The sequence below is a fragment of the Nocardioides sp. InS609-2 genome, assembly GCF_023208195.1.
Taxonomy (GTDB): domain Bacteria; phylum Actinomycetota; class Actinomycetes; order Propionibacteriales; family Nocardioidaceae; genus Nocardioides.
This window is the reverse complement of the sequence record NZ_CP060034.1, coordinates 1,286,428-1,340,610: the sequence shown is the minus strand read 5'-3', so window position 1 is coordinate 1,340,610 and position 54,183 is coordinate 1,286,428. Positions and strand designations below refer to the sequence as shown.

Below are 54,183 nucleotides of genomic sequence, written 5' to 3'. Positions count from 1 at the left end.
CGTTGAAGACCACCAGCAAACTGCCCGCCAAGTCCGATCTGCGCCCGATGCTGCGAGCCGACTCCGCGTTCTACGGCGCCGAGGTGGTCAACGCGGCGTTGCGCGGTGGCGCCGACATCTCGGTCACCGTGCGAATGGATCCCAAGGTCAAGGCGGCGATCGCCACCATCGGTGACGATGCCTGGACCACCATCGAGTACACCGACGCCGTCTTCGATGAACCCACCAACACGTGGGTCTCCCGCGCCGAGGTCGCCGAGATTCCGTTCACCGCGTTCACTTCCAAGAAGAAAGCCGACCAAGTCACCGGACGGCTCGTGGTCCGCCGGATCCCCGACCTCAACACGTCCGCCAAGAATGGTCAGGAGACGTTGTTCGACACCTGGCGCTTCCACGCCTTCTTCACCACCACAGACCCGGCCGTGGCCGGCACGGTGGCCGCGGACAAGACCCACCGCGGCCACGCGATCATCGAACAGGTCCACTCCGACCTCAAGGGCTCCGCCCTCGCGCATCTGCCATCGGGAAAGTTCGCAGCGAACGCCGCCTGGCTCGTGCTGGCCGTCATAGCGTTCAACCTGACCAGAGCAGCCGCGACCATCACCGGCCCGGGACTCGCCAAAGCCACCACCGCGACCATCCGCCGCAAGCTGATCGCCGTGCCCGCCCGGGTCGCCTCCTCGGCACGAAGAGTGACTCTGCACCTCCCGACCGGATGGCCCTGGGAGACCGCCTGGAGCGACCTGTTCACCCGGGCCTGCGGACCACCACCGGCACCGACGACCTGACCACCCCCAGCCGACACCGGCACAACGACCAACCCGGAACAACCTGGCAGCGAGGCCAGACGGTCGGCCACGCCCACACACTCGAAGACCCCGCCTCAGCGACCGCGGACGCTCAGCCCCTGCCCATCGGTGGATCGAGGCTTAGCTGCCGGCCTTGCACGATCCGGCACAACCAAATGGCATCCGGGTGCATCTCATGGCTGACATGTCATCGCAGAGATGACGCATTCGTGGGGACAGCCCACGACCAAGACGAGGGAGACACCCATGCGACGCGTAGCCGCCGTGACCGCCGTACTCATTGCCGCAGGCCTGCTGGCGCCCGCCACCAGCGCCGAGGCGAAGGCCGCCAAGGTCACCTGGAAGGTGACCGCCTCGGTCAACACCAGCAAGATCGTCGCGGGGGAGGGCAAGGTCGTCGTCCGCGGCCGGGTCAAGCCGAGCGCCGCCGGGCAGAAGGTCGTGCTCGAGCAGCGCCTGGAGAAGCAGAAGCGCTGGGCCAAGAGCGGCACGACGCGCGTCAAGAAGAACGGCAGCTACAAGGTGACCGACAACCCCGAGGAGGGTGGCGTGCGGGAGTACCGCGTCGCCAAGCCCGGCACCGACGGTCGCGCGAAGGGGTACAGCAAGACGATGGAGGTCACCGTCTATGCCTGGCAGGACCTCACGACCTCCTTCACCGGGCCGCGCACCGAGGCGATCGTCACCTTGGCCACCATCGGGACCATGGACTACAGCTCCAGCATCGTCCAGAGCACGCCGGGCACGCCCGGCTACGCCGAGTTCACCATCGGCCGCCTGTGCACCTCGCTGGAGGCGACGTACGCCCTGACCGACACCTCCGAGACCGGCAGCACTGGTGGCGTGCAGGTGGTTGCCGACGGTGCGACCCGCTACTCGGCACTGCTGGGCGTCGGGACGATCACCGATCCTGCGATCGACCTGACCAACGTCTACCGCCTGCGGTTCAACCTCGACTCGAGCCTCACCCCCAAGGGCTTCGCCGCCGTCGGTACGCCGCGGGTGCTCTGCGCGAAGTAGCTGGTCTGGGTCCGTCCGGGCAGGGTCGGGGGACCTGCCCGGGCGGACCGCGCTGTGCATCGGTCGGTCCCGTAGTGTTGCCGCTTGTGGCAGGCACCGACTTCGACGCAGAGATCAAGACGCTTCAGGCGACCATGAAGACCATCGGTCAGGTCCTCGACCTGGACGCGATGCGCACCGAGATCGCCGACCTCGGCGAGCAGGTCGCCGCACCTGACCTCTGGGACAACCAGGACAACGCAACCAGGGTCACCGGCCGCCTCTCCACGCTCCAGGGCGAGCTCGACAAGTTCACCGGACTCGACGGCCGCATCGAGGACCTCGCGATCATGGTCGAGATGGCTACCGAGGAGGGCGACTCCGCCACCCTCGAGGACTCCGAGAGGGAGCTCCTGCGGATCAAGAAGTCCGTCGAGTCCCTCGAGATCCGCACCCTCCTCAACGGTGAGTACGACGTCCGCGAGGCGCTGGTCAGCATCCGCTCGGGCGCCGGGGGAGTGGATGCCGCCGACTTCGCCGAGATGCTGATGCGCATGTACACACGCTGGGCCGAGCAGCACAACTACCCCGTCGAGGTCTACGAGACCTCCTACGCCGAGGAAGCCGGCCTCAAGTCGGCGACGTTCGCGATTCACGCGCCGTACGCCTACGGCACGCTGTCGGTCGAGGCCGGCACACACCGCTTGGTGCGCATCAGCCCCTTCGACAACCAGGGCCGCCGACAGACCAGCTTCGCCGCGGTCGAGGTGGTGCCGGTGCTCGAGCAGACCGACGAGATCGACATCCCCGACGAGGAGATCCGCACCGACGTCTACCGGTCGGGCGGCCCCGGCGGCCAGTCGGTCAACACCACCGACTCCGCGGTGCGGCTGACCCACATCCCCACCGGCACCGTCGTCTCCTGCCAGAACGAGAAGAGCCAGCTGCAGAACAAGGCCAGCGCCATGGTGGTGCTGAAGGCCAAGCTGCTGGCGCTGAAGAAGGCCGAGGAGAAGGCCCACCTCGACGGCATGCGCGGCGACGTACAGGCGTCGTGGGGTGACCAGATGCGCAACTACGTGCTCAACCCGTATCAGATCGTCAAGGACCTGCGCACCGGCTACGAGAGCGGCAACCCCAGCTCGGTCTTCGACGGCGACATCGATCCGTTCATCGAGGCCGGCATCCGCTGGCGCCGGGGTGCCGAGCGCGCCGAGGCCTGAGCGCGTCGCGAGGATCCCTGAATCCTCAGGATGCTCGCGTAACCTCGATTCACGTGATTCGCTTCGAAAAGGTCACCAAGACCTACCCCGGCCACGCCCACTCCGCGCTCGACCAGGTGACGGTCGACGTCGAGAAGGGCGAGTTCGTCTTCCTGGTCGGTTCCTCGGGGTCTGGCAAGTCGACGTTCCTGCGTCTGGTGCTGCGCGAGTACCGCGCCACCAGCGGGCGCGTCTACGTCGCCGGCAAGGAGATCAACCGCCTCGCCAGCTGGAAGGTGCCGCGGCTCCGTCGCGACATCGGCACCGTGTTCCAGGACTTCCGCCTGCTCGGCAACAAGACGGTCACCGAGAACGTCGCGTTCGCGCTCCAGGTGATCGGCAAGTCGCGCAGCGACATCAACGAGCTGGTGCCCGAGACCCTCGAGATGGTCGGCCTGGACGGCAAGGGGGAGCGGATGCCCGACGAGCTCTCCGGTGGTGAGCAGCAGCGCGTCGCCATCGCCCGCGCCTTCGTCAACCGGCCCAAGATCCTCATCGCCGACGAGCCCACCGGCAACCTCGACCCCACCACCTCGGTCGGGATCATGAAGCTCCTCGACCGCATCAACCGCACCGGCACCACCGTGCTGATGGCCACCCACGACGCCGGCATCGTCGACCAGATGCGCAAGCGGGTCATCGAGCTCGAGGACGGTCACGTCATCCGTGACCAGGCCCAGGGCGCCTACGGCTTCCAGAACTGAATCGAGAGTCTTCCTTTATGCAGCTTCGCTATGTCTTCACCGAGCTCGGCCAGGGCCTGCGCCGCAACCTGTCGATGCACATCGCGGTGGTCCTGACCCTCTTCGTCTCGCTGACCCTCGTCGGTCTCGGCGTACTCCTCAACCAGCAGGCCGCCAAGGCCGCCGACCACTGGGGCAGCCAGCTCCAGATCACCGTCTGGCTGTGCAAGGCCCAGGACGACAACCCCGCGTGCACCTCTGAGGTGAACGACGCCCAGCGGGCCGCCATCGCCACGGTGGTGGAGGACAACCCGGAGGTCGCGGGCTTCCACACAGAGTCGAAGGAAGAGGCGTTCGAGAAGGTCAAGGAGCTCCTCGGCCCCGAGAAGTTCGAGGGCAACAACCCGGCCGCGACGGCCGAGGACATGCCCGAGTCGGTGTGGATCGAGCTCAAGGATCCCCAGCAGTACGAGGGCATCATCAGCGCCGTACGCGGACTCGACGGTGTAGCGGGCATCCGCGACATGCGCGAGACACTCAAACCGATCTACGGCGCCATCAACCTGCTGCAGGTGAGCGCGTTCGTCACCTCGATCGTGCTGGTGATCGCGGCGCTGCTGCTGGTCGCCAACACCATCCGGCTGGCGGCCTTCGCGCGCCGCAAGGAGATCGGCATCATGCGGCTGGTGGGCGCCTCCACGCTCTACATCACGCTGCCGTTCCTGCTCGAGGCGCTGGTCACCGCGCTCATCGGTGTCACGCTCGCGGCGGGGGCGTTGGGTGCCTTCATGTACTTCGGCATCCACGAGCGCGCGACCGACCAGCTGAAGTTCATCCCATGGATCGGCGCCGACCAGTACGTCGTGGCGCTGGCAGCCGTTGCCGTACTCGGTCCGGTGCTCACGTTGCTCCCGACACTCGTACTGACGCGCAAATACCTCAAAGTCTGATCCGCAGCGGTTACGGTCGCGGTGTTCACTTCCCCGAACACAAAGGCAGACCGGTGCGTCTCTTCCCCCGTACCGCTCGTCGACGCATGGCCGCTGCGCTTGTCGTGGCGACCCTGGCAGTCGGCGCGCTGGCTACCCCCTTCGCGAGTGCTGACGACCTCAAGGACAAGCAGAAGTCCGTCGAGCGCGACATCGAGCACGCCAAGAAGGACCTCGACGAGTCCAGCAGCCGGATGGCCAGGGCGCAGACCCGGCTCGAGGACGCCCGCACCCAGCTCTCCGGCGCCGAGGTCGCCCTGGCGACCGCGCAGGGCAGGGTGGCCGTGGCCCAGCAGCGCGACGCCGAGATGCAGATCGAGCTGACCGACGCCGAGGCCGCGCTGACCCAGGCAAGTGCGGACCTCGACACCGGGCGCGCCGACATGCACACCCAGCAGGACCACGTGGCCTCGACCATCTCCTCGATCTACGAGCAGGGTGACCCCGAGCTGCTGGCCTTCGCGGCCCTGCTCGACTCGCAGACCCCCGCCGACCTGACCCGCTCCAACGAGGCCCGCAACGCGATCGTCGGCCGCGAGACCCGCGCCTACCAGGAGCTCCACGCCGCCAAGGTGCTGTTCGCCGTCCGCGAGAACCAGGTCGAGGCCGCCAAGGAGGCCGTGGCGGCCAAGCGTGACGAAGCCGCCGCGCACCTCACCGAGATGGAACAGCTCGAAGCCGACGCGGCAGCCGCCGAGCAGTCCGTCGCCGCGCTCGTCGGCGAGCGTCGTACGGCGGAGAACGAGGCCAGCGCGGCCCGAGCCGCAGACGCCAAGGCGCTCACGGAGGCGAAGAAGGAGGGCGAGCAGATCGCTGAGCTCCTGCGCAAGCGGGCCGCCGCCGCTCTCCGCCGCGCCCGCGCCACCGCACGGGCCCAAGCCCAGTCGGGCCCGCCGGCCAGCAGCGGCGGCTTCCTCAGCCCGCCGGCCGAGGGACCCATCACCTCGCCCTTCGGCTACCGCATCCACCCGATCTACGGCTACTACGGCCTGCACGACGGCGCCGACTTCGGCGCCGCGTGCGGCTCGCCGCTCTACGCCGCGGCCGACGGCAAGGTCATCTCGGCCTACTCGAGCAGCGTCTACGGCAACCGGATGATCATCGACAACGGCGCCGCCGCGGGCGTCGGGCTGGCCACGATCTACAACCACGCCACTCGCTACACCGTCGTCGAGGGCCAGCAGGTCAAGCGCGGCGAGGTCATCGGGTACGTCGGCTCGACCGGCTGGTCGACCGGCTGCCACCTGCACTTCACGGTGATGGCCAACGGCAAGGCCGTGGATCCGGCCAACTGGCTCTGACCTCCTCGAAACCGGATTGCCCCTCCTGAGAGGATGGGCCCATGGCACGTGAGCAGGGGACCAAGTCGGTCGCGCAGAACAGGAAAGCGCGCCACGACTACCACATCGAGGACACCTGGGAGGCCGGGCTCGTCCTGGTCGGCACCGAGGTGAAGTCGCTGCGGGCCGGCCGCGCGTCGCTCGTCGACGGCTTCGCCGAGGTCGACGGCGGCGAGGTGTGGCTGCACGGCGTGCACATCCCGGAGTACTCCCAGGGCACGTGGACCAACCACACCGCCCGCCGCAAGCGGAAGCTGCTCCTCAACAAGGCCGAGATCCACAAGATCGAGCGCAAGCTCAGCGACCAGGGCTACACGCTGGTCCCGCTCAACCTCTACTTCAAGGACGGGCGCGCCAAGGTCGAGATCGCGCTGGCCAAGGGCAAGAAGTCCTACGACAAGCGGCACTCGCTGGCCGAGCGGCAGGCCAACCGCGAGAAGGAACAGGCGGTCCAGCGCCGGCTCAAGGGCATCCCGGACTGATGACTCTCGAGATCGTCGACCGGCTCGGGCTGCCGGGGATCTTCGACATCCACACGCACTTCCTGCCTCCGGGCGTGATGGCCAAGGTACGCGCGCAGTTCGACGAGGCCGGGCCGCTCATCGGCCGGCCGTGGCCAATCGAATACCGCGACGACGACGAGGCCCTCGTCGAGACGCTGCGCTCGTTCGGTGTGAAGCACTTCACCGCGCTGCCCTACGCGCACAAGCCCGCGATGGCGGAGTTCCTCAACGATTGGGCCTTCGGCTTCGCGGCCCGCACGCCGGGCGCCCTGCGCTGCTCGACGTTCTTCCCCGAGCCGGGGGTCACCGACTATGTCGAGGCGCGACTGGATGCCGGCGTCGAAGTCTGGAAGGTGCACGTGCAGGTCGGCGCCATCGACGTCACCGACCCGCTGCTCGACGCTGCCTGGGGGCTGATCGCCGATGCCGGCACCCCGGTGGTGCTGCACGCCGGTAGCGGACCTGTCGCCACGCCGTACACAGGTCCGGGGCCGGTGGCCACGCTCCTCGAGCGGCATCCCGCTCTGTGCCTGGTGATCGCCCACGCCGGCGCGCCGGAGTACGCCGAGTTCCTGGCCCTCGCCGAGCGCTATCCCCGCGTGCACCTCGACACGACGATGGTGTTCACCGACTTCTTCGCCGACGTGGGTGCGCCGTTCCCTGAGGCCCTGCTGCCGCGGCTCCGTGACCTGGGGGAGAAGGTGCTGCTCGGCTCCGACTTCCCGAACATCCCCTACCCGTACGTCACCCAGACCGACGGGCTGGAGGCGCTGGGCTTCGGTGAGGAGTGGCTGCGCGGAGTGCTCTGGCACAACGCGTCGCGGCTCCTGCCACGGGCCTAGGGAGAGCTGACACCGAGCGCCCGGGACAGCAGCTCCCGACGGCTTCGGCTCCCGGTGCGGTCGAAGACGGACTTCAGGTGGTCCTGCACCGTGTGCGGCGAGACGCCCATCCGGTCGGCGACCGCGCGCGTGTCGAGTCCGGCGGCCAGCAGTCCGACGAGCGTCGTCTCCCGAGGGGAAAGCCCACACGCGCGGGTGAAGACCTCCAGCCGGTCCAGCGGTGCGGTCTCCTCCATGGTCACGGCGATCGGAGCCGACCCGTCGGTGGCGTGCAGGCGCGCGGCCCACGCGGTGATCCACCGGCCGTGTGCGAGGTGGACACGGGCCCGGGCCGGATGGTCGTCGACGCCCCGCTCGGTCGCGAGCAGCTGGGCCGCGACGTTCAGGATCACCGCCGGCACAGGTGCCCGGTCCGCTGACGGCGGCAGCAGGGTGCTCAGCCAGCGCTCGGCCGTCTGCGTGTCGCCGATGACGTGCAGGTCTTCGTCGACGAGGAGCACACCCGGTCCGTCGCGAGGACCGGGTGGAGCCGACAACTCCGAGAAGGTCCTGGCCTGGCACCGCCGCAGCGCCTTCGCCAAGGGGGCCCGGGTCCGTTCCAGCAGGTCCAGGTGGCCGTCGTCGAAGCTCCCTTCCTCTCGCCAGAGGTCGAGGAAGGCCCAGGTGCCGTGCCGGTCACTGTGTACGACGGACGCGACGTCCGCGGCGTACGGCGCGAGGGCGGTGCGCCATCCCGCGGCCGCGTCTTGCGGGAGGGCGCTGAGTCGGACCGGCGCATCCAGGCTCGTCCAGCGGTGCTCCGGCGTGAGGTACTTCGCGCGGACGAGGCCCGGCAGGCCGTCGAGCTTCGGCACATCGGCGTACGGCGCGGAGCCAACGGTCGTGACGGGGTCGGTCAGCACCCACGCGTACCAGCGGAAGCCGAGCACCGGGCGCAGCGCCTCGACGACGCGCACCCGCAACGCGGTGGCGTCGTCCGCCGAGTCACAGAGGCGTCGGACGACATCCTCCGCCCGGCGCGGATCAGGCCGCGTCATGGCCCGACGCTAGACCCCACATCCGTGGGATGGGAACGGTCGGGACGCCGTCCTAGCGTCGCGTCATGACCACCCTCCACATCGAGCACCCGATCACCGACTACGACACCTGGAAGGGTGCCTTCGACCGGTTCGCCGATCTGCGCCGCGAGGCCGGCGTACACGCTCATCGGATCCATCGACCGGTCGACGACGAGCACTACGTCGTCATCGACCTGGACTTCGACGCCATCGAACCCGCGACGCGCTTTCTCGGCTTCCTCAGGGAGCGTGTCTGGGCAGTCCCCGAGAGCTCACCCGCGCTCGCCGGCGAGCCGCAGACGAGGCTGCTGGAGACCCTCGAGGAGGAATGCGTGTCGGCTTCTCGGCGTTGAGCACGTAGACTGACCAACACAACTCAAAAGGGGCTGATCGGTTTCGACTTGGGACGTTAGTTCCAGGAGAAGCGGGTCGAGAAGCCAGCGTCATCTCGTAAACGATCGCTGGAAAACACAGTTGCCAACTCTAATCGCAACGACTTCGCTCTCGCTGCCTGAGCAGTGATCGAAGGGTCTGACCGGGCATCTGTCCTCGTCCCGGACCCAGGCCTCATCTAGAGGACTTGCTGGTCACTTCCTGCCAGGAGGAGTGACCGGGACTTTATCCTGGCTGAGCCCGTCGGCGACGTGTCTGTGCGAGCGCCGGGGCCGAGAAAAGCGACAACACTGACTGCACCCGGAGAAGACCTGGTTCGACGCTCGAGGACGCGGGTTCGATTCCCGCCAGCTCCACGCCGATCCGGTGCGACCACCGAGATCCAGCCCTTTTGAACGAGAGCCGTTCCGACTCCGGTCGGAGCGGCTCTCGTGTTCTTGCAGCTGGTCAAGCCGGTGCGTGCGCCACGTGTGTGCGCGCCGTCGGCCGCGCTTCGAGGCGCTCCGGCTCGATCGGGAGCCCGCAGACCTCGCAGATCCCGTAGCTGCCGTCGACGACGCGTGCCAAGGCGGCGTCGATCTCGGCCACTCGTTCACCTGCCTGTCGAGCCAGCGCGCCCACCTGCGACCTCTCGAAGGCGATCGTCGCGCCCTCGGGGTCGTGCTCGTCATCGGCGTTGGTGTCGCGTGAGGACGCCACGACCTCGTCGTACTGCTCCGTCAGGGTCGCCAGTCGTTGCAGCGCCTCCGAGCGGAGGCTTTCGAGAGTACGGCGGGGGTCGGGCACCATGAGAGTCACCGACTCAGGGGCCGTGATTCAAGGAGTCCAGCCCGGGTCGCGGCCGGCGAGGCCTAGCACCCGGTCGAACGCCGGCGCGTCATCCGGTACGTCGACCACGCGGCCGAACAAACCGTCACGACCGGCTCCGTCGGCGTCCTCCGGCGTTACGATCGGGAGCACCGCCTCGCACTCGCTGTCCGAAGGTTCGTAGGACTGGCCAGTCGCCACGGCGATGTCCCAGCCGTGCAGCAGCACCTCGTCGAGGGCGACGAGTCCGCCGATCTCGCCGGGCAGGTCCACGCCGCCGGCCTTCGTCATGCCCTCCCACGCCCCGGCGTCCTGCCAGGCCGTCGAGAGCTCGCCGAGCAGCTGCTCGACCTGCGCGCGCCAGTCGTCGGGCAACGGGTCGGTGACCGGGCCCGGCGGCGTCGAGGTCGTCGGCCCGTCGATCTTGGCCGCGGCGTCGCGGAAGGCGACGGAAAGGCCCATCAGGTGCTGGAGCAGCGCGGCGACGGTGCTGCCCGTGGGGGTCGGGGCGCCGAGCTGCTCGTCGGTGACGGCGGCGGCCACGGCGCGGGTGCGGTCAGTGGTCGGAGTCAGGTCGATCATGACCCTCACCATGGCACAGCGTCGTACCCTCGCGTCGTGACGCCGTTCTGGATCAGCGCCTTCCTCGACGTACCCGCCACCGATCACGCCCGTGCGGCCGACTTCTGGAGCGCGGTGACCGGGATGTCCCCCTCGGAGCCGCGCGGTGACCGCGGCGAGTTCACGACGCTGGTGCCCGAGGAGGGCGACGGTTTCCTGCGCATGCAGCGCGTGGGCGACGGTCTCGCACGCCTCCACCTCGATCTGCACGTCGAGGAGCCGCGCGCCGCGGCCGACGCGGCGATCGCTCGCGGAGCGCAGGAGCTCGCGGAGCTCCCCGGGTACGTCGTCCTGACCTCGCCCGGAGGCCTGCCGTTCTGCTTCGTCGGCCACCCGGCCGGGCGACGCCCGCCCGCGCGCACCTGGACCAGTGGGCAGTCGAGCCTGGTCGACCAGGTCTGCCTCGACATCGCCCCCGCGGCGTACGACGAGGAGCTGGCGTTCTGGGCAGCCACCACCGGCTTCCCGCTCGATGCCCACCAGCGCCACCCCGAGTTCAGGCTCCTCGAGGGACCCGACGACCAGCCGCTCCAGCTGCTGGTCCAGCGGCTCGACGACGGCGACGGGCCGACGACCGCCCACTTCGACCTCGGCACCTCTGACGGCGGTCGGTCTGCTGAGGTGGCGAGGCACGAGGCGCTCGGCGCGACCGTGCTGCGCGAGCACGAGCACTGGACCGTCCTGAACGACCCGGCCGGCATGACCTACTGCATCACCGACCACCCGGTGCGCTGATGGACTGCCTCTTCTGCTCCATCGTCGCCGGCAAGGCGGAGGCCGAGCGGGTCATCGAGGACGACGACTTCGTCGGGTTCCTCGACGCCCGGCCGGTGTTCCGCGGCCACGTGCTGCTCGTGCCGCGCGAGCACGTCGTGACCCTGCCTGACCTGCCGGCGCCGCTGCGGGACCCCTTCGTCGCGCTCGGCCAGCGGCTCTGCACCGCGATGGTCGAAGCCCTCGGCGCCCAGGGGTCGTTCGTGGCGATCAACAACACCGTGTCGCAGTCGGTGCCACACCTGCACCTGCACGTCGTACCCCGGACGAAGGGCGACGGCCTGCGCGGCTTCTTCTGGCCACGCACGAAGTACGCCGCGGGCGAGGCCGCGACCTACGCCGAGAGCCTGCGGTCGGCGCTCTGATCGCGTTGGGCGGCGGGGCGCAGCCGCGGGATCCCCGCCGAGACGTTGCCGGTCCCGATGGCCGCGATCCACACGGCGGCCGCGCCCAGCACGGCCCCCGCGAGCGCGTCGACGAAGAAGTGCCAGCCGAGGTAGACCGTGGCCACCACGGTCAGCGCGAGGAAGACGTGGCTGGCGACGAGGATCACGCGCGGCAGCCCGATCAAGTGCGCGATCAGCACCATCGTCACCATGATCGCGACATGGAGGGAGGCGAACGCGGCAATGGTCTGCACGGCGCCGGTCGCGAACGGGTCGGCCAGCACCTCCGCGCGGTCACTCATCATCGACTCCTGGAGACCGGTCACCATGGTGTCGTTGAGGGAGGAGAAGTCCTGCGGGGCCGAGTAGATCGGCCCGAGCGTGGGCATCGCGAAGTACGTCGCCACGCCCAGCACCCAGTCGACCGCGACCGCGGTGACGTACCACGAGCCGGCCGCCCGGGACCGGGTCCAGAGCAGCGCCACCGCGAGGCTCAGCGGCACCAGGACGATCCACACGACGTACACCAGCGACATGGCCTCGGCGGCCCAGCCGGTGCCCAGGACGCTGTGCAGCACGTCGGCGGGGTCGTGGCCCAGGAAGATGGAGCGGTCGAACGATGCGAGCTCGTTGTCCCAGAGCCGGTCGTTGACGAACGGCACGTAGCTCTTCAGGTTGCGGAACGCCGCGTAGCAGGCGTACCAGGTGATGACCCCCGCGAGCGCGAAGACGAGCTGGTCGCGGCTCCAACGCTCCCGCGCGACGGCCACGACTGATCGCCTACGCAGCACCGCGCGCGGCACGATGTCGAGAGCCAGCGCCGCGAGCACGATCAGCGGCAGTCGGACGTAGGTCGGCACCACCACTCCGTCAGGGTCGCGGATCGGCAGGTCCCAGGCGCGCGAAACCACCACCATGGCTACCACCATGGCTGCTCCCAACGCCCCCGCGAGACGGAAATTCGGCCCACCCATGCCCTAACGGTACGACGCCCGCCGTCTAGGGTGAACCCGGCGCCCCATCGCGCCTCCCCCCAAACGTGAAGGAGTCACCATGGGTCGCTTTGACGGACGCATCGCCGTCGTCACCGGAGCCGCACGCGGCATCGGGTTCGCCACCGCCCAGCGCTTCGCCGAGGAGGGCGCCAGGGTCGCGATCCTCGACCTCGACGAGTCTTCTGCCGCCGAGGCCGCGGCCAAGCTGGGCGAGGGCCACATCGGCATCGGGTGCAACGTCAGCGACGGTCCCAGTGTCGACGCCGCCGTCGAGCGGGTCGTCAGCGAGCTCGGCGGCATCCACATCCTGATCAACAACGCCGGTGTCACCCGCGACAACCTGCTGTTCAAGATGACCGAGGAGGACTGGGACCTCGTCATGGGTGTGCACCTCAAGGGCGCTTTCCTGATGACCAAGGCCGCCCAGAAGCACTTCGTCACGCAGAAGTACGGCAAGATCGTCAACCTCTCCAGCGTCTCCGCGCTGGGCAACCGCGGCCAGGCCAACTACTCCGCCGCAAAGATGGGCATCCAGGGCTTCACCCGGACCCTCGGCATCGAACTCGGCCCCTACGGCGTCAACGCCAACGCCATCGCCCCCGGCTTCATCGCCACCGAGATGACCGACGCCACGGCCGCCCGCGTGGGCATCCCGGTCGACGAGTTCCGGGCGATGACCGCCGAGCGCAACCCGGTCAAGCGGGTCGGCTTTCCCGAGGACATCGCGGCCGCAGCCGCGTTCCTGTGCAGCGACGAGGCCTCGTACATCACGGGCCAGACGCTGTACGTCGACGGCGGCGCGAAGCTGGTCAGCTGACCGTGACAACGCATCCCACCTATGACCAGCTCCTCGACCTGCCGGCGTACGTCGAACAACCCGTGCCGATGCCCTTCGAGGACATGAACGGCCACCTCAACGTCCGTCACTACCTCGGCATCGCGAGTGAGGGTCTCGACGAGTCCCTGGTGTCGCTGGGCATCCCGCAGAACTGGCCGATCAGCGCCGGGCATGCCTGCTTCTCTGCGGAGCACCACTGCACCTACCTGACCGAGCTGCGCACGGGAGACATGATGTCGGCGCGGGTCCGGCTGCTCGGGCGCTCCGACCGTGCGGCGCACGCGTTGGTCTACCTCCTCGACGAGACCCACGGCCAGGTCAGCTACGTCATGGAAGAGATCTTCCTGCACATCGACATGAGCACCCGGCGGACGGCGCCGTGGCCCGAGGATGTCGCCGCCAACATCGACCGGCGGGTCGCCGAGGATGCCGACCTGCCCTTCCCTGCCTCGACCTCGGGATGCCTGGCGCTGCGCTGACCGAGCCTTCCGCGAGAGCGAGATCCTCATCACGATCGCGCCTGCAACGCCTCGAGGCTTGGACTTTGAGCCCCCGTCTGCCTAACGTTCTCGGCTGCACCACCGTCCGCGGGTACGCCGAGTCCTGCCCCTCCGCGCGACGTCCCCCGAGACAATGACACAGGGGCAGGAGTGGGGGACCCACAGGTTCCACGCCGGTTCGCAGCCCGATCGCGGACGGCTCGGGGTGAAGTCACACATGTGACGGAGCACTTTCCAGCTCCAACCCGACAGCTCACCTCACAGGCGTGGGAAAGGAACAACAACCATGCCTGCGTTTTCTCGCATGCTGCGCTTCGGCGCGCTCCTGATGCTCGCCCTCGGCCTCATCCTCGGCACCAACACCCAGGTCAGCGAGGCCTCCACCCAGCAGGTGGACGACTCCTCGATCTCCAAGGGGGTCAAGGTCAAGCGGGTGGTGAAGAAGCAGGTCCACCGAGCGGAGAACATCGCGCTCGCCCAGCGAGGCGACGCCTACTCCTACGGCTCGGCCGGACCCGGCGCCTTCGACTGCTCCGGTCTCATCTACTACTCCTACCGGAAGGCCGGCATCAACGTGCCGCGTACGTCGTCGGCGCAGGCCGGTCACGTCCGCCGGATCTCCAAGTCGCACCTGCACCGCGGTGACCTGATGTTCTTCACCGGCGGTGGCGGCGTCTACCACGTCGGCATCTTCGTCGGCCGGGCCAAGACCGGCGCCGTGCAGATGCTGCATTCGTCGACGCCCGGACGGCCTGTGCAGATCGACGTACCGTGGACCAGCAGCTGGTTCGCGGGCACCCTGCGCCGAGCCTGACAACAGAGCCGCCGGGTGACAACCCGGGCGCGCCTTCCCGCACACAGGGTGGGCGCGCCCGCACACTTGCCGGTAGAAACCGCATCACAGCTAGGAGTCCCCGTGCACCTTCCCCTGCGCACCTTGCCCTCGTCCCGTCTGGGCATCGCGGTTGCCGCGCTCGCCGCGACGTCGCTGCTTCTCGCCGGTTGCGGCGACAAGGAAGCATCGACCGACCCCGAGGCCGCTGGCGCCCCCGGTGCGCCGGCCGGCGGGACCGCCGAGGAGCCGGCCCCGCCGGCGACCTGGCCGCTCACCGGCCTGCCCGTCGCCGAGGGTGGCAGCGTCGACCTCAAGCACCCGGTGATGGTCACCAAGATGGACAACACCGAGAGCAGCGCTCCACAGCTCGGGCTCAGCAAGGCCGACATGGTCGTGGAGGAGCTCGTCGAGGGCGGCGCCACCCGGCTCGCGGCGTTCTACTACTCCCAGCTGCCCGAGGTCGTCGGCCCGGTGCGGTCGATGCGCGCCAGCGACATCGGCATCGTCTCCGCGGTCGACGCCGACATCATCACCTCTGGTGCTGCCGGGGTGACGATCAGCCGCATCCAGGACGCCGGCATCACGTTCTTCCAGGAAGGCGCCAAGGGCTTCTTCCGCGAAGGCAGCCGCTCCGCGCCGTACAACCTGATGGCACGGCCCAAGGACGTCGCCTCGGTGATCAAGCAGAAGGCCGCCCGCCCCGACGACTACTTCACGTTCGGCGACGCCGCGTCGCTGCCGAAGGGCCAGAAGGCCACCCAGTTCTCGGCGTTCTTCGGCGGCATGCACACCACCAACTGGGCCTACACCAACAACGGCTACGTCAACCAGAACACCTACGCCGCACAGGGCGACGAGTTCCCGGCCGACACCGTGCTCGTGCTCCGCGCGGAAGTCGGTGACGCCGGCTATCGCGACCCGGCGGGCAACTTCGTGCCGGAGACCAAGTTCGAGGGCAGCGGCCAGGCCCTGCTCTTCCACGGTGGCCGCGTCGTGAAGGGCACCTGGAAGAAGGACGGTCTCAAGGGCGCGCTGCGCCTGACGACCCAGAAGGGCGACAGCCTCGCGGTGCCGGCCGGCAAGACCTGGGTCGAGCTCGTGCCCGACGACGCCAGCAACGGTCGCGTCAACTACAGCAAGTAGCGCTCACTCGCGGTCGGCGGGCAGGCGCACGCCAGCCTCGAGCTGCGCCTGCATGCCCGCGAGGATGAACCCGATCGCGCTCTCGACGCGCGCGCTGGCGATCGCGGGATCCTCGCTGGAGGCCACCGACTCGCCGGCCGACGACAGCGCGCCGAAGAAGATCCGGCTGAATGTCTGCAGCATCTCGTCGTCGAGCTCCCAGTCGCCGGCGCCCAGCACCGCGCGCACGATCTCGACGACGTGGGCGTACGTCGTCCGCTCCTCGTGCTCGCGGAACCGCTCGTGGCCCAGCACGGCCGGCCCGTCCTGGATCACGATCCGGCGGTACGCCGGCTCCTGCACGACATCGAGGAACTCCCGCAGCCCCGCCTGCGCCTTGGCCCACGGGTCGCGCTCGCCCTTGAGCCGCAGCGAGATGCGCTGCGCCGCCCGCGACTCAACCCGCGCGAAGACGTCCTCGAAGACCGCCTGCTTGCCGGTGAAGTGGTGGTAGAGCGCGCCCTTGGTGACCTTCGCGCCGGCGACGATGGCGTCGAGAGAGGTGTTGGCGTAGCCGTGCTCGCTGAACATCTGCTCCGCCACGTCGACCAGTGACCGTTTGGTCGAGGAGTGCGAGCGGCCCGCGACGGGGACCTTCGGAATACGCGCCTTGGGCATCCGCCCACTCTATGGATCGCATGTGCTCCGGATCACCCGCGCCACGTTTGGCTACCGAGAGCATGTCGACGTACCTTGAGTACGTACCAACGGTATGTGTCATCCAGACAAGGAGCTGACCATGACCTGGAAGTCCTTTCATCACCGCGGGGAGATCCTCCGCACCGTGATGACCACTGCCGACGTCCGTCGTGACGGCATCCTCCCGATGGACGTCGAAGGCGTGGCCGAGACCTTCGGCGACGAGCTCTCCTTGCTCGGCGCCCTCCAGCTGCGCTGGCACACCCGCCTGGCGGGTCGCATCGAGCGCGAGCTCGCCGGCCAGCCCATGGACCTCGAGTCCGCCGTGATCGCAGCCTGGCACGACACCGAGGCGCAGCTGCCGGGCGTCCGGGCGATCATCGACCACTACGTCGACCAGCCCACCGACCCAGCGATGCGCACCGCGCTCACCAAGGCGGCCACCAAGGAGCACCTGCTGCTGGCCGCGATGGCCGGCAGGATGAGCCTGGGCAGCAGCGTCGACCCCGCCGCCGTACGCGTCGGTGCAGAGATCGCCGCCCGCGCGCGGGCCACGTCGCCACTCGTCTCGAGTCCCGCCGGTGCCCACGCGGCCCCGCGGATCCTCGAGCGGATCAAGGCTGCGCTGGCGGCCTGACACCACAGCGTGCGCGACCTCGGGCATGATGACGCCATGACCGAGGTCGCCGTCGGCTCCCTACTCGTGGCCACCCCTGCGCTCGTGGATCCGAACTTCGCCGACACCGTCGTGCTTCTGCTCGACGTCAACGACGAGGGCTGCCTGGGCGTTGTGCTCAACCGGCCCTCACCGGTTCTCGTCGCCGAGGTGCTCGCCGACTGGCGCGACATCGTCGGCGAGCCCGAGGTGCTGTTCCGCGGCGGACCGGTCAACCCCGAGGGCGCCCTGGCGGTGGGCCGGCTGGCCGACATCAGCGACGTGCCGGTCGGCTTCCGCACCGTCTTCGGCGACCTGGGTGTGGTCGATCTCGACACCCCACTCGAGCTTGTAGACGGCTCGCTCGCCGGCCTGCGGATCTTCGCGGGCTACGCCGGCTGGGGCATCGGCCAGGTGCAGCGCGAGATCGCCACCGGTCACTGGTACGTCGTCCCGTCGGTGGTCTCCGACGTGTTCCGTCTCGACTTGACCGACCTCTGGCGCGACGTACTCCGTCGGCAGCCGGGTGAGATCGCCTGGCTCTCGACGCGCCCTCTCGACCCCGATCTCAACTGACCTAGACTCTCCCCAATGAGCACCATCGGCTTCTCGCCCGGCACCGACACCATCGAGGACACCCGCACCGTCCCGACCGACGACGGCGACCACGAGCGGTTCTCGCACTACGTGCCCAAGGACAAGCTCACCGAGGCGATGGTCATGGGCACCCCCGTGATCGCCCTGTGCGGCAAGGTCTGGGTGCCGAGCCGTGCACCCGAGAAGTACCCCGTCTGTCCCGACTGCAAGGACATCTGGGAGTCGATGAAGCCCGGTGGCAAGGGCGACAAGGGCCCCGAGGCGTGACGGGACGGCACGAAGCCGTTCCCCATGAAGGTTCCGCGGCCCTGACTCCTGCCCTGCCGATCTCGCCGGCCTGGCCCGACCGCGCTGCCTGGGGCACGGCACCCTCCCTGCGCGCGTGGCAGAACGCCGCCATGACCCAGTACGTCGAGGAGTCGCCGCGCGACTTCCTGGCGGTCGCGACGCCGGGTGCCGGCAAGACGACGTTCGCCCTCACGGTCGCCGCTGAGCTGCTGGGGCGCCGCATCGTCGACCGGATCATCGTCGTCGCCCCGACCGAGCACCTCAAGACGCAGTGGGCGGAGGCGGCGGCGCGGGTCGGCCTGCCGATCGACCCGGCGTACTCCGCGGGCAAGGGCAAGACATCGGGTGACTACGTCGGCATCGCCGTCACCTACGCCGGTGTCGCGGTCAACCCGCTCGCGATGCGCATCCGCACCGAGAACTTCAAGACGCTGGTGATCCTCGACGAGGTCCACCACGCCGGCGACGCGCTGTCGTGGGGCGAGGGCGTGCGCGAGGCCTTCCAGCCGGCCACCCGCCGGCTGGCGCTGACCGGCACGCCGTTCCGCTCCGACATCAACCCGATCCCGTTCGTCACCTACGCGCCCGGCCCCGACGGCATCCCGCGGTCAGCCGCCGACTTCACCTACGGCTACGCCCACGCGCTGGCCGACAAGGTCGTACGCCCGGTGCTGTTCATGGCCTACTCCGGCGAGATGAGCTGGCGCACGCGCGCAGGCGACGAGGTTGCCGCGCGACTGGGGGAGCCGCTCACCAAGGACATGACCGCGCACGCGTTGCGCACCGCGCTCGACCCTGCTGGTTCGTGGATGCCGGCGGTGCTCGCGGCCGCCGACAAGCGGCTCTCCGAGGTACGCCGCCACATGCCCGACGCCGGTGGCCTCGTCATCGCCAGCGACCAGGACACCGCTCGTGCGTACGCCGCGCTGTTGAAGAAGATCTCCGGCGAGGCGCCCGTCGTGGTGGTCTCCGACGAGAAGGCCTCGTCGAAGAAGATCGCGGCGTTCACCGACTCCGATGCCCGCTGGATGGTCGCCGTACGCATGGTGTCCGAGGGCGTCGACGTGCCCCGGCTCGCCGTCGGCGTGTGGGCCACCACCACCGGCACCCAGCTCTTCTTCGCCCAGGCCGTCGGCCGCTTCGTGCGGGCGCGTGCTCGCGGCGAGACGGCGTCGGTGTTCCTGCCGTCGGTGCCTAAGCTGCTCGGCTACGCCTCCGAGATGGAGGTCGAGCGCGACCACGTGCTCGGCCGCCGCGTCACCGACGAGAACGACATCTTCGCCGCCGAGAATGCCCTGCTGGCACAGGCCCAGTCAGGCGAGGGCGCGTCCGACGAGCTCGACGGGCTGGCGTTCGAGGCGCTCGGCTCGACCGCGTCGTTCGACCATGTGCTCTACGACGGGGCCGCGTTCGGCCACGCCGGCGAGGTGCACGCGGGGTCGGAGGAGGAGATGGACTTCCTCGGCATCCCCGGCCTGCTCGAGCCGGACCAGGTGCGCGACCTGCTGCACTCCCGGCAGAGCGAGCGCGCCGCGCGCCAGAAGGCGGCCCCGCCGCCGGACACGGTCGCCGAGGTGTCCACGCACGAGCAGCTCGCCGTACTCCGCCGAGAGCTCAACGGCCTCGTCGGCGCATGGTTCCACCGCACCGGTCAGCCGCACGGCGTCACGCATGCCGCCCTGCGCAAGCAGTGTGGTGGGCCGGCGGCCGCCGTGGCGACCGCCGAGCAGCTGCACGCGCGCATCGACGCCGTACGCGAATGGGCGATCCGCAAGAGCTCCTGAGTCCGGTGCGCGTGCATCTCTCACCTTCACCGACGAGACCGGCACCGAGCCGGGCTGGGCCGCCGAGTGCCACCGGCCGGCTCGACGAGGTCCCGAGACGGAGCGATCCGACGGCAGGTACCAGCCGGCGGTCGATCTCGCGGGCGAGATCGTCAGGACCCAGACCGACGAGATCGAGAGCAGGCGAGGCCTGCTGTCCTGATCGGACTACCGGGGTCTCGGCGGCGCTAACCTGAACCATGGCCGCCGAGACCTCGCAGACCCTTGATCGTGGGTTGCGCGTGCTCAAGGTGCTTGCCGAGACGCAAGCCGGCCTCACCGTCACCGAGCTCGCGTCCGAGCTGGCGGTCAACCGCACGGTCGTCTACCGGCTCGTCGCGACGCTCGAGCAGCACGGTCTCGTACGCCGTGACTCCAGGTCGCGCCTCCACGTCGGTCTCGGCGTGCTGCACCTCGCCTCGGCCGTGCAGCCGGTGCTGCGCGACCAGGCGGCGCCGGTGCTGCGGCAGCTCGCCGAGACGCTGGGCTGCACCGCCCACCTGACCGTGGCCGACGGTGACGAGGCGCTGGCGCTGGCCGTCGTCGAGCCGTCGTGGACCGACTTCCACGTCTCCTACCGGGTCGGCGCCCGACACCCGCTCACCCAGGGGGCCGCCGGCAAGGCGATCCTGCTGGGCCGCGACGGCGACGGGTCGGCGTACGTCGTGACGACCGGTGAGCTGCAGTCGGGAGCGCATGGGCTGGCCGCGCCGGTGCGCGGCGTCGAGGGGCTCGAGGCCTCGGTCGGCATCGTGACGCTGGGTGGCGCCATCGACGATGCCCTGGTCTCTCCGCGTGTGCTCGCCGCGGCTCACGCCATCGCCGAACGACTCCGCTGAGTCTCAGCCGGAGGCCGAACGGGCCAGCGGAAGCACCCGGTGCCCGATCTGGCTGGCCAGCGCGATGACGGTCGTCGACCGGTCGATCGTGGGATCGGTCAGCACCAGGTCGATGACCCGTTGCAGGTCGTTGTTGGACCGCGCGACCACGCGCACCCACATGTCGCCGTCGCCGGTGATCGTGAACGCCTCCAGCACCTCCGGGATCTTGGCGAGGTGCGCCGCGACCGCGTTGTGGCCGCCGCTCTGGGCCGAGCCCTGCCTGATCTCGAGGGTCAGGAACGCCATCACCGGGAAGCCGAGGGCGGCGGGGGAGAGGTCGGGACCCCAGCCGGTGATGACGCCGGTGGCGGTGAGCTTGTCGAGCCGGGCCTGCACCGTGCCGCGCGCGACACCGAGTCGGCGCGACGCCTCGAGAACGCCGATGCGTGGCTCGATGGCGAAGAGATCGATCAACCTGGCATCAAGATCGTCCATGAGGGCCCCAGATAGTAGACAGACTGCGCAGCTTTTAGGCGTACTGTTGCACATTCTGCGCTCCCGCGACATCGTACGGGCATGACGACCGAGATCGCCTCGACTGGCGGAGCCCTGACTGTTGACGAGATGAAGGCCGACCTGACGCTGGAGCAGCTGCGCCAGCTCGTCGGCCTCGTGGAGTACGACGCCGAGCAGGACAAGTTCCCGGTGACGGGCTGGGACGCCATCTGCTTCGTGGTCGGCAACGCCACCCAGGCCGCGCACTACTACGCCAGTGCCTGGGGCATGGAGCTGATCGCCTACTCCGGCCCCGAGAACGGCAACCGCGACCACAAGTCGTTCGTGATGAAGTCGGGCTCGATCAAGTTCGTGCTCAACGGCGCCGTCAGCCCCGACAGCCCGCTGATCGCCCACCACGCCAGGCACGGTGACGGTGTCGTCGACATCGCACTCGAAGTCCCCGACGTCGACCAGTGCATCAAGCAGGCCATCGCGGCCGGCGCGACCGTCGTACGCGAGCCCGAGACGGTCTCCGACGAGCACGGCTCGGTGCGCATCGCCGCCATCGCGACGTACGGCGAGACCCGGCACACGCTCGTGCAGCGCACGGTGGACGGCCAGACCTACGCCGGCCCCTACCTGCCCGGCTACGTCGCCGCCGCCCCGCGCTGGACCAAACGCGACGGCGAGCCCAAGCGTCTCTTCCAGGCCCTCGACCACATCGTCGGCAACGTCGAGCTGGGGAAGATGGAGGAGTGGGTGACCTTCTACAACAGGGTCATGGGCTTCGTGAACATGGCCGAGTTCATCGGCGACGACATCGCCACCGACTACTCCGCGCTGATGAGCAAGGTCGTCGCCAACGGCAACCACCGGGTGAAGTTCCCCCTCAACGAGCCGGCGATCGCGAAGAAGAAGTCGCAGATCGACGAATACCTCGACTTCTACAACGGCCCCGGCGCCCAGCACCTCGCGCTCGCGACCGGCGACATCCTCGCGACCGTCGACGCCCTGCGCGCCAACGGCGTCCGGTTCCTCGACACCCCCGACTCCTACTACGAGGACTCAGCGCTGCGCGACCGCATCGGTGAGGTGCGGGTGCCGATCGAGGAGCTCCAGAAGCGCAAGATCCTGGTCGACCGTGACGAGGACGGCTACCTGCTGCAGATCTTCACCAAGCCGCTGGGCGACCGGCCGACGGTGTTCTTCGAGCTCATCGAGCGGCACGGCTCGCTCGGCTTCGGCAAGGGCAACTTCAAGGCGCTGTTCCAGGCCATCGAGCGCGAGCAGGACGTCCGCGGAAACCTCTGAGCGACGCGTATCGAAACCTGACTCAGCCCGCGTCCCCCGGCCGCGGCCAGCTCGCCCTCGGCGGTGCTGTGCGCGGTAGGGGTCACGCTGCGCAGGTGTCGGCGACCGCCGGCAAGGATGGCCACGGCGACCAGCACGGCGGCGGCACCCATCCAGAACGGCGCGGTCGTCGGCGAAGACCGCCATCATGGCGAGGTCGAGGGCGAAGAGGGTCAGTGAGGCCAGGACCGTCGGCGCCGCGCCGAAGCGGCGCTGCAGGATCGGCGCCGCCCAGACCGAGCTGACGGCGAGCAGCAGGCCCCAGCGACGCCTGGCTCGGCGACGCGCCGAGCTGGTCGGCGATCGGCTTGAGGATCGGGTCGACCAGGCCTGGTGGCAGGCTGCCTCGACCAACAGTCGGCGGACGTGCCCGTGTCGGATGGGCCGAGCCGGCAGCCCCTGCTCGGTAACCCACGAATCTTGTGAGTGATGCCCCGGCCCGCAACCACTCGAGCCGAGCGGTTCCCCACACCTTCTAGGTGGCCAGCTCGTTCATCCAGGCCTCGACCTCGGCGACCTCCCTGGGCAGCGCGGCAGACATGTTGATCGAGGCAGTCTCGGTGACGACGAGGTCGTCCTCGATCCGGATGCCGATGCCACGGAGCTCGGACGGGATCGTCAGGTCGTTCTCCTGGAAGTAGAGCCCCGGTTCGACGGTCAGCGTGTGGCCCGCGGCGAGGGGGCCGTGCAGGTAGGAAGCCGTGGGCGCGTGGTTGCAGTCGTGCACGTCCATCCCCAGCATGTGCCCGGAACGCGAGATGCTCCACCGGCGGTGATACTGCGCGTCCGGTTTCATCGCCTCCTCGAGGGTGCAGCCGATCAGTCCGAGATCGATCAGATCCGCCGTTAGCGACGACGCGCACGCGTCCTGGTAGTCCTGGAACGGCACCCCGGCCCGCAGCGCACCGATCCCGGCATCCTGTGCACGAAGCACGATCGAGTAGATGTCCCGCTGCAGCGGCGTGAGGACGCCGTCCACCGGAAGGGTGCGGGTGATGTCGGCGGAGTAGAGCGAGCGCATCTCCACACCGACGTCGATCAGGACGAGGTCGCCATCATTCAGCCGGCCCGAGTTGTCCGACCAGTGCAGTGTCGTGGCGTGGGCTCCGCCGCCCACGACGCTCCCGTACGCCGGACCTTCCCCTTCGAGCCTCGCCCGACGCGCGAAGGTGCCCTCGAGGTATCTCTCTCCCCTCGAACTCCGCCTGGCCTCCTGCCACGCGGCGGCGCAGTCACGGAAGCCGGCGACCGTGCCGTCGACCGCCTGTTGGAGCTGGTTGATCTCCCAGTCGCTCTTGATCAGGCGCAGCTCGTCCAGCGCGGCCTTGAGTCGCAGGTGGGGTTCCAGCTGTGAACCGCAGTGGGTCTGCACCAACGCGTCGACCGCGGGGTCCAGCGTGGGCAGGACCCGCACGGTCTGGGCGTTCCGCATCATCCGGGCCAGGTCGTCGGGGAGTGATCCCAGCGGCCGGCACTCGATACCCAGCAGCTCCTCGGTCTCGCGCAGGCTCGGGCGCGGGCCCACCCAGAGATCGCCGTCGGCATCGTTCTGCCAGAACTCGTCGGTCGTGCGACCCGACGGCGGCTGCAGGTAGAGGATGCCGTCGGCGACGCCTCCGGTCGTGTCGATGACCAGGACGCTGGATGCCCCTCGGTTGCCGCTCAGCCAGACATGGTCGGTTCCGGGCCGGAAGGCGTGATTGCTGTCGTTCGACCGGACCTGCTGCGCCCCCGACGGGATGACGAGGAGCTCGGCAGGGAGCGCCTGGGCCAGCCGAGCACGCCGTTCGGCCGTGTAGCTGGCGACGGGCTCCTCATCGAGCACGGGTCTCGGGTCGCCCCAGCCGTTCATCATGAACTCGCTGCTGCCCGGAAGCTCCGATCGGTTCGCGGCTCGCGGCATGACCCATGGGGTCACAGAAGGATGCGGGCCGCGATCACGGATCTTCACTGCGGTGTCCTGTCGTGTGCGTCGGAGATGTCGATGCCCCACGCGTCCCGGTCACCGTCGGCCGGCGCGACCGGCAGTCGGCCGGCACCGTCGGGAACCGGGATCGCCCCAATCAGCGCCCGCGTGTACGGGTGGCGTGGATGGCGCCAGATGGTCTCGGTGTGTCCGGACTCGACGACTCGGCCCCGGTACATCACCAGGGTGCGATCGGCGATCCGTCGCACGACCGAGAGGTCGTGCGAGATGAACAGCATTCCGGCGTTGACGCCCTCGCAGAGACTCCGCATCAGGGCAGCGACGCTCATCTGGGTGGAGGCGTCGAGGGCTGAGATGGGCTCGTCCGCGATCAGCATGCGCGGACGAGCAGCGATCGCCCGTGCGATCGCGAGCCGCTGTCGCTGACCACCCGAGAACTCGTGGGGATATCGGCGAGCAGCTGACTGGTCCAGTCCGACACGCTCCAGCCAGTACGACGGGGTCGATGACTCGTCGCCCCGAGCGACGGCCGCACGAATCCCGTCACCGATCTGCTCGCCGACCCTGCGGCGCGGATTGAGCGAGGAGTTGGGGTCCTGGAAGACCATCTGGATCGCGGTCATGTCGTTGCTGCGCGTACGCAGTCCCATCGTCGGCACGTCCAGGTCGCCGAGCTTGACGCTGCCGGCGGCACGCCGCTCGATGCCGACCACCGCGCGGGCCAGGCTCGACTTGCCGCAGCCACTCTCTCCGACCAGAGCCACCACCTCGCCCGGCTCGACGACCAGGGAGACTCCGTCGACCGCCCGGAGCGGGTTGCGGCCGCCGTACTCGACGACGACATCCGACACGGACAGTCCTGTCTGCCGGGTCACGAGACCTCCTCGTTCGGCTGCTCGGCTTCGTGCAGGAGGTGATCCACCAGGGCCTCGGGAGCCTCTTCGAAGCTCGAGCCGGGCAGCGCTTCCAGCAGCGACCTGGTGTACTCGTGCTGTGGCGCCGAGAACACCTGGTGCCGGGTGCCGGACTCGACGACCACCCCGGCGCGCATGATCGAGACGTGGTCGGCGATGGCACTCATGACGCCGAGGTCGTGCGTCACGAACAGCATGCTGAGGCCGCTCTCGTCGACCATGTCACGCAGCAGGCGCAGAACCCCGGCCTGGACCGTGACGTCGAGAGCCGTGGTGGGCTCGTCGGCGAGAAGGACTTCCGGATCGCACGCGAGGGCCACGGCGATCGCGATGCGCTGCCGCTGGCCACCGGAGAACTGGTGCGGGAACTTCTTCATCGCGACCAGCGGGTCAGGGACCGCGACGCGCTCCAGCAGGGCGACGGCCTTGGCCCGGGCCTCGTCCTTCGAGAGCGCGAGGTGATGGCGTACGTGGTCCGTCAGCTGCCGGCCGACGCTGAGCTGGGGGTGCAGGCTCGTGGACGGGTCCTGGAAGATCATCGCCACCCGGCGTCCACGGATGCTGCCCAAGGTCCGGGCCGGGGCGGAAACCAGCTCGGTTTCTCCTGCGTTCGACGACAGCGTGATGCTGCCAGTCGCCGTCATGCCGGTGGGCAGGAGGCCGAGGATCGCAAGCGCTGTCATGGTCTTACCGGACCCTGACTCCCCGGCGATCCCGTGGACAGCTCCCCGGTGCAGGCTGAGGTCCAGTCCTGCGACGATCGGGCGACCCTCCTTCGCGGCTGGGGTCGAGACGGTCAGGTCGCGGATGGTCAGAACCGCCGAATCGGATCCGGTCACAGGGCCCGACCGCCTTTGCGCGCCACGTCTGATCGGGGGTCGAGCCCGTCGCGGAGCGCGTCACCGATGAAGTTGAAGGCCGCGACGACGGTCAGAATGGCGAGTCCCGGGAAGACTCCGAGCCACCACGAGTCGAAGTTCTGGATCGCGTCGGAGACCATCGACCCCCATTCCGCGGTCGGCGGCTTGGCGCCTAGGCCGAGGAACGACAGACCAGAGAGCAGCAGGATCGCCGTCCCGATGTCGAGGGTTGCCAGCACCAGGATCGGGCCGACGATGTTGGGCGTGACGTCGCGCACCATCGACCGCAGGGGCGAGAATCCCAGCAGCCGTCCCGAGACCACGTAGTTCGACGACCTCAGACCGAGCACGAGGCTCCTGGTCAGCCGGGCGTACGCCGGCCACGAAACGACCAGCGCCGCCAGGGCGGCGTTCACGAGAGATGCGCCGAGCGATGCCGCGACGACCATCGCGAGGATCACGGTGGGGAAGGCCATGACCAGGTCGGTCAGACGCATGATGACCTCGTCGAACCAGTGGCCGAAGTAGCCGGCAACGGCGCCGATGACGGCGCCAACCAGCGCGCTGGTGGTCACGAGCAGGAGCGCCAGCGGGATCGTGACCCGCGCACCGTAGACAAGGCGGGAGAACACGTCGCGTCCGAGCGCGTCCGTGCCCATCAGCGTTCCATGGCCCGGCGCCTGGAGCACGGGAAGATCCTGGGCGAGTGGGTCGTACGGGGCGACGACGGGTGCCAGGATCGCGACGACGATCCACACGATCGCGATGCCGGCGCCGAAGATGCCGACCGGGCCGGACCAACGGCCGAGCAGCGGCAGCAGCTGGCGTCGGAGCGGTCGACGCGGCGGACTCATCTCGGGCTCGGGTGGGTGAGTCATGCGAGCCTCACACGGGGATCGAGGAAGCCGTACAGGAGGTCGACGGCCAGGTTCACCAGCAGGTAGACCAGCCCGATCGTCAGGCCGACGCCCATCACGCCGGGCAGGTCGAGGTGCGACGCCGCTTGGTACGCGTAGCTGCCGATCCCGGGCCACGAGAACACCGACTCCACCAGGACCGTTCCGCTCAGGAGACTGCCGAAGGCGAGTCCCACGACGGTCAGCACGGGGATGCTCGCCCCGCGGAGCACGTACGACGTGACGATCGTGCGGGCCGGCAGACCCTTGGCCCGCGCCGCGCGTACGTAGTCCTGGTCGAGGACCTCCAGCACAGCCGTCCGGACGAACCGGGTCAGTAGCCCCACGGTGTAGAGCGTCAGCACCAGTACCGGGAGCATCAGGTGCCAGGCCGCATCGAGGAACGTGTCGAGCTGACCGGCAATCAGGGAGTCGACGGTGTAGAGCCCCGTCACCTGCGGGGGTGCGTTGAAGTCCGAGCTCAACCGGCCGGAGGCCGGTGCGATGTGCAGCTTGAAGTAGAGGACGTAGTACGCGACCAGCGCCAGCCAGAACGTCGGCACGCTCAGGCCTGCGAGCGAGACGAGGCGGAGCACGTGGTCCGCCGTCCGCCCGCGTCGGTACGCCGCGATCGTCCCGAGCGACACCCCGATGATCACGCTGAGGACGATGGCTCCTATGGCGATCTCGATCGTGGCGGGAAGTGCCTCACCCAGGTCCGAGGTCACCGAGTTGTGCGTCGTCGTCGACACACCCAGGTCCCCCTGGATGAGGTTGCCGACGTACGAGACGTACTGCGCCGGAAGCGGCTTGTCGAGGCCGTACTCCGCAGTGAACCGGGCGACCGTGGCCGGATCCTCGGCGGCCCGCTGACCCAGAGCCGCCGCCACGGGGTCGCCCGGGACAAGGTTGGCGAGCGTGACGCCCACCATGAGCAGCAGCGACGTCACGATCCGTCGCGCAGCATAACGAGCGAACGGGTGACCGGTCCGGGCCCCGCCCGGCGGCGCCGGAGACGGGGCCCGAACCGAGGTCTCGGGTGAGGACGACAAGGTCACTTGCTTCCGAGCGTGGCGATGTCCACGGTCCAGACCGGGTTGTAGCCCACGTTGGTGATGTCCGAGCTCGCGGCGATGTTGTTGCCGGGCTGGACCAGCGGGATGAACGGCCCGGACTCGTTGAGGGCCTTCTGAAGCTCCTCGAAGTTAGCCTTCCGCTCCTCGTCCGACCCGCCGGCGGCCGCCTTGGTCGCGAGAGCCGACACGGTCTCGTCCGCGCCCTTTGCCCATCCGGAGCGCAGCCCGACCACATCGCCGGGGGTGAACACCAGGTAGTCGCTCGGGTCCGGGTAGTCCGGTCCCCAGTACCAAAGACCCATGATCTCCTTGCCCTCGCGGTAGGCGTCGAGCTCCGTCGCGACAGCGGCCGGAGCGAGATCGACCTTGATCCCGACGGCCTTGAGCTGGGACTGGATCCGCTGGGCGATCGTCGGGAACTCCAGCCCGTTGAGCGTCAGGTCACTCGGGAAGTTCAGCGTCACGGACTCCCCGTCATAGTCACTCTTCGCCAGCGCGGCCTTGGCTGCGGTCAGGTCCAGCTTGGGCGCATCTGCCACGTCGAGAGCTCCAAGGAGCGCGCTCGGGATCACGCCGGCGGCCCTCGAGGTCCCGGCACCGGCGAGCTCGACGAGGTCGTCATAGTCGATCGCGCTCTTGACCGCCTTGACGAAGTCCGGGTTGCTGGTGATCGTCGAGATCTTCTTGTTCTGGTTCAGCAACAGGAAGATGACATTGGCCGACGGGCCGGACGTGACGTCCACGGACGACCCCAGGCCCTTCGCCTGGGTGCCCGAGAGGTCGAGTGCCACATCGGCGCTGCCGCCCTCGACGTTGATCTTCTGGGTCGCACCCTCGACGTTCTGGATCACGACGCGCCCGAACGCCGGCTCGTCCCCGGTGTAGTTCTCGTTGGCCTTCAGGACGACCTTCGACGAGAGATTCAGCGAGTCCAGGACGTACGGCCCGGAGCCGGCCGAGTGCGTGTTCAGGTACTTCTCCGCGGCATCGGCCTCGGTGGTCGTGCCGCCGTGGGCCTTGACGACCTTGGAGTTGACGATGCCGAGCGCGGGGTTCGCGAGGATCGCCGGCAGGGCGGGCGTCGGCTTGTCGGTCGTCAGGACGACGGTCTTGTCGTCAGTCTTCTTGACCGTGACGCCGGCCAGCAGGAACGAGGGGTTGCCCTTCATGCCGATGACTCGCTGGAGGCTGAAGACCACGTCGTCGGCCGTCATCGCGCTGTCGTCGGAGAACTTCGGCGAGCCGGTCAGCGTCAGTGTGAACGTCGTCGCGTCATCCGACTGCTCGAGGGTTGCCAGTCCAGGTACGACCTCGGTGACGTCGGTTCCCTCGAACGTGAGAAGGGTCTGGTAGAGCGCTTTGCCGACGAGCTGTCCCGTCGGCTCGTACTGCCGGCCGGGATCGGCGGTCTTCAGGTCGAAGGTCTTGTCGATCGTGAGCGTCCTCAATCCGTCGCCGCTGTCGATTTTGCCGGATGAGCATCCGGTTAGGGCGATCGGCAACGCCATGACTGCGACGACCACAGCGCGTCTTGTCTTGCGGGAACGGAACTCCATGGCGATCTCCAAGGGGCGGGCGGCGGCACTAAGGTGTCGATTGGACGGGATGAGGCGAGGTTGGCATGTCGCACGTGGATTAGTCTCCCTTCAATCCTCAAATGTGGATAGTTTTCCAGCAATCGGCGCGTAGGAGCGTGACATGTCCAATCCCGAGCAGCCCCAAGACTCTTTCGCTGGACACTCTCTGGCCGGCCGAAAGCAACCAGTGGTCGACGACGTTGCCCTGCGGATCCTCTCGATCCTGCGCAACAACGGCCGGATCTCGATGGCGGCACTCGCCGAACGCGTGAACGTGTCGCGGGCCAGTGTCTACAACCGGGTGGAGCAGATGACGAAGTCGGGCGTCATCACCGGGTTCTCCGCCGACATCGATCCCGAAGCCGTCGGCCTCGGCATCTGCGCGCTCGTCTTCGTGACGGTGCACCCGCAGAGCTGGAACCGGTTCAGGGCGGGCGTGATGCAGATCCCCGACATCGAGTACTGCGCCATCACGACCGGGGAACACGATGCGATGCTCCTCATTCGCTCGGTGGACATCGGGGACGTGCACGACTTCGTCACCGGCGTCATCGCGGCTCGGCCCGAAGTGAAGTCCGTTGTGAGCGTCGTGGTGCTCGATGAGGTCATCCGCAGGAAGACAGTCCTTCCCTCGGACATCCCCGACCAGTCGAGTGAGTCCCGCCGGCTCGGCATGACGCGGTTCACCACTGCCGGCACCGGCCGCGACGGCATCACGACCCGCTGAGGTCAGGGGCGGTCGGACGCGACCTCGACGCAGACGCTGACGTGCTCGACACCGTCCACCTGGAAGCTCTCGACAAGACGCAGGCCCTCGGTGCCGACCTCGACCCGGCTCCCGCTCGTACCCGTGACGACCGCGTTCTCCGACGACAGGACGTGCGCGAACGAGATGCTCAGCTCGTCGCCGATCCTGGTCCCCACGAACCGGCCGAACGTGACGGTGTCCCCCTCGTAGTTCCCCCAGATGACGCCATCGCGCTCGGAGTAGGTGAACCGGGAAGGTGACGCGGGATCCACGGCACTGTTGCTCGACGACGTCATCGCGAACGAGCGACCTTCGAGACTTGGCGCCGGTGCGGTCGGGGACGGGTCGCTGGGCATGCCGCCGAGTATGACGATCGAGTCGTTGTGCCGCCACAACGCTCCCGGATGTCTGGTGGCCGTGGAAACCGGCATTCTGAGATGGAACATCTGCTCGCGTTCCGCCGCTCAGCCGACACAATCGTCCACGAGGGGTCGGTCGAGTGGTACAACGCCAGGCGCCTGGCACCCAGGAAACGTTCCACCCATCGAGTTCGATCAAGGCCACTACGCTGCTTGCAAGCTGCACCCCGTATAGGAACGGCCGAGAACCTCCACCGGAGTGTCCGAGACCTGCGACACAATGCGCGCATGCCGACCTACGTCGCGTTCCTGCGAGCCATCAACCTGGGTGCCAAGCGCAAGTTCCTCAAGGACGACATCAGGCGAGTCACCGAGTCGATCGGGGCGACCGACGTCGCCACCCACATCAACACCGGCAACGTGCTGCTGACGACGACGATGCGATCGCGGGCCAAGGTCGAGTCAGCGTTGGAGAAGGCCTTTGCCGCCGACCGCGGGTTCGAGGTGCCGACGATGGTGTTCAAGCCCGCCGAGCTGGTCGCCATCGCAGTCGACGCCGACGAGCTCTGGGCCGATCTCGGCGAGCCGCGCGCGCACTACATCTCGCTGTTCAAGTCGGCACCGAGCGCTGCTGCCACGTCGGCGGTGCACAATCTGGACCTCGACGGCGAGGTCGTGCGCGTCGTCGACCGGGCCGCTCACGTGCTGCTGCACCGCGAGTTCCACGAGAACCGCGCGCTCAGCAGCCGCGAGTTCAAGGCGCTCGGCGAGGGTACGGCGCGCAACGTGACCGTGATCCGTGCGCTCGCCACCAAATGGGGCTGAGCCTCAGCCGCCGCTGGCCGGCAGCGGCTCGAGCATGACCTTCGGATGGTCGCGGGCGACCGTGTGCGCACGCCAGGTGTCGGGGAACAGCGCCAGGTGGGTGCCGTCGGCCCGGCTGAGGACCTCGACCCCGCGCACCCCCTTGAGCGCCTCGACGCCCGCGTTGTCGGTGCGGCGGGCCACCGAGTAGTCCAGGTGGTCGAGCTTGATGGCCGCGCCGAACTCGCTCTGCATCCGGGCCGTGACCACCTCGAACTGCATCGGCCCGACCGCGGCAAGCACCGGGCTCTGGTCACCGCGCAGGTCCGAGCGCAGCACCTGGACGACGCCCTCCTGGTCCATCTGCTCGATGCCGCGGCGGAACTGCTTGTAGCGGCCGGTGTCGGCCGCGCGCGCCGAGACGAAGTGCTCGGGCGCGAAGCTGGCGATCGGCGGATAGCGCACGGCTGGGCCGGCGTAGATCGTGTCACCGACGCGCAGGGCGTTGGCGTTGACCAGGCCGACGATGTCGCCGGGGAAGGCCTGCTCCACAGAGGAGCGGTCACGCCCGAACACGGCTTGGGCGTACTTCGTGGCGAACGGCTTCCCGGTCTCGCCGTGCTGCACCACCATCCCCCGCTCGAAGACGCCCGAGCAGACCCGGGCATAGGCGAGGCGGTCGCGGTGCGCCGCGTCCATCCCGGACTGCACCTTGAACACGAACGCGCTGAATTCGTCGTCCACCTCTCGTGCGTCGCCGTCGACGGCCGGTGTCGGACCGGGAGGCGGCGCGAGCTCGATCAGCATCCGGAGCAGCTGGGACACTCCGAAGTTGAGGAGGGCTGAGGCGAAGAGCACCGGCGTGGTCGTGCCGGCCAGGAACGTGCCCTGGTCGTGGTCGGCCCCGTCCATCGTGAGCAGGTCGTGCTCCTCGACGGCGGTGGCCCAGGCCTGCCCGTCGACCTCCGATGCCCGGGACGCGGCGATCCGCTCCTCGGGAGCGCGCGTGGCCCCGCCCGCCGTACGCGTGTAGTGGATCAGGTCGCCTGTACGACGATCGAGCACACCGCGGAACTCGCCGGCGCTGCCGACCGGCCAGGTGAGCGGCGTGGGCCGCAGGCCGATCTCCTTCTGGATCTCGTCCATGAGCTGGAGCGGGTCGAGGCCGGGTCGGTCCCACTTGTTGATCACGGTGATGACCGGGATGCCGCGCTGGGCACACACCCGGAAGAGCTTGAGCGTCTGCGGCTCCAGCCCCTTGGCAGCGTCGACGAGCATCACCGCCGAGTCGACAGCGGACAGCACCCGGTAGGTGTCCTCGGAGAAGTCCGCGTGGCCGGGGGTGTCGACCAGGTTGATCACGTGTCCGTCGTACTCGAACTGGAGGGCGGCCGACGTGATCGAGATGCCGCGCTCGCGTTCCATCTCCATCCAGTCCGAGACCGTGCCCCGGCGTCCCGCCTTGCCGTGCACGGCGCCGGCCTCGGAGATGGTCCGGGCGTGCAGAGCCAGCGCCTCGGTCAGCGTCGACTTGCCGGCATCGGGGTGGCTGATGACCGCGAAGGTACGCCGCGGCCGGGCGTCGGTCGAGATGGTCACCCCGAGAGCCTACGGTTCGTCCGTCGTACACCTGGTGGGGGCTTGACGCGGGACCGCTGGGGGAGTGTGATCGACGACGGTCCTGTTGCCGTCCACTCTCGGGAGACCCGATGTCCCAGCACCCCGTCCTGCCCTCCACCCGCCGCGCCGTGCTCGCTGGTTCGGCCGCCCTCGCAGCCGCCGGCTACGCCGCTCCCGCCGAGGCACACCGGGGAGGACACGGCGATGGTCGCGGGCACGACCGGACCCGGCTGACGGTGCTCGGCACCACCGACCTGCACGGCAACGTCTTCAACTGGGACTACTTCAAGAACGCCGAGTTCGACAACGCCACCCACGACGACATCGGCGTGGCCAAGGTCGCCACCCTCGTCTCCGCGATGCGCAACGAGCGCCGCGGTGAGCCGACGCTGCTCCTCGACGCCGGCGACACGATCCAGGGCACCCCGCTGGCCTACTACTACGCGCGGGTCGAGCCGATCACCGAGGGCTCCAAACACCCGATGGCGCTGGCCATGAACCTGATGGACTACGACGCCGCGGCGCTGGGGAACCACGAGTTCAACTACGGCATCGACACGCTGCGCGCCTACGAAGAACAGCTCAACTTCCCGCTGCTGGGTGCCAACGCCGTCGACGCGCAGACCAAGCGGCCTGTCTTCCCGCCGTACGTCATCAAGTCGTTCAAGCCGCGGCACGGCCCGCGCATCAAGGTCGGCATCCTCGGCCTCACCAACCCCGGCATCGCCATCTGGGACAAGGCCAACGTCGAGGGCCGGATGGAGTTCCCCGGGCTGGTCGAGCAGGCGAGCAAGTTCGTGCCCGAGATGAAGCGCCGCGGCTGCGACGTGATCATCGTGTCGGCCCACAGCGGCGCCGACACGAGCTCGTCGTACGGCGACGCGCTGCCGACCGAGAACGCGTCCTCGCTCATCGCCGCTGACGTGCCCGGCATCGACGCGATCCTCGTCGGCCACGCGCACAAGGAGATCCCGCAGCGCTACGTCCGCAACACCAAGACCGGCCGCGACGTGCTGCTGTGCGAGCCGCTCTACTGGGGCATGCGGCTGGCGGTCATGGACCTCGACCTGGTGCGCGACCGGGGCGGCTGGCGGGTGATCACGGCCACCTCGCAGACGCTCAACTCCAATCTCGTCGCCGAGCGCAGCGACGTCGCGCGGGCGGTGCGCAGCCAGCACGACAAGGTCGTCACCTACGTAAACTCGGTCATCGGCACCTCCGCCGTGGCTCTCTCGGCTGCGCGGGCCGTGGTCGAGGACGTCCCGATCATCGACTTCATCCAGTATGTCCAGGCCGACGCGGTCAAGACCGCCACGGGTGGCACGCTGCCGGTGCTGTCGATCGCCGCGCCGTTCAACCGGGCGGCGTCGTTCCCCGCAGGGGAGGTGACGTACCGCGACGTGGCGGGTCTCTACATCTACGACAACACCCTGCTCGGCATCCAGGTGACCGGGGCTCAGGTGAAGGACTACCTGGAGCACTCCGCCCGTTACTTCAAGCAGGTCTCCGGACCGGGCCCGTTCACGATGAACCAGGTGACCAATGCGGTCACGACGAAGGCGCCGGGCGGCACGCCCGACTACAACTTCGACTCCGTGGCCGGTCTCGACGCCGACCTGACCTACGACATCGACATCGCCCAGGCGGTCGGGTCACGGATCACCAACCTCGCGTACGGCGCAGTGCCCGTCGCCGCCGACCAACAGTTCGCGATGGCCATCAACAACTACCGGCAGAGCGGCGGTGGCGGCTTCCCGCACGTCGCCACCGCACCCGTCCTCTACAACGCGCAGGTCGAGATCCGGCAGTTGCTCATCGACTGGGTGACGGCCAACGGCACCATCGACCCGGCACAGTTCGCCTCGACCGACTGGAAGCTGACGTCGGGCGGTGCGGCGATCGTGGTCAGCTGATCGGCGCTGGTTTCGAGACGGGCCCGACGGCCCTCCTCAACCAACGGACATCCGCTGGTTGAGGAGGTTGCGCAGCCACCGTCTCGAACCTGCTGAGGCTCAGAGCACCTTCGAGAGGAACGACTGAGTGCGCTTGTGCTGGGGGTTGGCCAGCACCTCGGTCGGGTCGCCCTCCTCGACGATGACGCCGCCGTCCATGAAGACCAGCTTGTCGCCGACCTCGCGCGCGAAGCCCATCTCGTGGGTGACGACCATCATCGTCATGCCCTCGGAGGCCAGGCTCTTCATGACGTCGAGCACGTCGCCGACCAGCTCGGGGTCGAGGGCGGAGGTGGGCTCGTCGAACAGCATCATGTCGGGGTTCATCGACAGGGCCCGAGCGATCGCGACTCGTTGCTGCTGGCCACCGGAGAGGTGCGCTGGGTAGGCGCCCTCACGGTCGGCCAGGCCGACCTTCTCGAGGTTGGCCCGAGCGACCTCGACCGCTTCGTCCTTGCCGCGCTTCTTGACGCGCTGCTGGGCGATGCACAGGTTCTGCAGCACCGACATGTGCGGGAAGAGGTTGAACTGCTGGAAGACCATGCCGATGCGCGAGCGCACGTCGTCGAGATCGGTCTCGGGGTCGGTGATGTCGATGCCCTCGACGAAGATCTTGCCCGACGTGGGCTCCTCGAGCCGGTTGACGCAGCGCAGCAGCGTCGACTTGCCCGACCCCGACGGGCCGATGACGCAGACGACCTCGCTGCTGTCGACGTGGAAGTCGATGCCCTTGAGCACCTGGTTGTCGCCGAAGTACTTGTGCAGGTCCTTGATCTGGATCGCCGGCGTGCTCATCGGGCCCTCCGTTGACGTCTCTCGAGCCACGACACCAGCTGGGTCAACGGGATCGTGATGACCAGATAGAGGAGGGCAGCCTGGACCAGGCTGGTGGCCGTGCCTGCTGTCACTCCGCTGCTGAAGAAGTCGCGGGCAACCGTGGTGATCTCGCGCTGTCCTACCTGAATGCCGATCACGGACAGCAGCGCGGTGTCCTTGATCAGCAGCACGAACTCGTTGGTGAGCGGCGGGATGACGATCCTGAACGCCTGCGGGAGCGTCACCGACACCATGGTGGCGCCGGAGCTCATGCCCAGGGACCTGGCGGCCTCTTCCTGGCCCTTGGGGACGGCCTGGATCCCGGCCCGAAGGGTCTCGGCCATGTAGGCCGCCGCGACCATGATCAGTGCCAGCAGGCCGGCCCCGATGGTGCCGCCCGGAGGGGTCCACTGGAAGGCGATCGGGACGCCGAAGCCCATGAAGATAATCACGAGCAGTGCCGGCAGGCCGCGGAAGAACTCGATGTAGGCCGTCGCGATCCATCGGTAGGGACCAAGAGGCGAGAGCTTCATCAAGGCCAGCACCAGAGCAAGCACCAACCCGCAGGCGAACGCGATCGCCGTGTAGATGAGCGTGTTCTTGGCACCGACCGTGATCAGCGGCCGCCAAGCGTCCCACGAGCCGAATCCTGCCTTCGCAAAGAACTGCGCCTTGATGTTCTGCCAGTCGGCGGCGAACACCAGGGCAAGCAGCAGCCCCAGCAGGACGGCGTACAGGACGCCCTGAGTGAGGCGCCGCCGCGTCGAACGCTTCATCACTCCGACGTGGCGAAGTAGGTGTTGTAGATCTCGTCGTACGAGCCGTCGTCGCGCATAGTGGTGAGCTGCTCGTTGACGGAGTCGACGAGCTTGCTGCCCTTCTTCATCGCGAGGCCGTACTGCTCGTCGGTCTTGTAGGTCTCGACGACGGTGAAGCCGCCGCCCTTCTCGTGGTCGAGGTTGACCGGGAGGTCCTGCAGCAGGGCGTCGACCTGACCGGCCTTGATGGCCTGGAACATCTCCGCGTCGGAGGGGAACGTGACGATCTCGGCGTCAGGAGCGTTCTCCTCGGTGTAGGACTTGCCGGTGGTGCCCTGCTGGACGCCCACCTTCTTGCCGGCGAGGCCCGCGATGTCGGCGATGTCGGACCCCTCGGGCACCAGCAGCGACTGCTCGGAGTCGTAGTAGCCCTCGGAGAAGTCGAGCGCCTTCTTGCGGTCGTCGGTGATGGTCATCGCGCTCGCGGCCATGTCGCACTGGCCGGCGTTGAGGGCCTGGCCGCTCTGGAGGGCGTCGAAGGAGGAGTCCTGGACCGACAGCTCGAGGTCGAGGCCGTCAGCGATGGCCTGGACCACGTCGATGTCGAAGCCCTTGAAGCCCGAGTCGGAGGTGTCGTCGAAGTCCTCGAACGGGGGGTAGGGGACGTCGGAGCAGACAGTCAGCTTGCCGGAGGCGATGACGGGTACGCCGGAGGCGGATTTACCGGAGTCGTCGGAGCCGCAACCGGCGAGCGAGAGGGCAAGGAGGGAGGCGGTTACCGCCGTCAGAGTGCGCTTCATGGGGGCACCCTATATGTGCCAGATCACAGTCCGTGGAAGTCGGGTCGGCGTCTTTCGGAGAAAGCCGCCATGCCCTCCGCGGCGTCGTCGGTGCGCAGCAGGATCGCCTGGCCCGTGCGCTCACGTTCGAGGGCGTCCTCGAGGTGGGCCAGCGTGGCCGCGTTGATGGCCTTCTTGGTCGCTGCGAAGGCCAGGGGAGGGCCCGCGGCGAGGCGTTTGGCGATGTCGATGACGGCCTCCTCGAAGTCGGCATCGGGTACGACGTGGCTCACCAGCCCCGCGGCGTACGCGTCGTGTGCGGGCAGTGCTTCCCCCAGCAGGGCCATCCGCATGGCGCGGCTCCGGCCGGCGGCGGCAGCGACCGTCGCGGACGAGCCACCGTCGGGCATCAGGCCGATTCGGCTGAACGCCAGCACGAAGCTGGCCGACTCGGTGGTGACCGCGAGGTCGGCGGCGAAGGCGATGCTCGCACCCACTCCGGCGGCGACGCCGTTGACGGCCGCGACCACCGGCTTGTCGAGGTGGATGATGGCGCGGATGATGCGGTTGGCCCGGTCCAGTGCGGTGACGTCGAAGCGCTCGTGGGCGTCGACGCCACTGATGTCGGCGCCGGTGCAGAACGCCGCACCCGTGCCGGTCACCACGATGACCCGGATCTCTTCGTGGGCCTGGGCGTCCTCGAGCTCGACCGTGAGGTGGTCGGAGAGGCTGTCGTCGAGTGCGTTGCCCACGTCGGGTCGGTTCAGCACGAGCCACAGGACGCCGTCGTCGAGCAGGCGATCGAGGTCAGCCAAGGGTGACTCCCGCGTTCGCCATCTCGGCCAGCGCGGTCTCGGTGGTTTCGGGGGCCACGCCTGCGCACAGGTCGGACAGCAACCGGGCCGAGAACCCCGCGGCGACGGCGTCGAGCGCCGTGGCCCGGACACAGTGATCGGTGGCGATGCCGCACACGTCCACATCGGTGACGCCGCGCTCCCGTAGCCAGTCGGTCAGCGTCGTGCCGTCGGCCGTGCGCCCCTCGAACCCGCTGTACGCCGCGGCGTGCTCGCCCTTGAGGAAGACCGCGTCGAACGGTTGCGGGTCGAGGTTGGGGTGGAAGGCCACGCCCTCGGTGCCGACCCGGCAGTGCACCGGCCAGGAGTCCTTGAAGTCGGGGTTCGACGACCAGTGGTCGCCCGGGTCGATGTGGTGGTCCTTGGTGGCCACGACGTGGGCGTAGGGGGCGGCCTCTGGAGCCTGCTGCGTCCGCTCGTGGAGCATGGCCGCGATGTCGGCCGCGACGCGCGCGCCGCCCTGGACCGGCAGTGATCCGCCCTCGCAGAAGTCGTTCTGCACGTCGACGACGATCAGGGCACGCATGGGTCGAGGTTACCCAGAGTGGCGGGGCGGTCCGTCGGCGTAGGGTCGCCGCCATGCATCGCAGCCGCATCGGGGTCGTCCTGATCGACCACCCCGCTTCGTCGTACGACGCGGCGAGCGCCTTCTGGGCGTCGGCCTCGGGCTCGACCCTCGCACCGGAGGACGAGACCTATTCGTCGGTCACCGTGCTGCCCGGCGGAGTCAAGCTCGAGGCCCAGCGCCTGGGCGACGACACGACGGCCCGCATCCACCTCGATATCGAGACCGACGACGTACGCGCCGAGGTGGCCCGTGTCGTGGCGCTCGGCGCGACCGTTGTCGAGGACCGTGCGGGCTACGTCATCCTCACCGACCCCGGCGGGCTGGTCTTCTGCGTGGTCCCGGTGCAGACCGGCGCCGACTTCGAGGAGCACGCCGTCACCTGGACCTAGGAAATCGAGCTGACGCGTCACTCCTGGTGGATCGTCGGGATGACCGCCTCGCCCTTGCTCATCTGCTGGGCGGCCAGCGGCAGCTCCGCGCGCGCGGCGGCGTGCCGGTCGCGGGCGTCGTCGAGCGGCTCGCGGCCAACGACCTCACCATCGGCGATCAGCGGCACCAGCAGCGAGCGGTCGTCGCCGTCGTCGACGGGGGGAGTGCCGATGCCCACGACCTCGGCCTCCGCGACGCCGTGGCTGTTGCGCCGCCGGAGGGCGTACTTGCGGCCGCCGATCGAGAACTTGTCCTTGCTCTTCTTGGCCACCGACACCATCTCGCCGCGGTCGCCCTCGCGCGACACGAGCTTGTAGACGAACCCGCAGGTCGGGTGGCCGGAGCCGACGACCAGCTGGGTGCCGACGCCATACCCGTCGACGGGAGCCGCGGCCAGCGCCGCGATGGCGAACTCGTCGAGGTCGCTGGTCACGGTGATCCGGGTGCTCGTCGCGCCGAGGCTGTCGAGCTGCGCCCGCACCTGATGTGCAAGCACGCCGAGGTCGCCCGAGTCGATGCGTACGGCGCCCAGCTCGGGCCCGGCGATCTCCACACCGAGTCGCACGGCTTCGGCGATGTCGTAGGTGTCGACGAGCAGCGTCGTACCCCGGCCGAGGGACTCCACCTGGGCGGTGAAGGCGTCCTTCTCGGAGTCGTGCAGGAGTGTGAACGAGTGCGCCGACGTGCCCCGCGTCGGGACGCCGTACCGCTGGCGTGCGGCGAGGTTGGAGGTCGCCTCGAAGCCACAGATGTACGCCGCCCGCGCGGCCGCCACCGCCGCCTGCTCGTGGGTACGACGCGAGCCCATCTCGATGCACGGCCGTCCGCCGGCGGCCTGCGTCATGCGCGAGGCGGCGGAGGCGATCGCGGAGTCGTGGTTGTAGATGGAGAGGAACAGCGTCTCGAGGAGCACCGCCTCGGCGAACGTCGACTCGACCACGAGCAGCGGTGAGTAGGGAAGGTAGACCTCCCCCTCGGCGTACCCCCAGATGTCGCCAGTGAACTCGTAGTCGGCGAGCCAGGCCAGCGTCTGCTCGTCGACGACCCGGCCCTCGTCGAGGACACCGAGCACCTCGTCGTCGAAGCGGAAGCCCTCGAACGCGTCGAGGGCGCGGCCGACGCCGGCGACGACGCCGTACCGGCGACCCTCGGGGAGGCGGCGCGGGAACAGCTCGAACACGGAGCGGCGTTCGGCGGTGCCGGCGTGCAGTGCGGCCTGGAGCATGGTGAGCTCGTAGTGGTCGGTGAGCAGAGCCGTCGAGTGCGTCACGCGATCAGACTAGGGGTGTGCCACGATGACGGCGTGTCAGCCGCCAGCCCAGTCGAAGTCGATCCGACCCTGACGCCCGACGAGATCACCTTCCTCGCGAAGCCGTGGGTCACCATCGTGTGGAACGACCCGGTCAACCTGATGTCGTACGTCGCGTTCGTCTTCCAGAAGTACTTCGGATACAGCAAGACCAAGGCCGAGAAGCTGATGATGGAAGTCCACGAGGATGGGCGCTCGGTGGTCAGCACCGGCAGCCGCGAGGAGATGGAGCGCGACGTGCAGGCGATGCACGAGTACGGGCTGTGGGCGACGATGGAAAAGAGCTCATGAACGGGTTCGAGAGGCATCGCAAGAGCGGCGCGATCATCGCCAACCTGTCGGGCTTCGAGGCCGACCTGCTGCGGTCCCTGGCCGCCCAGATCGTCGAGCTGCTGCGCAACGAGGCGGCGGTGCCGGCCGAGACGCAGGACCCGTTCGAGGCGATGATGGACTTCTCCGGGCCGACCTCCGAGCCCGAGGACCCGGTGCTCAAGCGGCTCTTCCCGTCGGCGTACATCGATGACGAGGAGGCCTCCTCGGAGTTCCGGCGCTTCACCGAAGGCACCCTGCGCGACGGCAAGGCCAACGCCGCCATCGCGATCATCGACGCCCTCGAGGGGGCCGGCCTCCCGCCGCTGCTCGAGGAGGAGGGCCTGATGATCGACGTCGAGCTCGACGAGGACACCGCGCAGATGTGGATGCGCTCCTTCACCGACATCCGGCTGGCGATCGCGACGCGGCTCGACATCGAGGAGGGCGACGAGGAGTTCTGGTACGCCCTGCCCGAGGACGACCCGCGTGCCCAGGCCCACGACATCTACGAGTGGGTGGGCTGGCTGCAGGAGACGCTGGTGGAGGCACTGACCTCGTGAGCCCGATCCCGGAGTTCGTCGTGGAGCTGCGCGGTCTGGTGGGCGACATCGAGCTGTGGATGCCCGCCATCACTGCCGTCGTACGACGTGATGACGAGGTGCTGCTCGTGCAGCGCTCCGACAACGGCAGATGGACCCCGATCACCGGGATCCTCGACCCGGGCGAGGAGCCGGCCGCGGCAGCAGTCCGCGAAGCCCTCGAGGAGACCTGCGTGGAGATCCGCGTCGACCGGTTGGCGTCGATCTCGAGCAACCACCGGGTCACGCACGTCAACGGCGATCGCGCGGTCTACCTGGACCTCACCTTCGCGTGCACCTGGCTCTCGGGCGAGGCCCGCGTCGGCGACGACGAGTCGGTGGCCGTGCGGTGGTGCCCGGTGAGCGAGCTGCCCGAAATGCCGGCCTACCTGCGCCAGCGTTTCGACGACGTGCTGGCCGGTGAGGAACGCACCCGGTTCCGCCTCTAGCCGGAGTGCGTGGTGACGCCGTACTGCTCGCGCGTGGCCAGCGCCCACTTCGCTGCCGGCACCGACACCAGCGCCGTGACCACCATGATCGCGGCGAGCATCAGCCAGCCACGCTCGCCCTGCTCGACGCAGAAGAACGTGACGACCGGCGGCCCGACGACGGCCATCACCGAGAAGCCGAGGCCGGAGAAGCCCTGGTACTGGCCCTGGCGCTCGTGCGGCGCCAGCCCCATCTGGAGGCTCCACTGCCCGCCGGAGCCGATCATCTCGCCGACCACGTGCACGAGCGAGCCCACGACCAGGGCGGTGATCACGAACCACAGCGACCCGTGGTCGGCGAGTCCGACCACGACGAACCCGGCCGCGATGAACCAGCCCCCGGTCACCATCGACTTCGCCCCGGCCTGGACGGAGTCGGCGCCGCGCGAGAGGCGCACCTGGAAGAGCGCGACCATCACGGTGTTGAGGAGAAGGAGTACGGCGACCATCACCGTCGGCGCCTGCGTGCGCTCGGAGATGTAGAGCGCCAGGCCCAGCTCCATCACGAAGAAGTGCAGGTTGAAGACCCCGGTGATCGCGGTGATCACCACGAACGGGAAGTCCCGCAGCACGCCGAGCCGTGGCTCACCCGCTGCGCGCTGGTACGGCGGAAGGTGGGGGAGCCGTGTGCAGTTCCACGCGGCGAAGCCGGTGAACACGGCGTTGAGCACGAACACTGCGACGTACGTCCAGGTCTCGTCGATGACCAGCGCAGCACCGCCGAAGACCGAACCGAGCGCGATCGCCGTGTTGGTGACCGCGCGCAGGTAGGCCTTGAAGAGCACGCCGCGCCCGCCGGTCGCGAGCTGGGCGATCACGCCCTGGTTGACGGCTCCGGCCGAACGTTCGAAGAGCGCGAGGAGGGTGAGCAGAGCCGCCAGCATCCAGGGGCTCGTGGCCAGCACGGGCGGCGCACTGAACAGGGCGGCGCCGGCCATGAAGACGATGAGCACCTCGCGCGGGCCACGGGTGTCGCCGAGGTGGCCGGCCGGCACCTGCACGAAGATCCCGGCGAACGCCGCGACCGACAGCGCCAGGGCGACCTCGGTGGCGGTGAAGCCGACGTGCCGCGTGAAGTACAGCGCGCTGGTGGTCATCACCGCGCCCGCCCCGAAGCGGTTGGCGAACGAGCCGATCGCGAGCACCCGGAGGTCGCGGTCGTAGGGGATGCCCCACCGGGTCAGCGGTGTCGCGTCGTACGTCGTCATGTCGGCCTTCCACCCGTGTCTCTCGACATCAAGATGTATCCCAGGTCTCCGGGTGCCGGCAAATCGTTTTCGCTGTGTCGCCGCCTGCCCGCATGGGCAGGCTCCCGCGTGGAACACGAGATCGAGGCATTGCTGAGCCTCCAGACCGGGGTGGTCTCTCGGCGTCAGCTCAGCCACGCCGGAGCGGCTCCCCACGACATCAAGCGGATGCTTCGTCGCCGCGAGCTCGCCGTGATGCACCCGGGCGTCTTCGTGGACCACACGGGATCGCCGAGCTGGCAGCAACGCGCCTGGGCCGCCGTTCTGAGCGTGGCCCCGGCGGCCCTGTGCGGTACGTCGGCGATGCGAGCGGCCGAAGGGCCGGGGCATCGGGGCGAAGCGGACCTACCCATCCACGTGGGCGTCGAACGAGCTCGCCACGTCGTCGGGCCTCGTGGCGTCGTCGTACACCGCCTGCCGAGGCTCGCTGATCGGGTGCTGTGGAATGTCGGTCCACCGAGGCAGAGGTACGACGACGCCGCCCTGGACGTCGCGATCGGTGCCACCACCGACATGGCTGCCCTGGCTGTGCTCGCCGCGGCGTGTCAGCAGCGAAGAACGACCGCTCAACGCCTGCTCGACACCATGCAGGATCGACCGCGCCTACCTCGAAGCACATGGCTGACAGGTGTCCTGGATGACGTGGCCGCCGGCACCTGCTCGGTGCTCGAGAACGGCTACCTCACCCGTGTCGAGCGGCCAGTGGCGTGGTCTATCGCGACGCCGAGTATCCCCAAGCGCTGGTCGTCGAGCTGGACGGACGGTTGTTCCACGACACGGCGGAGCAGCGCGACAGTGACTTCGAGCGAGACCTGGATGCGGCGGTCGATGGGCGCGCGACCACCCGGATCTCCTGGGGGCAGGTGTTCGGCCGCCCGTGCTCGACCGCTGGCAAGGTCGCCAAATCTGCTTCAGCAGCGGGGCTGGCGTGGTCGGCCGATCCCTGCGGACCAGACTGCACTGTCGCGTAGACGACAACCACGACTCGGCTGTCGAGACGCGTCGAGGTGGGTCGGAGCGCCGACCTAGGCTGGCGCAGTGCTGACCATCGAGCAGGCGACGTACGACGCGATCGTCGCGCACGCCCGCCGCGACCACCCCGACGAGGCGTGCGGCATCGTCGCGGGCCCGGAGGGCAGTAACCGGGCGGAGCGGTTCGTGGAGATGGTGAACGCGGCAGGGAGCCCGACGTTCTACGAGTTCGACTCCACCGACCTGCTGAAGCTCTACCGCGAGATGGACGACCGGGACGAGGAACCTGTGGTCGTCTACCACTCCCACACGGCCACGGAGGCCTACCCGAGCCGCACCGACATCGGGCTCGCGGGCGAGCCGAACGCCCACTACGTGCTGGTCAGCACGCGCGCGCACGGGAATAACGACGGCCCTGTGGAGTTCAGGTCATACAGAATCATCGACGGCACGGTGACCGAGGAAGAGGTCGTCGTCGTCCCCGAGCTGGAAGCGAGCACCCCCTGATGGCCATCGAGGTCCGGATCCCCACCATCCTGCGCACCTACACCGGCGGCGAGAAGGCTGTGAACGCCGAGGGCGACACACTTGCCGGGCTGATCGACGACCTCGAGTCGTCCTATCCCGGCATCGCCGGCCGCCTCCTCGAGGACTCTGTCAACGGCGGGGACCTGCGCCGCTTCGTCAACGTCTACATCAACGACGAGGACGTCCGTTTCATCGGCGGCCTCGAGGCCGGCCTGAGCGACGGCGACCAGGTCGTCGTACTCCCGGCAGTCGCAGGCGGCTGCTGACCCACCCGGGGTCGTAGGCTCCCGACATGGAGCCGAGCCGATGAGGCGCACGTTCGTTATCGTCGATGGAGAGAACATCGACGCCACGCTCGGCAACTCGCTGCTCGGCCGTCGGCCGCTGCCCGAGGAGCGGCCGCGCTGGGAGCGCGTCACCGACTATGCCCAGAAGCTCTGGGACCAGCCCGTCACCGGGCTGTTCTTCCTCAACGCCTCCAGCGGCCAGCTGCCGTCCAACTTCGTCCAGGCCCTGCTGGCCATGGGCTACCGGCCCATCCCGCTGGCCGGCCGAAGTGACGAGAAGGTCGTCGACATCGGCATCCAGCGCACCCTCGATGCGCTGGTCGGCCACGAGGACGCCGACCTGCTGCTGTGCACGCACGACGCCGACTTCGTCGACCACGTCGAGCGGCTCATGGGTGCCGGTCGCAAGGTCGGGCTGGTGGCGCTGCGCGAGTACGCCAGCACCGCGTTCGACGCGATCGACCTGGAGCTCCACGACCTCGAGGACGACATCGGCGCCTTCAAGGTCCCGCTGCCGCGGGTGCGGATCATCGCGCTGGACGACTTCGACCCCGAGCGCTTCCTGCGGTAGCCGGAGACGCGTCAGCGGATCCGTTGATGGTGGTCGAGCGAGGCGACCGGCGTGTCGAGACCTGGTCCGCCGGCGCGGACACGGGCCGGACCGTGCCCGCATGGGTGTCATGCTGGACGAATGCGCTACGACGACCTGCTTCAGTCCGTCGGCAACACGCCTCTTGTCGGGCTGCCGCGCCTCTCGCCGACACCCGACGTTCGGCTCTGGGCCAAGCTCGAGGACCGCAACCCGACCGGCTCCATCAAGGACCGGCCGGCCATGAAGATGATCGAGATGGCCGAGAAGGACGGCGCGCTGCGCCCCGGCTGCACGATCCTCGAGCCGACCTCCGGCAACACCGGCATCTCGCTCGCCATGGCAGCGAAGCTCAAGGGCTACCGGCTCGTCTGCGTGATGCCCGAGAACACGTCGGAGGAGCGCCGCCAGCTGCTGCACATGTGGGGCGCCGAGATCGTCTCCTCGCCCGCGGCCGGCGGCTCCAACGAGGCCGTGCGGGTGGCCAAGAAGATCGCCGACGAGCACCCCGACTGGGTGATGCTCTATCAGTACGGCAATCCCGCCAACGCCCTCGCGCACGAGGAGGGCACGGCCCCCGAGCTGCTCGCCGACCTGCCCGAGATCACCCACTTCGTCGCCGGTCTCGGCACGACCGGGACCCTGATGGGGGTCTCGCGCTACTTCCGGCGCGAGAAGCCCGACGTACGCATCGTGGCCGCCGAACCCCGCTACGGCGAGCTGGTCTACGGCCTGCGCAACCTCGACGAGGGCTTCGTGCCCGAGCTGTACGACGCGTCGCTGATCGACGCGCGCTTCTCGGTCGGCCCGCGCGATGCCGTCCGCCGAGTGCGTGAGCTGCTGGAGCTCGAGGGCATCTTCGCCGGCATCTCGACCGGCGCGATCCTGCACGCCGCGCTCGGCCAGGCCGCGAAGGCGGTCAAGGCGGGGGAGCGGGCCGACATCGCGTTCGTCGTGTGCGACGGCGGCTGGAAGTACCTCTCCACCGGCGCCTACGAAGGCACCGTCGACCAAGCGGAGGACCGGCTCGAGGGCCAGCTCTGGGCCTAGGGTGACGGCGTGCGCCTTCGCCATGTCCATGCTCTCTTGACTGTTGTCCTGCTGGCGCCCGTGCCGGCGGTCGCCGCCCCGGTCCAGGAGCAGGCCGTCCCGCTCGTCAACACCGAGCCGCCGGTCGCTCGCGGGGTTGCCCGCTTCACGCACACGCTCCGCGCGCACCCCGGTCGCTGGACCCCGCAGCGCACCACGACGACGTACCAGTGGCTGCGTGACGGACAACCCATCAAGGCAGCGACCGACCGCCGTTACGACCTGGCCCCCGATGACGTGGGCACGCAGGTGCAGGTCGTCGTGTCGGCTGCGGCCGACGGCTACGAGCCCGCGGCCGCTGTGTCACGCCCGCGCAAGGTCAAGTACCGCGTCGACCGGCGTCGCGTCGCGACGTACAACGTGGAGACGCGCGGCCGGGTCGCCGCAAGCATGAAGGAGTTCCGCCGCCAGGTGCAGCAGACCTACGACGACCCGCGGGGCTGGCGCAACGGCGGCGTGCAGTTCCGCCGGGTGGCCAGGGGCGCCGACTTCACGCTGGTGCTGGCGGAGGCGTCGTGGCTGCCGCGGATGAGCGGTACGTGCAGCGCCATGTGGAGCTGCCGGGTGGGCCGCTTCGTGATCATCAACCAGGCACGCTGGCTCGGCGCGTCACCGGCCTGGAACTCCGCGGGCCGCTCGGTGCGCGACTACCGGCACCTGGTCGTCAACCACGAGACCGGCCACTGGCTCGGCCACGGCCACGCCGGCTGCCCCGGCCCCGGTCAGCTCGCGCCGGTGATGATGCAGCAGTCGAAGACGACCGGGGGCTGCCGGTTCAATCCGTGGCCGCGTCCGGGCGAGCTCTGAGGATCAGCGCGCGTAGACGCTGAGGTCCTGCGCCGCGTCGTGCTCGCTGCCCTCGACCGCGGGCAGGTCGAAGAGCGAGGTGACCAGGTTGGCGACGTCGCCGTTGCGGATCGGCTGGGTGTCGGAGTACGTCGGCCGGCTGCGGCGGGGGTTGAGGTAAGTCGGGTTGAGGTCGTAGAGGTCCACGCCGGCGGGGACATCGGCACCACGCACGATGAACGGGATGCGGTAGTTGGCGTACTTGGTGGCGATGTCGTGGTTGGCGCCCTTGCCGCCGTGGTCGGCGGTGACCATCAGCACCAGGCGCTTGCTGAGCGCGGGGTCGGCGTCGATGGCGGCGACCAGCTTGCCCAGTCGGCGGTCGGTCTGCTTGACGGCCTTGAGGTAGGGCGCCGACATGAAGCCGTGCGCGTGGCCAGCGGAGTCGGGCGCGGACAGGTGGAGGAAGCGGTAAGAGCGCGGGGTGGCCAGGTCGGCGATCAGGTGGCGCACCAGCAGGCCGTTGCCGAGGGTGATGTCGACCTTGTCGATGTCGGTCGGCCAGGACCGCTGCCACAGCGAGAACTTGGTCTTGCTGGCGAAGAGCGCCGAGCCGAGCCCGTTGTCCTCGAGCACCGAGAAGACCGACGAGACGGGGTGGCCCGCGGCCTCGTCGACGGTGTTCGGCTTCAGCCGGTCGTCGTTCCAGGTGACGCCGTGGCCGCCGCTGCTCGCAGCGATGCGACGTCCGGTGACCATGCCCGTGTGGTTGGGCAGGGTCACCGTCATCTCGTACTCGGTGCGCGCGTTCAGCGTCGACGCACCTTCGTCGATGAGCCGGTGCAAGGTGGGAGTGCCTTCGCGGCCGAGGACCTTGAGCGCCTTCGGGTTGAACCCGTCGAGCGAGATCGTGAGCACCGAGGCCGGCGGGGACGCGTGCGCCGAGGCCGACGTCAGCGCGACCTTCGGCTCGCGATCGGCGCCGTTGGCGCACGCAGCTCCCGCCACGAGGGCGAAGGTGGCCACGACGGTGGCAAGGACGAGTGGGCGACGGCGCCGAGCTGAGGTCACCCCGGAAGGGTAGACGCAGACCGTAGCCGGATCCCGCATCAGCGTGACCTGTGTCGCGATGCCCCGCCACCGGGCCTCGGGTGCCCCCAGGGCATGTCTCCTTACTCCATGGCCTGCTGCGCGCCGCCCTGCGGGTGCCTCGCTGCGTTGTCGTCGGTCGTCGATGCTGGCGCATCGCCTCCCTCCTCCGCCTTGCGATGCACTCCGCAGGACGACGCTCGCGACGGCCGAGAGCAAGAAGACATGCCCTAGCCTGTGCCTCGTGCCAGCAGTGACCGCAGACGCGCCGATCGGCATCTTCGACTCCGGCTTCGGTGGACTCACCGTGGCCAGGTCGGTCATCGACCAGCTGCCGCACGAGTCGATCGTCTACCTAGGCGACACCGCCCGGCAGCCCTACGGTGCGAAGCCGATCGGCGAGGTCCGCGAGTACGCCCTCGAGTGCCTCGACCACCTCGTCGAGCAGGGCGTCAAGGCGCTGGTCATCGCGTGCAACTCCGCCAGCGCCGCGATGCTGCGCGACGCCCGAGAGAGGTACGACGTGCCCGTGGTCGAGGTGATCCTCCCGGCCACCCGGCGCGCGGTCGCCGCCAGCCGCACCGGCCACATCGGCGTCATCTGCACCCGCGCCACCGCCGAGTCCCTGGCGTACGACGACGCGTTCGCCGCCGCCCCGCACGTGACCCTGACGACCCGCGCCTGCCCGCGCTTCGTCGACTTCGTCGAGGCCGGCGTCACCAGTGGCGACGAGCTGATGGCGGCCGCCCACGACTACCTCGACCCGCTGGTCGCCGACGGCGTCGACACCCTGATCCTGGGCTGCACCCACTACCCGCTGCTGACCGGCGTCATCTCCTACGTCATGGGCGACGGGGTCACGTTGGTCAGCTCCGCCGAGGAGTGCGCGAAGGACGTCTACCAGCTGCTCGTGCGCCATGACCTGATGAGCGGCCCCGGCGAGCCGTCGTACACGTTCCTGACGACGGGGAGCCCCGACGAGTTCGAGACGATCGGGCGCCGCTTCCTCGGGCCCGAGCTGCACGCCGCCCACCAGTACGCCGGGGGCCGCGCATGAAGCTCACCGTCGTCGGCTGCTCCGGCTCCTACCCCGGCCCCGAATCGCCGGCCAGCTGCTACCTGCTCGAGAGCGAGCACGAGGGCCGCACCTGGCGGGTCGTCATGGACCTCGGCAACGGCGCGCTCGGCGCCCTCCACCGGTACGCCGACCCGCTGGCCATCGACGCCGTGCTGCTGAGCCATCTGCATGCCGACCACTGCCTGGACCTCTGCGGCTACCACGTGCTCCGCAAGTACCACCCGCGTGGCCCGCAGCCGCGGATCCCGGTGTGGGGCCCCGACGGCACGGCCGACCGGATGGCGCGCGCCTACGACCTGCCGCTCGACCCCGGCATGACGGAGGAGTTCGACTTCCGGGTCTGGAACGGCTCGGTGACCATCGGGCCGTTCTCCGTCGAGCCGATCCAGGTCGACCACCCCGTGCCGGCGTACGGACTGCGCATCAGTGACGGTGGCGGCGTGCTTGCCTACAGCGGCGACACCGGCCCGTGTGCCGGGCTCGACGAGGTGGCGCGCGGGGCCGACCTGTTCCTTGCGGAGGCGTCCTTCCAGGAGGGCGACGATAACCCGCCCTCGCTGCATCTCACCGGCGCCGAGTGCGCCGACACCGCCACGCGTTCTGGCGCGAAGCAGCTGGTGCTCACCCATGTCCCACCCTGGCACGATGCGCGAGTGGTGCTCGACGAGGCGACGGCGGCGTACGCCGGCCCGATCGAGCTGGCCGTCCCCGGAGCGGTCTACGACCTCTCTGCCGCGCGCGGCTGACCGATAACCGGTTGAGCCGGCGCCCCTCGGCTGCTTGGCTGCCGATGTGGCGCCTTCCGTGCCACCACGAGTCGAGAGGTAACCCCGATGCGAGCAGCTCCGATGTCCAGGCCGCACACCTTCTGGGACATGGAGCAGCATGCACGTACTCAACCTGGGGATCCTGGCGCACGTCGACGCCGGTAAGACCACCCTGACCGAACGACTCCTGTACGTCGCGGGAGTCGTCGACGAACCCGGCAGTGTCGACGCCGGGAGCACCCGCACCGACTCGCTCGAGCTCGAGCGGCGCCGGGGCATCACCATCCGCTCGGCCGTCGTGTCGTTCGAGGTCGACGGCGTCACCGTCAACCTCATCGACACCCCGGGGCACCCCGACTTCATCGCCGAGGTCGAGCGGGTCCTCGGTGTGCTCGACGGCGTCGTACTCGTCATCTCCGCGGTCGAGGGCGTGCAGGCCCAGACCCGGGTGCTGATGCGCGCCCTGCAACAGCTGGGCATCCCGACGGTGCTGTTCGCCAACAAGATCGACCGGCGCGGGGCGCGGCACGACGACCTGGTGGCCGAGATCCGGCAGCGGCTCACGCCCGCGGTCGTCGACCTCGACGGCGCGAGCAGCACCGAGCTCCTCGATGTGCTGACCCAGCACGACGACGACCTGCTGGCCGACTACGTCGCCGGGAAGCCCATCGATGACGGGCGCCTCGCGACAGCCCTGGCCGAGCAGACGCACCGCGCACGCGTGCACCCGCTGCTGTTCGGCTCCGCCATCACCGGCGCCGGCGTGGAGGCGTTACTCGGTCAGCTGACCACCCTGCTGCCCGTGACCCGCGAGCGACCCGACGGGCCGGTCCGGGGAACCGTCTTCAAGATCGAGCGCGGCCCCACCGGCGAGAAGCTGGCCTGGGTGCGGATGGTCGAGGGCACCCTGCACACCCGTGACCGGCTGCCGTTCGGCGACGGGGAAGAGGATCGGGTCACCGGCATCGATCTGGCCGAGCACGGCGCCACACACGGCGTCGATGCCCTGGTCGGTGGCCGGATCGGCCGGCTGCGGGGGCTGGCGCACGCGCGCATCGGCGACCCGGTGGGAGAGGACAGCCAAGACGAGGCGCCGAGCTTCCCGCCGCCCGTGCTCGAGACCGTGGTGACGCCGTTGGTCGAGGCCGACGGTGGGGCGCTGCACGCGGCTCTGGTGCAGGTCACCGACCAGGACCCGATGCTCGGGCTGCGCCGCCACGAGCTCACCGGCGAGCTGTCGGTTGCGCTCTACGGTGAGGTGCAGAAGGAGGTGCTCGAGACCACTCTCGCCGAGGAGTACGGCGTCCTGGTCGGCTTTGCGCCGACCACACCGGTCTGCATCGAGCGGGTCGTCGGCACCGGCGAGCACGCGGAGCGCATCGACGACGACCACAACCCGTTCCTGGCCGGCGTCGGCCTGCGCGTCGGGCCGGCCCCGGACGGGTCCGGGGTCGCCTTCCGGCTGGGCGTCGAGCGCGGCTCGATGCCATCCGCCTTCTTCAGCGCGATCGAGGACGGCGTGCGTGGCCTGCTCACCGAGGGCATCCATGGCTGGCCGGTGACCGACTGCGTCGTGACGCTGACCTCGTCGCAGTACTACCCGCGGCAGAGCCACGCCCACGGCACGTTCGACAAGAGCATGTGCAGCACCTCCGCCGACTTCCGGGCGATGGCGCCGCTGATGCTGATGACCGCCCTGCTCCGGGCCGGCACCGTCGTCCACGAGCCGGTGCACGCCTTCCGGGCAGAAGTGCCGGTCGACACCCTCGGCGCGGTGCTCGCAGCGGTGGCCAGGCTGCGTGGCGTACCGGATGCGTCGTCCGTGCGCGGCGACGTGGCGCACGTCGAGGGCGAGGTGCCCGCGGTCGCCGTGCACGAGCTGCAGCAGCAGCTGCCCGGGCTGACCCGCGGTGAGGGAATGCTCGAGTCATCCTTCAGCCACCACCGGGCCGTGGCCAGCGGGCCGGTCCCCGAGCGGGCCCGTCGTGACGACGACCCACGGCACCGGCGGACGTACCTGCTCGCGGTGTGCCCGCAGGTTGGCCGGGCACCCGAGTGAGGCGCGCCCCGGCACTCGTCCCTGCGCGCCTCACCGAGTTTCGACGCGCTCACGCGACCTCGTTCCTCGGTCGGACCTGGCCGTCTCAGGCCAGGCCGGCGTCGTGCACGCAGATCGCGATCTGCACGCGGTTGGTGGTGCCGAGCTTCTCGAACAGCCGCGAGACGTGCGCCTTGACCGTGGGCACCGAGAGGTAGAGCTCGCCGGCGATCTCGGCATTGCTCAGGCCGTGGCCCACCGCGATGGCCACCTGGCGCTCGCGGTCGGTGAGCAGGGCCAGGCGCTTCTCGGCCTCGGCGGTGCGCGCGTCCGAGCCGCTGCTGCGGAGCCGGTCGACGACGGTGCGGGTGGCCGTGGGGGAGAGCATCGCCTCGCCGTCGGCCACCTTGCGGATCGCATCGACGATGGCGGCCGGGGGAGTGTCCTTCATCAGGAAGCCGTCGGCGCCGGCCTCGAGCGCACCCACGACGTAGTCGTCGGCGTCGAACGTGGTCAACACGATCACCCGCGGCGGCTCCGGTCGCTCGTGCAGCAGGCGGGTGGCCTCCAGACCGTTGAGCACCGGCATCCGGATGTCCATGAGTACGACGTCCGGCGAGAGCGCGCCGACCTGGCTGATGCCCGCGCGTCCGTCGGCGGCCTCGCCGACGACCTCGAGGTCGGGCTGCCCGCCCAGCATCAGGCTTAGCGCCGAGCGCACCAGCGGGTCGTCGTCGACGATCAGCACCCTGGTGACAGGTGTCTCGGAGATGGTCACACCGCCCACGGTATCCAGCCGTGCAGGACGAACTCTGCACCCTCGCGGCGGTGCTTGAGGTGACCGCCCCGCAGGAGGGTGCGTTCGGAAAGGCCGATCAGGCCGAGGCCGGAAGTGGGCGCGACGCTCCGGCCGAAGCCGAGCGGGTTGCGCATCACCACGTCGACCCCCGTGTCGGGACCGCCGCTGACCTCGACCGTGACAAGGGCGCCCGGTGCATGCTTGCGGGCGTTGGTGAGCCCCTCTTGCACGATCCGGTAGAGCGTCCGGCCGACGATCTCGGGCGGCGACTGCCCGTCCAGCAGGTCGTTGAACTCCACGTGCATGCCGAGGGTGCGCGCCTCGGCGACGAGGTCCGGCAGGTCGTCGTACGTCGGCTGCGGCTGGTGAGTGAGCCGGCCGTCCTCGTCGCGCAGCACGCCGAGCACGCCGCGCAGGTCGGTGAGCGCGTCGTTGGCGTGGCCGTGGATCTCAGCGATTCCCTCACGCAGGGCGTCTGCGTCGAGGTCTGAGCGGAAGGCGAGCGCTCCGGAGTGCATGGAGATCTGCGAGATGCGGTGGGCGAGCACGTCGTGCATCTCGCGGGCGATCCGCGAGCGTTCGTTGCCGCGGGCCTGCTCGCTGCGCAGCTCCTGCTCGGTCTCGGCGCGGATGGCCCGGTTCTCCAGCGTCCACATCAGCTCACGGCGAGATCCGATGAACATGCCCCAGCCCATGATGCCGATCGTGATCACCGTGCTGAACGCGAAGGTGAGCCAGACCGGGTCGTCGTTGGGGTAGGGCTGCATGTCTGTGTAGCCCTGGCCGGCGACCAGGGCGACCAC

At 69.2% G+C, this 54,183-nt stretch carries 62 protein-coding genes, 1 other RNA gene and 1 riboswitch (2 of these 64 cut by a window edge); of the genes, 38 read left to right on the top strand and 25 right to left on the bottom strand.

The window, feature by feature from the left end:
• The 8 genes from H4Q84_RS07150 to H4Q84_RS07115 all read left to right on the top strand — a co-directional run.
• On the top strand, nucleotides 1-788 hold the 3' portion of the coding sequence (locus tag H4Q84_RS07150) for an IS1380 family transposase (protein WP_248579608.1). The gene continues 622 nt to the left of window position 1, outside the view; 788 of the gene's 1,410 nt are visible here — the last part of the coding sequence; the start codon falls outside the window, past its left edge; the stop codon is at nucleotides 786-788.
• Between the two features lie 267 nt (nucleotides 789-1,055).
• A complete protein-coding gene (locus tag H4Q84_RS07145; RefSeq protein WP_248582706.1) occupies nucleotides 1,056-1,829 on the top strand; it encodes a hypothetical protein in 774 nt (257 codons plus the stop codon).
• 86 nt (nucleotides 1,830-1,915) lie between these two features.
• Entirely contained in the window at nucleotides 1,916-3,031 is a 1,116-nt protein-coding gene (gene prfB / locus H4Q84_RS07140; RefSeq protein ID WP_248582705.1) for a peptide chain release factor 2, read from the top strand.
• Between the two features lie 53 nt (nucleotides 3,032-3,084).
• Complete coding sequence (gene ftsE, locus H4Q84_RS07135; protein WP_248582704.1) at nucleotides 3,085-3,774, top strand: cell division ATP-binding protein FtsE; 690 nt, start codon at nucleotides 3,085-3,087, stop codon at nucleotides 3,772-3,774.
• 17 nt (nucleotides 3,775-3,791) lie between these two features.
• Nucleotides 3,792-4,703, top strand: a complete 912-nt coding sequence (ftsX, locus tag H4Q84_RS07130; RefSeq protein ID WP_248582703.1) for a permease-like cell division protein FtsX — start codon at nucleotides 3,792-3,794, stop codon at nucleotides 4,701-4,703.
• An 86-nt stretch (nucleotides 4,704-4,789) separates the two neighbouring features.
• Nucleotides 4,790-6,043 (top strand): M23 family metallopeptidase, encoded by a 1,254-nt coding sequence (locus H4Q84_RS07125; protein ID WP_248582702.1) that lies wholly within the window; start codon nucleotides 4,790-4,792, stop codon nucleotides 6,041-6,043.
• A 41-nt stretch (nucleotides 6,044-6,084) separates the two neighbouring features.
• The gene (gene smpB / locus H4Q84_RS07120; RefSeq protein WP_248582701.1) at nucleotides 6,085-6,564 is read left to right on the top strand and encodes an SsrA-binding protein SmpB; all 480 of its coding nucleotides are present in this window, start codon (nucleotides 6,085-6,087) and stop codon (nucleotides 6,562-6,564) included.
• Entirely contained in the window at nucleotides 6,564-7,427 is an 864-nt protein-coding gene (locus H4Q84_RS07115; protein WP_248582700.1) for an amidohydrolase family protein, read from the top strand. The genes smpB and H4Q84_RS07115 overlap by 1 nt, the downstream gene beginning before the upstream one ends.
• Here H4Q84_RS07115 and H4Q84_RS07110 read toward each other — a convergent pair.
• Entirely contained in the window at nucleotides 7,424-8,464 is a 1,041-nt protein-coding gene (locus H4Q84_RS07110) for a helix-turn-helix transcriptional regulator (protein ID WP_248582699.1), read from the bottom strand. The genes H4Q84_RS07115 and H4Q84_RS07110 overlap by 4 nt on opposite strands.
• Nucleotides 8,465-8,529: 65 nt before the next feature.
• On the opposite strand from H4Q84_RS07110, the gene H4Q84_RS07105 reads away from it, so the two are divergent.
• Both H4Q84_RS07105 and ssrA read left to right on the top strand, forming a co-directional pair.
• Nucleotides 8,530-8,838 (top strand): hypothetical protein, encoded by a 309-nt coding sequence (locus tag H4Q84_RS07105; RefSeq protein WP_248582698.1) that lies wholly within the window; start codon nucleotides 8,530-8,532, stop codon nucleotides 8,836-8,838.
• 29 nt (nucleotides 8,839-8,867) lie between these two features.
• Nucleotides 8,868-9,237: a transfer-messenger RNA gene (gene ssrA / locus H4Q84_RS07100) on the top strand.
• An 88-nt stretch (nucleotides 9,238-9,325) separates the two neighbouring features.
• Here ssrA and H4Q84_RS07095 read toward each other — a convergent pair.
• Both H4Q84_RS07095 and H4Q84_RS07090 read right to left on the bottom strand, forming a co-directional pair.
• A complete protein-coding gene (locus H4Q84_RS07095; protein ID WP_248582697.1) occupies nucleotides 9,326-9,667 on the bottom strand; it encodes a TraR/DksA C4-type zinc finger protein in 342 nt (113 codons plus the stop codon).
• Between the two features lie 27 nt (nucleotides 9,668-9,694).
• On the bottom strand, nucleotides 9,695-10,267 hold the full coding sequence (locus H4Q84_RS07090; RefSeq protein WP_248582696.1) for a TIGR03086 family metal-binding protein: 573 nt from the start codon (nucleotides 10,265-10,267) through the stop codon (nucleotides 9,695-9,697).
• A 36-nt stretch (nucleotides 10,268-10,303) separates the two neighbouring features.
• Between H4Q84_RS07090 and H4Q84_RS07085 the strand changes: the two genes are divergently transcribed.
• On the top strand, nucleotides 10,304-11,041 hold the full coding sequence (locus H4Q84_RS07085; RefSeq protein WP_248582695.1) for a VOC family protein: 738 nt from the start codon (nucleotides 10,304-10,306) through the stop codon (nucleotides 11,039-11,041).
• Complete coding sequence (locus tag H4Q84_RS07080; RefSeq protein WP_248582694.1) at nucleotides 11,041-11,445, top strand: HIT family protein; 405 nt, start codon at nucleotides 11,041-11,043, stop codon at nucleotides 11,443-11,445. Before H4Q84_RS07085 ends, H4Q84_RS07080 begins: the two co-directional genes overlap by 1 nt.
• Here H4Q84_RS07080 and H4Q84_RS07075 read toward each other — a convergent pair.
• Nucleotides 11,415-12,383, bottom strand: coding sequence for a phosphatase PAP2 family protein (locus H4Q84_RS07075; protein ID WP_248582693.1), 969 nt, complete (start codon nucleotides 12,381-12,383; stop codon nucleotides 11,415-11,417). The two genes, H4Q84_RS07080 and H4Q84_RS07075, sit on opposite strands and share 31 nt — an antisense overlap.
• A 136-nt stretch (nucleotides 12,384-12,519) precedes the next feature.
• Between H4Q84_RS07075 and fabG the strand changes: the two genes are divergently transcribed.
• The 4 genes from fabG to H4Q84_RS07055 all read left to right on the top strand — a co-directional run bounded on the left by fabG (nucleotide 12,520) and on the right by H4Q84_RS07055 (nucleotide 15,777).
• Nucleotides 12,520-13,278, top strand: a complete 759-nt coding sequence (gene fabG / locus H4Q84_RS07070; protein WP_248582692.1) for a 3-oxoacyl-ACP reductase FabG — start codon at nucleotides 12,520-12,522, stop codon at nucleotides 13,276-13,278.
• Nucleotides 13,279-13,280: 2 nt separating this feature from the next.
• Nucleotides 13,281-13,778 carry a thioesterase family protein gene (locus H4Q84_RS07065; RefSeq protein ID WP_248582691.1) on the top strand — a complete coding sequence of 166 codons (498 nt, stop codon included), beginning with the start codon at nucleotides 13,281-13,283 and terminating at the stop codon, nucleotides 13,776-13,778.
• A 105-nt stretch (nucleotides 13,779-13,883) separates the two neighbouring features.
• Nucleotides 13,884-14,079: riboswitch (cyclic di-AMP (ydaO/yuaA leader) on the top strand.
• Nucleotides 14,080-14,085: 6 nt separating this feature from the next.
• The gene (locus tag H4Q84_RS07060; RefSeq protein WP_248582690.1) at nucleotides 14,086-14,613 is read left to right on the top strand and encodes an NlpC/P60 family protein; all 528 of its coding nucleotides are present in this window, start codon (nucleotides 14,086-14,088) and stop codon (nucleotides 14,611-14,613) included.
• Between the two features lie 102 nt (nucleotides 14,614-14,715).
• A complete protein-coding gene (locus H4Q84_RS07055; protein ID WP_248582689.1) occupies nucleotides 14,716-15,777 on the top strand; it encodes a DUF3048 domain-containing protein in 1,062 nt (353 codons plus the stop codon).
• Between the two features lie 3 nt (nucleotides 15,778-15,780).
• On the opposite strand, the gene H4Q84_RS07050 is transcribed toward H4Q84_RS07055, so the two are convergent.
• Nucleotides 15,781-16,434 carry a TetR/AcrR family transcriptional regulator gene (locus H4Q84_RS07050; RefSeq protein WP_248582688.1) on the bottom strand — a complete coding sequence of 218 codons (654 nt, stop codon included), beginning with the start codon at nucleotides 16,432-16,434 and terminating at the stop codon, nucleotides 15,781-15,783.
• A gap of 121 nt (nucleotides 16,435-16,555) precedes the next feature.
• Here H4Q84_RS07050 and H4Q84_RS07045 point away from each other — a divergent pair, with 121 nt between their 5' ends.
• The 5 genes from H4Q84_RS07045 (at nucleotide 16,556) to H4Q84_RS07025 (ending at nucleotide 20,657) form a co-directional block, all read left to right on the top strand.
• Entirely contained in the window at nucleotides 16,556-17,092 is a 537-nt protein-coding gene (locus tag H4Q84_RS07045) for a hypothetical protein (RefSeq protein WP_248582687.1), read from the top strand.
• 36 nt (nucleotides 17,093-17,128) lie between these two features.
• Nucleotides 17,129-17,686: a YqgE/AlgH family protein gene (locus H4Q84_RS07040; protein WP_248582686.1), complete on the top strand. Its 558-nt coding sequence runs from the start codon at nucleotides 17,129-17,131 to the stop codon at nucleotides 17,684-17,686.
• A gap of 15 nt (nucleotides 17,687-17,701) precedes the next feature.
• Nucleotides 17,702-17,974: a DUF3039 domain-containing protein gene (locus H4Q84_RS07035; protein WP_248582685.1), complete on the top strand. Its 273-nt coding sequence runs from the start codon at nucleotides 17,702-17,704 to the stop codon at nucleotides 17,972-17,974.
• A gap of 53 nt (nucleotides 17,975-18,027) precedes the next feature.
• Entirely contained in the window at nucleotides 18,028-19,779 is a 1,752-nt protein-coding gene (locus tag H4Q84_RS07030) for a DEAD/DEAH box helicase (protein ID WP_282580343.1), read from the top strand.
• A 239-nt stretch (nucleotides 19,780-20,018) separates the two neighbouring features.
• Nucleotides 20,019-20,657, top strand: coding sequence for a helix-turn-helix domain-containing protein (locus H4Q84_RS07025; RefSeq protein ID WP_248582684.1), 639 nt, complete (start codon nucleotides 20,019-20,021; stop codon nucleotides 20,655-20,657).
• Nucleotides 20,658-20,660: 3 nt separating this feature from the next.
• Here H4Q84_RS07025 and H4Q84_RS07020 read toward each other — a convergent pair whose 3' ends face one another.
• On the bottom strand, nucleotides 20,661-21,134 hold the full coding sequence (locus H4Q84_RS07020) for an Lrp/AsnC family transcriptional regulator (RefSeq protein WP_248582683.1): 474 nt from the start codon (nucleotides 21,132-21,134) through the stop codon (nucleotides 20,661-20,663).
• Between the two features lie 81 nt (nucleotides 21,135-21,215).
• Here H4Q84_RS07020 and hppD point away from each other — a divergent pair, with 81 nt between their 5' ends.
• Complete coding sequence (gene hppD / locus H4Q84_RS07015) at nucleotides 21,216-22,448, top strand: 4-hydroxyphenylpyruvate dioxygenase (RefSeq protein WP_248582682.1); 1,233 nt, start codon at nucleotides 21,216-21,218, stop codon at nucleotides 22,446-22,448.
• A gap of 514 nt (nucleotides 22,449-22,962) precedes the next feature.
• On the opposite strand, the gene H4Q84_RS07010 is transcribed toward hppD, so the two are convergent.
• The 6 genes from H4Q84_RS07010 to H4Q84_RS06985 all read right to left on the bottom strand — a co-directional run bounded on the left by H4Q84_RS07010 (nucleotide 22,963) and on the right by H4Q84_RS06985 (nucleotide 29,716).
• The gene (locus tag H4Q84_RS07010; protein WP_248582681.1) at nucleotides 22,963-24,342 is read right to left on the bottom strand and encodes an aminopeptidase P family protein; all 1,380 of its coding nucleotides are present in this window, start codon (nucleotides 24,340-24,342) and stop codon (nucleotides 22,963-22,965) included.
• Between the two features lie 92 nt (nucleotides 24,343-24,434).
• Entirely contained in the window at nucleotides 24,435-25,289 is an 855-nt protein-coding gene (locus H4Q84_RS07005; RefSeq protein WP_248582680.1) for an ABC transporter ATP-binding protein, read from the bottom strand.
• Nucleotides 25,286-26,167, bottom strand: a complete 882-nt coding sequence (locus H4Q84_RS07000; RefSeq protein ID WP_248582679.1) for an ABC transporter ATP-binding protein — start codon at nucleotides 26,165-26,167, stop codon at nucleotides 25,286-25,288. The genes H4Q84_RS07005 and H4Q84_RS07000 overlap by 4 nt, the downstream gene beginning before the upstream one ends.
• The gene (locus H4Q84_RS06995) at nucleotides 26,164-27,066 is read right to left on the bottom strand and encodes an ABC transporter permease (RefSeq protein WP_248582678.1); all 903 of its coding nucleotides are present in this window, start codon (nucleotides 27,064-27,066) and stop codon (nucleotides 26,164-26,166) included. The genes H4Q84_RS07000 and H4Q84_RS06995 overlap by 4 nt, the downstream gene beginning before the upstream one ends.
• A complete protein-coding gene (locus H4Q84_RS06990) occupies nucleotides 27,063-28,034 on the bottom strand; it encodes an ABC transporter permease (protein WP_248582677.1) in 972 nt (323 codons plus the stop codon). Before H4Q84_RS06990 ends, H4Q84_RS06995 begins: the two co-directional genes overlap by 4 nt.
• A 104-nt stretch (nucleotides 28,035-28,138) precedes the next feature.
• Nucleotides 28,139-29,716 (bottom strand): ABC transporter substrate-binding protein, encoded by a 1,578-nt coding sequence (locus tag H4Q84_RS06985; protein WP_248582676.1) that lies wholly within the window; start codon nucleotides 29,714-29,716, stop codon nucleotides 28,139-28,141.
• Between the two features lie 142 nt (nucleotides 29,717-29,858).
• On the opposite strand from H4Q84_RS06985, the gene H4Q84_RS06980 reads away from it, so the two are divergent.
• On the top strand, nucleotides 29,859-30,464 hold the full coding sequence (locus H4Q84_RS06980; RefSeq protein ID WP_248582675.1) for an Lrp/AsnC family transcriptional regulator: 606 nt from the start codon (nucleotides 29,859-29,861) through the stop codon (nucleotides 30,462-30,464).
• A 2-nt stretch (nucleotides 30,465-30,466) separates the two neighbouring features.
• Here the strand turns inward: H4Q84_RS06980 and H4Q84_RS06975 are convergent, their stop codons facing one another.
• Complete coding sequence (locus H4Q84_RS06975; protein WP_248582674.1) at nucleotides 30,467-30,841, bottom strand: hypothetical protein; 375 nt, start codon at nucleotides 30,839-30,841, stop codon at nucleotides 30,467-30,469.
• A gap of 291 nt (nucleotides 30,842-31,132) precedes the next feature.
• Here H4Q84_RS06975 and H4Q84_RS06970 point away from each other — a divergent pair, with 291 nt between their 5' ends.
• Complete coding sequence (locus tag H4Q84_RS06970; RefSeq protein ID WP_248582673.1) at nucleotides 31,133-31,669, top strand: DUF1697 domain-containing protein; 537 nt, start codon at nucleotides 31,133-31,135, stop codon at nucleotides 31,667-31,669.
• A gap of 3 nt (nucleotides 31,670-31,672) precedes the next feature.
• Here H4Q84_RS06970 and H4Q84_RS06965 read toward each other — a convergent pair whose 3' ends face one another.
• Nucleotides 31,673-33,247, bottom strand: coding sequence for a peptide chain release factor 3 (locus H4Q84_RS06965; RefSeq protein WP_248582672.1), 1,575 nt, complete (start codon nucleotides 33,245-33,247; stop codon nucleotides 31,673-31,675).
• Nucleotides 33,248-33,357: 110 nt separating this feature from the next.
• Here H4Q84_RS06965 and H4Q84_RS06960 point away from each other — a divergent pair, with 110 nt between their 5' ends.
• Nucleotides 33,358-35,181, top strand: coding sequence for a 5'-nucleotidase C-terminal domain-containing protein (locus tag H4Q84_RS06960; protein WP_248582671.1), 1,824 nt, complete (start codon nucleotides 33,358-33,360; stop codon nucleotides 35,179-35,181).
• Between the two features lie 99 nt (nucleotides 35,182-35,280).
• On the opposite strand, the gene H4Q84_RS06955 is transcribed toward H4Q84_RS06960, so the two are convergent.
• Genes H4Q84_RS06955 through H4Q84_RS06935 form a run of 5 tightly spaced genes read right to left on the bottom strand, consistent with a single transcriptional unit; the run spans nucleotide 35,281 to nucleotide 38,953 of the window.
• Nucleotides 35,281-36,015: an amino acid ABC transporter ATP-binding protein gene (locus H4Q84_RS06955; RefSeq protein ID WP_248582670.1), complete on the bottom strand. Its 735-nt coding sequence runs from the start codon at nucleotides 36,013-36,015 to the stop codon at nucleotides 35,281-35,283.
• Nucleotides 36,012-36,812, bottom strand: coding sequence for an amino acid ABC transporter permease (locus H4Q84_RS06950; protein ID WP_248582669.1), 801 nt, complete (start codon nucleotides 36,810-36,812; stop codon nucleotides 36,012-36,014). The genes H4Q84_RS06955 and H4Q84_RS06950 overlap by 4 nt, the downstream gene beginning before the upstream one ends.
• Nucleotides 36,812-37,594 (bottom strand): ABC transporter substrate-binding protein, encoded by a 783-nt coding sequence (locus H4Q84_RS06945; RefSeq protein WP_248582668.1) that lies wholly within the window; start codon nucleotides 37,592-37,594, stop codon nucleotides 36,812-36,814. The genes H4Q84_RS06950 and H4Q84_RS06945 overlap by 1 nt, the downstream gene beginning before the upstream one ends.
• Nucleotides 37,595-37,617: 23 nt before the next feature.
• Nucleotides 37,618-38,388, bottom strand: a complete 771-nt coding sequence (locus H4Q84_RS06940) for an enoyl-CoA hydratase-related protein (RefSeq protein WP_248582667.1) — start codon at nucleotides 38,386-38,388, stop codon at nucleotides 37,618-37,620.
• Nucleotides 38,381-38,953, bottom strand: coding sequence for a nicotinamidase (locus H4Q84_RS06935; protein ID WP_248582666.1), 573 nt, complete (start codon nucleotides 38,951-38,953; stop codon nucleotides 38,381-38,383). Before H4Q84_RS06935 ends, H4Q84_RS06940 begins: the two co-directional genes overlap by 8 nt.
• A 53-nt stretch (nucleotides 38,954-39,006) precedes the next feature.
• Here H4Q84_RS06935 and H4Q84_RS06930 point away from each other — a divergent pair, with 53 nt between their 5' ends.
• Entirely contained in the window at nucleotides 39,007-39,384 is a 378-nt protein-coding gene (locus H4Q84_RS06930; protein ID WP_248582665.1) for a VOC family protein, read from the top strand.
• Between the two features lie 17 nt (nucleotides 39,385-39,401).
• Here H4Q84_RS06930 and H4Q84_RS06925 read toward each other — a convergent pair whose 3' ends face one another.
• Entirely contained in the window at nucleotides 39,402-40,694 is a 1,293-nt protein-coding gene (locus H4Q84_RS06925; RefSeq protein ID WP_282580321.1) for a nicotinate phosphoribosyltransferase, read from the bottom strand.
• Between the two features lie 33 nt (nucleotides 40,695-40,727).
• Here H4Q84_RS06925 and clpS point away from each other — a divergent pair, with 33 nt between their 5' ends.
• Genes clpS through H4Q84_RS06910 form a run of 3 tightly spaced genes read left to right on the top strand, consistent with a single transcriptional unit; the run spans nucleotide 40,728 to nucleotide 42,072 of the window.
• Nucleotides 40,728-41,024: an ATP-dependent Clp protease adapter ClpS gene (clpS, locus tag H4Q84_RS06920; protein WP_248582664.1), complete on the top strand. Its 297-nt coding sequence runs from the start codon at nucleotides 40,728-40,730 to the stop codon at nucleotides 41,022-41,024.
• A complete protein-coding gene (locus tag H4Q84_RS06915) occupies nucleotides 41,021-41,605 on the top strand; it encodes a DUF2017 domain-containing protein (RefSeq protein WP_248582663.1) in 585 nt (194 codons plus the stop codon). Before clpS ends, H4Q84_RS06915 begins: the two co-directional genes overlap by 4 nt.
• Nucleotides 41,602-42,072 (top strand): NUDIX domain-containing protein, encoded by a 471-nt coding sequence (locus tag H4Q84_RS06910; protein WP_248582662.1) that lies wholly within the window; start codon nucleotides 41,602-41,604, stop codon nucleotides 42,070-42,072. Before H4Q84_RS06915 ends, H4Q84_RS06910 begins: the two co-directional genes overlap by 4 nt.
• On the opposite strand, the gene H4Q84_RS06905 is transcribed toward H4Q84_RS06910, so the two are convergent.
• Both H4Q84_RS06905 and H4Q84_RS06900 read right to left on the bottom strand, forming a co-directional pair.
• Complete coding sequence (locus H4Q84_RS06905; protein WP_248582661.1) at nucleotides 42,069-43,319, bottom strand: MFS transporter; 1,251 nt, start codon at nucleotides 43,317-43,319, stop codon at nucleotides 42,069-42,071. The genes H4Q84_RS06910 and H4Q84_RS06905 overlap by 4 nt on opposite strands.
• A gap of 384 nt (nucleotides 43,320-43,703) precedes the next feature.
• Nucleotides 43,704-43,928: a hypothetical protein gene (locus H4Q84_RS06900; RefSeq protein ID WP_248582660.1), complete on the bottom strand. Its 225-nt coding sequence runs from the start codon at nucleotides 43,926-43,928 to the stop codon at nucleotides 43,704-43,706.
• A gap of 137 nt (nucleotides 43,929-44,065) precedes the next feature.
• Here H4Q84_RS06900 and H4Q84_RS06895 point away from each other — a divergent pair, with 137 nt between their 5' ends.
• The 6 genes from H4Q84_RS06895 to H4Q84_RS06870 all read left to right on the top strand — a co-directional run bounded on the left by H4Q84_RS06895 (nucleotide 44,066) and on the right by H4Q84_RS06870 (nucleotide 47,630).
• Nucleotides 44,066-44,329: a hypothetical protein gene (locus tag H4Q84_RS06895; protein WP_248582659.1), complete on the top strand. Its 264-nt coding sequence runs from the start codon at nucleotides 44,066-44,068 to the stop codon at nucleotides 44,327-44,329.
• 67 nt (nucleotides 44,330-44,396) lie between these two features.
• Nucleotides 44,397-44,837 (top strand): M67 family metallopeptidase, encoded by a 441-nt coding sequence (locus H4Q84_RS06890; protein WP_248582658.1) that lies wholly within the window; start codon nucleotides 44,397-44,399, stop codon nucleotides 44,835-44,837.
• Nucleotides 44,837-45,124 carry a MoaD/ThiS family protein gene (locus tag H4Q84_RS06885; RefSeq protein ID WP_248582657.1) on the top strand — a complete coding sequence of 96 codons (288 nt, stop codon included), beginning with the start codon at nucleotides 44,837-44,839 and terminating at the stop codon, nucleotides 45,122-45,124. The genes H4Q84_RS06890 and H4Q84_RS06885 overlap by 1 nt, the downstream gene beginning before the upstream one ends.
• A 40-nt stretch (nucleotides 45,125-45,164) precedes the next feature.
• A complete protein-coding gene (locus H4Q84_RS06880) occupies nucleotides 45,165-45,716 on the top strand; it encodes an NYN domain-containing protein (RefSeq protein ID WP_248582656.1) in 552 nt (183 codons plus the stop codon).
• Between the two features lie 120 nt (nucleotides 45,717-45,836).
• On the top strand, nucleotides 45,837-46,784 hold the full coding sequence (locus H4Q84_RS06875) for a cysteine synthase (protein WP_248582655.1): 948 nt from the start codon (nucleotides 45,837-45,839) through the stop codon (nucleotides 46,782-46,784).
• A 9-nt stretch (nucleotides 46,785-46,793) separates the two neighbouring features.
• A complete protein-coding gene (locus tag H4Q84_RS06870; protein WP_248582654.1) occupies nucleotides 46,794-47,630 on the top strand; it encodes a DUF3152 domain-containing protein in 837 nt (278 codons plus the stop codon).
• Between the two features lie 3 nt (nucleotides 47,631-47,633).
• Here the strand turns inward: H4Q84_RS06870 and H4Q84_RS06865 are convergent, their stop codons facing one another.
• Nucleotides 47,634-48,680 carry an alkaline phosphatase family protein gene (locus tag H4Q84_RS06865; protein WP_248582653.1) on the bottom strand — a complete coding sequence of 349 codons (1,047 nt, stop codon included), beginning with the start codon at nucleotides 48,678-48,680 and terminating at the stop codon, nucleotides 47,634-47,636.
• Nucleotides 48,681-48,942: 262 nt separating this feature from the next.
• On the opposite strand from H4Q84_RS06865, the gene murI reads away from it, so the two are divergent.
• From murI to H4Q84_RS06850, 3 genes are all read left to right on the top strand, one after another.
• Nucleotides 48,943-49,755: a glutamate racemase gene (murI, locus tag H4Q84_RS06860; RefSeq protein ID WP_248582652.1), complete on the top strand. Its 813-nt coding sequence runs from the start codon at nucleotides 48,943-48,945 to the stop codon at nucleotides 49,753-49,755.
• Nucleotides 49,752-50,522: an MBL fold metallo-hydrolase gene (locus H4Q84_RS06855; RefSeq protein ID WP_248582651.1), complete on the top strand. Its 771-nt coding sequence runs from the start codon at nucleotides 49,752-49,754 to the stop codon at nucleotides 50,520-50,522. Before murI ends, H4Q84_RS06855 begins: the two co-directional genes overlap by 4 nt.
• A 139-nt stretch (nucleotides 50,523-50,661) precedes the next feature.
• On the top strand, nucleotides 50,662-52,602 hold the full coding sequence (locus tag H4Q84_RS06850; RefSeq protein WP_248582650.1) for a TetM/TetW/TetO/TetS family tetracycline resistance ribosomal protection protein: 1,941 nt from the start codon (nucleotides 50,662-50,664) through the stop codon (nucleotides 52,600-52,602).
• Nucleotides 52,603-52,687: 85 nt separating this feature from the next.
• Here H4Q84_RS06850 and H4Q84_RS06845 read toward each other — a convergent pair whose 3' ends face one another.
• On the bottom strand, nucleotides 52,688-53,359 hold the full coding sequence (locus H4Q84_RS06845) for a response regulator transcription factor (RefSeq protein WP_282580320.1): 672 nt from the start codon (nucleotides 53,357-53,359) through the stop codon (nucleotides 52,688-52,690).
• Nucleotides 53,356-54,183, bottom strand: partial view of a histidine kinase gene (locus H4Q84_RS06840; protein ID WP_248582648.1) — the 3' portion only. 330 nt of this gene lie beyond the right edge of the window; 828 of the gene's 1,158 nt are visible here — the last part of the coding sequence; its start codon lies beyond the right edge, outside the window; the stop codon is at nucleotides 53,356-53,358. Before H4Q84_RS06840 ends, H4Q84_RS06845 begins: the two co-directional genes overlap by 4 nt.

Coding starts and splice junctions, on each gene's coding strand:
- ftsX (WP_248582703.1), top strand. CDS start 3,792: ATGCAGCTTCGCTATGTCTTCACCGAGCTCGGCCAGGGCCTGCGCCGC.
- H4Q84_RS06855 (WP_248582651.1), top strand. CDS start 49,752: ATGAAGCTCACCGTCGTCGGCTGCTCCGGCTCCTACCCCGGCCCCGAA.
- H4Q84_RS06995 (WP_248582678.1), bottom strand. CDS start 27,066: ATGACTCACCCACCCGAGCCCGAGATGAGTCCGCCGCGTCGACCGCTC.
- H4Q84_RS07050 (WP_248582688.1), bottom strand. CDS start 16,434: ATGCCCAAGGCGCGTATTCCGAAGGTCCCCGTCGCGGGCCGCTCGCAC.
- H4Q84_RS06970 (WP_248582673.1), top strand. CDS start 31,133: ATGCCGACCTACGTCGCGTTCCTGCGAGCCATCAACCTGGGTGCCAAG.
- H4Q84_RS06935 (WP_248582666.1), bottom strand. CDS start 38,953: ATGCGTGCCCTGATCGTCGTCGACGTGCAGAACGACTTCTGCGAGGGC.
- H4Q84_RS07080 (WP_248582694.1), top strand. CDS start 11,041: ATGGACTGCCTCTTCTGCTCCATCGTCGCCGGCAAGGCGGAGGCCGAG.
- H4Q84_RS06915 (WP_248582663.1), top strand. CDS start 41,021: ATGAACGGGTTCGAGAGGCATCGCAAGAGCGGCGCGATCATCGCCAAC.
- H4Q84_RS07075 (WP_248582693.1), bottom strand. CDS start 12,383: ATGGTGGTGGTTTCGCGCGCCTGGGACCTGCCGATCCGCGACCCTGAC.
- H4Q84_RS07040 (WP_248582686.1), top strand. CDS start 17,129: ATGACCGAGGTCGCCGTCGGCTCCCTACTCGTGGCCACCCCTGCGCTC.
- H4Q84_RS06880 (WP_248582656.1), top strand. CDS start 45,165: ATGAGGCGCACGTTCGTTATCGTCGATGGAGAGAACATCGACGCCACG.
- H4Q84_RS07105 (WP_248582698.1), top strand. CDS start 8,530: ATGACCACCCTCCACATCGAGCACCCGATCACCGACTACGACACCTGG.
- H4Q84_RS06875 (WP_248582655.1), top strand. CDS start 45,837: ATGCGCTACGACGACCTGCTTCAGTCCGTCGGCAACACGCCTCTTGTC.
- hppD (WP_248582682.1), top strand. CDS start 21,216: ATGACGACCGAGATCGCCTCGACTGGCGGAGCCCTGACTGTTGACGAG.
- fabG (WP_248582692.1), top strand. CDS start 12,520: ATGGGTCGCTTTGACGGACGCATCGCCGTCGTCACCGGAGCCGCACGC.
- H4Q84_RS06885 (WP_248582657.1), top strand. CDS start 44,837: ATGGCCATCGAGGTCCGGATCCCCACCATCCTGCGCACCTACACCGGC.
- H4Q84_RS07095 (WP_248582697.1), bottom strand. CDS start 9,667: ATGGTGCCCGACCCCCGCCGTACTCTCGAAAGCCTCCGCTCGGAGGCG.
- H4Q84_RS07090 (WP_248582696.1), bottom strand. CDS start 10,267: ATGATCGACCTGACTCCGACCACTGACCGCACCCGCGCCGTGGCCGCC.
- H4Q84_RS07145 (WP_248582706.1), top strand. CDS start 1,056: ATGCGACGCGTAGCCGCCGTGACCGCCGTACTCATTGCCGCAGGCCTG.
- H4Q84_RS07060 (WP_248582690.1), top strand. CDS start 14,086: ATGCCTGCGTTTTCTCGCATGCTGCGCTTCGGCGCGCTCCTGATGCTC.
- smpB (WP_248582701.1), top strand. CDS start 6,085: ATGGCACGTGAGCAGGGGACCAAGTCGGTCGCGCAGAACAGGAAAGCG.
- H4Q84_RS06905 (WP_248582661.1), bottom strand. CDS start 43,319: ATGACGACGTACGACGCGACACCGCTGACCCGGTGGGGCATCCCCTAC.
- H4Q84_RS07045 (WP_248582687.1), top strand. CDS start 16,556: ATGACCTGGAAGTCCTTTCATCACCGCGGGGAGATCCTCCGCACCGTG.
- H4Q84_RS06930 (WP_248582665.1), top strand. CDS start 39,007: ATGCATCGCAGCCGCATCGGGGTCGTCCTGATCGACCACCCCGCTTCG.
- H4Q84_RS06950 (WP_248582669.1), bottom strand. CDS start 36,812: ATGAAGCGTTCGACGCGGCGGCGCCTCACTCAGGGCGTCCTGTACGCC.
- H4Q84_RS06980 (WP_248582675.1), top strand. CDS start 29,859: ATGTCCAATCCCGAGCAGCCCCAAGACTCTTTCGCTGGACACTCTCTG.
- H4Q84_RS06975 (WP_248582674.1), bottom strand. CDS start 30,841: ATGCCCAGCGACCCGTCCCCGACCGCACCGGCGCCAAGTCTCGAAGGT.
- H4Q84_RS06945 (WP_248582668.1), bottom strand. CDS start 37,594: ATGAAGCGCACTCTGACGGCGGTAACCGCCTCCCTCCTTGCCCTCTCG.
- H4Q84_RS07010 (WP_248582681.1), bottom strand. CDS start 24,342: ATGATGAACGGCTGGGGCGACCCGAGACCCGTGCTCGATGAGGAGCCC.
- H4Q84_RS07020 (WP_248582683.1), bottom strand. CDS start 21,134: ATGGACGATCTTGATGCCAGGTTGATCGATCTCTTCGCCATCGAGCCA.
- H4Q84_RS07115 (WP_248582700.1), top strand. CDS start 6,564: ATGACTCTCGAGATCGTCGACCGGCTCGGGCTGCCGGGGATCTTCGAC.
- H4Q84_RS06960 (WP_248582671.1), top strand. CDS start 33,358: ATGTCCCAGCACCCCGTCCTGCCCTCCACCCGCCGCGCCGTGCTCGCT.
- H4Q84_RS07110 (WP_248582699.1), bottom strand. CDS start 8,464: ATGACGCGGCCTGATCCGCGCCGGGCGGAGGATGTCGTCCGACGCCTC.
- H4Q84_RS07035 (WP_248582685.1), top strand. CDS start 17,702: ATGAGCACCATCGGCTTCTCGCCCGGCACCGACACCATCGAGGACACC.
- H4Q84_RS06955 (WP_248582670.1), bottom strand. CDS start 36,015: ATGAGCACGCCGGCGATCCAGATCAAGGACCTGCACAAGTACTTCGGC.
- H4Q84_RS06985 (WP_248582676.1), bottom strand. CDS start 29,716: ATGGAGTTCCGTTCCCGCAAGACAAGACGCGCTGTGGTCGTCGCAGTC.
- H4Q84_RS07125 (WP_248582702.1), top strand. CDS start 4,790: ATGGCCGCTGCGCTTGTCGTGGCGACCCTGGCAGTCGGCGCGCTGGCT.
- H4Q84_RS06850 (WP_248582650.1), top strand. CDS start 50,662: ATGCACGTACTCAACCTGGGGATCCTGGCGCACGTCGACGCCGGTAAG.
- H4Q84_RS07025 (WP_248582684.1), top strand. CDS start 20,019: ATGGCCGCCGAGACCTCGCAGACCCTTGATCGTGGGTTGCGCGTGCTC.